50 protein-coding genes (1 of these 50 running past the window's edge) are annotated in these 57671 nt (G+C 59.3%); 29 read left to right on the plus strand and 21 right to left on the minus strand.

Going from position 1 to position 57671, the window contains the following annotated elements:
• The first annotated feature begins 131 nt into the window (after nt 1-131).
• On the plus strand, nt 132-542 hold the full coding sequence (locus Q0K10_RS05000; RefSeq protein ID WP_294504058.1) for a hypothetical protein: 411 nt from the start codon (nt 132-134) through the stop codon (nt 540-542).
• Nucleotides 543-575: 33 nt separating this feature from the next.
• On the opposite strand, the gene Q0K10_RS05005 is transcribed toward Q0K10_RS05000, so the two are convergent.
• The gene (locus Q0K10_RS05005; protein ID WP_294504063.1) at nt 576-1172 is read right to left on the minus strand and encodes a type II secretion system protein GspG; all 597 of its coding nucleotides are present in this window, start codon (nt 1170-1172) and stop codon (nt 576-578) included.
• A gap of 92 nt (nt 1173-1264) precedes the next feature.
• On the opposite strand from Q0K10_RS05005, the gene Q0K10_RS05010 reads away from it, so the two are divergent.
• Nucleotides 1265-1978, plus strand: coding sequence for an SDR family oxidoreductase (locus Q0K10_RS05010; protein WP_294504066.1), 714 nt, complete (start codon nt 1265-1267; stop codon nt 1976-1978).
• Between the two features lie 7 nt (nt 1979-1985).
• On the opposite strand, the gene Q0K10_RS05015 is transcribed toward Q0K10_RS05010, so the two are convergent.
• The gene (locus Q0K10_RS05015; protein WP_294504069.1) at nt 1986-2915 is read right to left on the minus strand and encodes a DUF4434 domain-containing protein; all 930 of its coding nucleotides are present in this window, start codon (nt 2913-2915) and stop codon (nt 1986-1988) included.
• Nucleotides 2916-3193: 278 nt separating this feature from the next.
• Between Q0K10_RS05015 and Q0K10_RS05020 the strand changes: the two genes are divergently transcribed.
• From Q0K10_RS05020 to Q0K10_RS05030, 3 genes are read left to right on the plus strand one after another with little or no spacing between them, the layout of a single operon-like run.
• The gene (locus tag Q0K10_RS05020; RefSeq protein ID WP_294504072.1) at nt 3194-4264 is read left to right on the plus strand and encodes a substrate-binding domain-containing protein; all 1071 of its coding nucleotides are present in this window, start codon (nt 3194-3196) and stop codon (nt 4262-4264) included.
• Nucleotides 4265-4310: 46 nt separating this feature from the next.
• On the plus strand, nt 4311-5018 hold the full coding sequence (locus Q0K10_RS05025; protein ID WP_294504074.1) for a type II secretion system protein: 708 nt from the start codon (nt 4311-4313) through the stop codon (nt 5016-5018).
• A 2-nt stretch (nt 5019-5020) separates the two neighbouring features.
• A complete protein-coding gene (locus Q0K10_RS05030) occupies nt 5021-6886 on the plus strand; it encodes a hypothetical protein (RefSeq protein ID WP_294504077.1) in 1866 nt (621 codons plus the stop codon).
• An 87-nt stretch (nt 6887-6973) separates the two neighbouring features.
• Here Q0K10_RS05030 and Q0K10_RS05035 read toward each other — a convergent pair whose 3' ends face one another.
• The 4 genes from Q0K10_RS05035 to hisF are packed head-to-tail and all read right to left on the minus strand — an operon-like array spanning nt 6974 to nt 11011.
• Nucleotides 6974-7882 (minus strand): family 43 glycosylhydrolase, encoded by a 909-nt coding sequence (locus Q0K10_RS05035; RefSeq protein WP_294504080.1) that lies wholly within the window; start codon nt 7880-7882, stop codon nt 6974-6976.
• A 39-nt stretch (nt 7883-7921) separates the two neighbouring features.
• Nucleotides 7922-8833 carry a nucleoside hydrolase gene (locus Q0K10_RS05040; RefSeq protein WP_294504083.1) on the minus strand — a complete coding sequence of 304 codons (912 nt, stop codon included), beginning with the start codon at nt 8831-8833 and terminating at the stop codon, nt 7922-7924.
• Nucleotides 8834-8866: 33 nt separating this feature from the next.
• On the minus strand, nt 8867-10201 hold the full coding sequence (locus tag Q0K10_RS05045; protein ID WP_294504086.1) for a malic enzyme-like NAD(P)-binding protein: 1335 nt from the start codon (nt 10199-10201) through the stop codon (nt 8867-8869).
• Nucleotides 10202-10246: 45 nt separating this feature from the next.
• Entirely contained in the window at nt 10247-11011 is a 765-nt protein-coding gene (hisF, locus tag Q0K10_RS05050; RefSeq protein ID WP_294504089.1) for an imidazole glycerol phosphate synthase subunit HisF, read from the minus strand.
• 173 nt (nt 11012-11184) lie between these two features.
• Between hisF and Q0K10_RS05055 the strand changes: the two genes are divergently transcribed.
• The 3 genes from Q0K10_RS05055 to Q0K10_RS05065 are packed head-to-tail and all read left to right on the plus strand — an operon-like array spanning nt 11185 to nt 13725.
• A complete protein-coding gene (locus Q0K10_RS05055; protein ID WP_294504092.1) occupies nt 11185-11694 on the plus strand; it encodes a nitroreductase family protein in 510 nt (169 codons plus the stop codon).
• Nucleotides 11695-11710: 16 nt separating this feature from the next.
• A complete protein-coding gene (locus tag Q0K10_RS05060) occupies nt 11711-12832 on the plus strand; it encodes a hypothetical protein (protein WP_294504094.1) in 1122 nt (373 codons plus the stop codon).
• The gene (locus Q0K10_RS05065) at nt 12829-13725 is read left to right on the plus strand and encodes a D-hexose-6-phosphate mutarotase (protein WP_294504097.1); all 897 of its coding nucleotides are present in this window, start codon (nt 12829-12831) and stop codon (nt 13723-13725) included. Before Q0K10_RS05060 ends, Q0K10_RS05065 begins: the two co-directional genes overlap by 4 nt.
• A gap of 103 nt (nt 13726-13828) precedes the next feature.
• Here Q0K10_RS05065 and Q0K10_RS05070 read toward each other — a convergent pair whose 3' ends face one another.
• The gene (locus tag Q0K10_RS05070; protein ID WP_294504101.1) at nt 13829-14077 is read right to left on the minus strand and encodes a helix-turn-helix domain-containing protein; all 249 of its coding nucleotides are present in this window, start codon (nt 14075-14077) and stop codon (nt 13829-13831) included.
• 623 nt (nt 14078-14700) lie between these two features.
• Between Q0K10_RS05070 and Q0K10_RS05075 the strand changes: the two genes are divergently transcribed.
• Together Q0K10_RS05075 and Q0K10_RS05080 are read left to right on the plus strand one after the other, a co-directional pair.
• Nucleotides 14701-15450: a hypothetical protein gene (locus Q0K10_RS05075; RefSeq protein ID WP_294504105.1), complete on the plus strand. Its 750-nt coding sequence runs from the start codon at nt 14701-14703 to the stop codon at nt 15448-15450.
• A 204-nt stretch (nt 15451-15654) separates the two neighbouring features.
• The gene (locus Q0K10_RS05080; protein WP_294504109.1) at nt 15655-18807 is read left to right on the plus strand and encodes a hypothetical protein; all 3153 of its coding nucleotides are present in this window, start codon (nt 15655-15657) and stop codon (nt 18805-18807) included.
• Nucleotides 18808-19092: 285 nt separating this feature from the next.
• On the opposite strand, the gene Q0K10_RS05085 is transcribed toward Q0K10_RS05080, so the two are convergent.
• The 5 genes from Q0K10_RS05085 to mtaB form a co-directional block, all read right to left on the minus strand.
• Nucleotides 19093-21057, minus strand: a complete 1965-nt coding sequence (locus Q0K10_RS05085; RefSeq protein WP_294504111.1) for a hypothetical protein — start codon at nt 21055-21057, stop codon at nt 19093-19095.
• Complete coding sequence (locus tag Q0K10_RS05090) at nt 21054-21401, minus strand: hypothetical protein (protein WP_294504113.1); 348 nt, start codon at nt 21399-21401, stop codon at nt 21054-21056. Before Q0K10_RS05090 ends, Q0K10_RS05085 begins: the two co-directional genes overlap by 4 nt.
• A 106-nt stretch (nt 21402-21507) precedes the next feature.
• Nucleotides 21508-22836: an FAD-dependent oxidoreductase gene (locus tag Q0K10_RS05095; RefSeq protein ID WP_294504115.1), complete on the minus strand. Its 1329-nt coding sequence runs from the start codon at nt 22834-22836 to the stop codon at nt 21508-21510.
• A 6-nt stretch (nt 22837-22842) separates the two neighbouring features.
• Nucleotides 22843-23766 carry a PTS sugar transporter subunit IIA gene (locus Q0K10_RS05100; RefSeq protein WP_294504117.1) on the minus strand — a complete coding sequence of 308 codons (924 nt, stop codon included), beginning with the start codon at nt 23764-23766 and terminating at the stop codon, nt 22843-22845.
• Between the two features lie 15 nt (nt 23767-23781).
• Nucleotides 23782-25077, minus strand: a complete 1296-nt coding sequence (gene mtaB / locus Q0K10_RS05105) for a tRNA (N(6)-L-threonylcarbamoyladenosine(37)-C(2))-methylthiotransferase MtaB (protein WP_294504120.1) — start codon at nt 25075-25077, stop codon at nt 23782-23784.
• Between the two features lie 137 nt (nt 25078-25214).
• Here mtaB and Q0K10_RS05110 point away from each other — a divergent pair, with 137 nt between their 5' ends.
• Genes Q0K10_RS05110 through Q0K10_RS05120 form a run of 3 tightly spaced genes read left to right on the plus strand, consistent with a single transcriptional unit; the run spans nt 25215 to nt 27596 of the window.
• Nucleotides 25215-25787, plus strand: a complete 573-nt coding sequence (locus Q0K10_RS05110; protein WP_294504123.1) for a hypothetical protein — start codon at nt 25215-25217, stop codon at nt 25785-25787.
• Between the two features lie 17 nt (nt 25788-25804).
• Complete coding sequence (locus Q0K10_RS05115; RefSeq protein ID WP_294504126.1) at nt 25805-26608, plus strand: metallophosphoesterase; 804 nt, start codon at nt 25805-25807, stop codon at nt 26606-26608.
• 19 nt (nt 26609-26627) lie between these two features.
• A complete protein-coding gene (locus Q0K10_RS05120) occupies nt 26628-27596 on the plus strand; it encodes a LacI family DNA-binding transcriptional regulator (protein WP_294504130.1) in 969 nt (322 codons plus the stop codon).
• Between the two features lie 10 nt (nt 27597-27606).
• On the opposite strand, the gene Q0K10_RS15580 is transcribed toward Q0K10_RS05120, so the two are convergent.
• From Q0K10_RS15580 to Q0K10_RS05135, 4 genes are all read right to left on the minus strand, one after another.
• Nucleotides 27607-27726 (minus strand): hypothetical protein, encoded by a 120-nt coding sequence (locus Q0K10_RS15580; protein WP_366942956.1) that lies wholly within the window; start codon nt 27724-27726, stop codon nt 27607-27609.
• Nucleotides 27672-27905: a hypothetical protein gene (locus Q0K10_RS05125; protein WP_294504133.1), complete on the minus strand. Its 234-nt coding sequence runs from the start codon at nt 27903-27905 to the stop codon at nt 27672-27674. Before Q0K10_RS05125 ends, Q0K10_RS15580 begins: the two co-directional genes overlap by 55 nt.
• Before the next feature lie 274 nt (nt 27906-28179).
• On the minus strand, nt 28180-28464 hold the full coding sequence (locus Q0K10_RS05130) for a winged helix-turn-helix domain-containing protein (RefSeq protein WP_294504137.1): 285 nt from the start codon (nt 28462-28464) through the stop codon (nt 28180-28182).
• The gene (locus Q0K10_RS05135; RefSeq protein WP_294504141.1) at nt 28419-29747 is read right to left on the minus strand and encodes a hypothetical protein; all 1329 of its coding nucleotides are present in this window, start codon (nt 29745-29747) and stop codon (nt 28419-28421) included. Before Q0K10_RS05135 ends, Q0K10_RS05130 begins: the two co-directional genes overlap by 46 nt.
• Nucleotides 29748-29961: 214 nt before the next feature.
• Between Q0K10_RS05135 and Q0K10_RS05140 the strand changes: the two genes are divergently transcribed.
• From Q0K10_RS05140 to Q0K10_RS05155, 4 genes are all read left to right on the plus strand, one after another.
• Entirely contained in the window at nt 29962-30996 is a 1035-nt protein-coding gene (locus tag Q0K10_RS05140) for a LacI family DNA-binding transcriptional regulator (RefSeq protein WP_294504144.1), read from the plus strand.
• A 113-nt stretch (nt 30997-31109) separates the two neighbouring features.
• Nucleotides 31110-32147 (plus strand): type II secretion system protein, encoded by a 1038-nt coding sequence (locus Q0K10_RS05145; RefSeq protein WP_294504147.1) that lies wholly within the window; start codon nt 31110-31112, stop codon nt 32145-32147.
• Entirely contained in the window at nt 32144-36277 is a 4134-nt protein-coding gene (locus tag Q0K10_RS05150; RefSeq protein ID WP_294504150.1) for a hypothetical protein, read from the plus strand. The genes Q0K10_RS05145 and Q0K10_RS05150 overlap by 4 nt, the downstream gene beginning before the upstream one ends.
• Nucleotides 36249-36995, plus strand: coding sequence for a hypothetical protein (locus tag Q0K10_RS05155; protein WP_294504154.1), 747 nt, complete (start codon nt 36249-36251; stop codon nt 36993-36995). Before Q0K10_RS05150 ends, Q0K10_RS05155 begins: the two co-directional genes overlap by 29 nt.
• Before the next feature lie 58 nt (nt 36996-37053).
• Here the strand turns inward: Q0K10_RS05155 and trxA are convergent, their stop codons facing one another.
• Nucleotides 37054-37368 carry a thioredoxin gene (trxA, locus tag Q0K10_RS05160; protein ID WP_294504157.1) on the minus strand — a complete coding sequence of 105 codons (315 nt, stop codon included), beginning with the start codon at nt 37366-37368 and terminating at the stop codon, nt 37054-37056.
• 305 nt (nt 37369-37673) lie between these two features.
• On the opposite strand from trxA, the gene dnaK reads away from it, so the two are divergent.
• The 5 genes from dnaK to Q0K10_RS05185 all read left to right on the plus strand — a co-directional run bounded on the left by dnaK (nt 37674) and on the right by Q0K10_RS05185 (nt 42836).
• Nucleotides 37674-39569: a molecular chaperone DnaK gene (dnaK, locus tag Q0K10_RS05165; RefSeq protein WP_294504161.1), complete on the plus strand. Its 1896-nt coding sequence runs from the start codon at nt 37674-37676 to the stop codon at nt 39567-39569.
• Nucleotides 39570-39677: 108 nt separating this feature from the next.
• Nucleotides 39678-39974 carry a co-chaperone GroES gene (locus Q0K10_RS05170; RefSeq protein ID WP_294481600.1) on the plus strand — a complete coding sequence of 99 codons (297 nt, stop codon included), beginning with the start codon at nt 39678-39680 and terminating at the stop codon, nt 39972-39974.
• Nucleotides 39975-40031: 57 nt separating this feature from the next.
• Nucleotides 40032-41660 (plus strand): chaperonin GroEL, encoded by a 1629-nt coding sequence (groL, locus tag Q0K10_RS05175; RefSeq protein WP_294504243.1) that lies wholly within the window; start codon nt 40032-40034, stop codon nt 41658-41660.
• 157 nt (nt 41661-41817) lie between these two features.
• Entirely contained in the window at nt 41818-42189 is a 372-nt protein-coding gene (queD, locus tag Q0K10_RS05180) for a 6-carboxytetrahydropterin synthase QueD (RefSeq protein WP_294504165.1), read from the plus strand.
• Between the two features lie 5 nt (nt 42190-42194).
• A complete protein-coding gene (locus tag Q0K10_RS05185) occupies nt 42195-42836 on the plus strand; it encodes a radical SAM protein (RefSeq protein WP_294504168.1) in 642 nt (213 codons plus the stop codon).
• Nucleotides 42837-42848: 12 nt separating this feature from the next.
• Here Q0K10_RS05185 and Q0K10_RS05190 read toward each other — a convergent pair whose 3' ends face one another.
• From Q0K10_RS05190 to Q0K10_RS05205, 4 genes are read right to left on the minus strand one after another with little or no spacing between them, the layout of a single operon-like run.
• On the minus strand, nt 42849-45338 hold the full coding sequence (locus Q0K10_RS05190) for a PA14 domain-containing protein (protein WP_294504172.1): 2490 nt from the start codon (nt 45336-45338) through the stop codon (nt 42849-42851).
• Nucleotides 45338-47650 carry a hypothetical protein gene (locus Q0K10_RS05195; RefSeq protein ID WP_294504174.1) on the minus strand — a complete coding sequence of 771 codons (2313 nt, stop codon included), beginning with the start codon at nt 47648-47650 and terminating at the stop codon, nt 45338-45340. The genes Q0K10_RS05190 and Q0K10_RS05195 overlap by 1 nt, the downstream gene beginning before the upstream one ends.
• Entirely contained in the window at nt 47647-48963 is a 1317-nt protein-coding gene (locus Q0K10_RS05200; protein ID WP_294504177.1) for a YihY/virulence factor BrkB family protein, read from the minus strand. The genes Q0K10_RS05195 and Q0K10_RS05200 overlap by 4 nt, the downstream gene beginning before the upstream one ends.
• A 36-nt stretch (nt 48964-48999) precedes the next feature.
• Entirely contained in the window at nt 49000-50679 is a 1680-nt protein-coding gene (locus Q0K10_RS05205) for a glutamine--tRNA ligase/YqeY domain fusion protein (RefSeq protein ID WP_294504180.1), read from the minus strand.
• Between the two features lie 279 nt (nt 50680-50958).
• On the opposite strand from Q0K10_RS05205, the gene Q0K10_RS05210 reads away from it, so the two are divergent.
• The 7 genes from Q0K10_RS05210 to kdsA form a co-directional block, all read left to right on the plus strand.
• Entirely contained in the window at nt 50959-53328 is a 2370-nt protein-coding gene (locus Q0K10_RS05210; RefSeq protein ID WP_294504183.1) for a hypothetical protein, read from the plus strand.
• A gap of 6 nt (nt 53329-53334) precedes the next feature.
• The gene (locus Q0K10_RS05215) at nt 53335-54153 is read left to right on the plus strand and encodes an alpha/beta hydrolase (protein WP_294504186.1); all 819 of its coding nucleotides are present in this window, start codon (nt 53335-53337) and stop codon (nt 54151-54153) included.
• 21 nt (nt 54154-54174) lie between these two features.
• A complete protein-coding gene (locus Q0K10_RS05220; protein ID WP_294504189.1) occupies nt 54175-54864 on the plus strand; it encodes a zinc metallopeptidase in 690 nt (229 codons plus the stop codon).
• 69 nt (nt 54865-54933) lie between these two features.
• The gene (locus Q0K10_RS05225) at nt 54934-55401 is read left to right on the plus strand and encodes a hypothetical protein (RefSeq protein ID WP_294504192.1); all 468 of its coding nucleotides are present in this window, start codon (nt 54934-54936) and stop codon (nt 55399-55401) included.
• Entirely contained in the window at nt 55398-56405 is a 1008-nt protein-coding gene (locus Q0K10_RS05230) for a PfkB family carbohydrate kinase (protein ID WP_294504194.1), read from the plus strand. Before Q0K10_RS05225 ends, Q0K10_RS05230 begins: the two co-directional genes overlap by 4 nt.
• Before the next feature lie 23 nt (nt 56406-56428).
• On the plus strand, nt 56429-57166 hold the full coding sequence (gene kdsB / locus Q0K10_RS05235; protein ID WP_294504196.1) for a 3-deoxy-manno-octulosonate cytidylyltransferase: 738 nt from the start codon (nt 56429-56431) through the stop codon (nt 57164-57166).
• A 1-nt stretch (nt 57167) separates the two neighbouring features.
• A protein-coding gene (gene kdsA, locus Q0K10_RS05240; protein ID WP_294504198.1) for a 3-deoxy-8-phosphooctulonate synthase crosses the window boundary here: on the plus strand, nt 57168-57671 show its 5' portion. It continues 309 nt past the right edge of the window; the window shows 504 of its 813 coding nt (coding positions 1-504); it begins with the start codon at nt 57168-57170; the stop codon falls past the right edge of the window.

Here is a 57671-nt window from a genome sequence, read left to right on the forward strand (position 1 = left end):
GAGCCCGTGTCGGGCTGCCGGCAATATCGCCTTGAAGGCGTGGTGCATACCACCGGCTTAGCCGGTGGTTTTGATTCCCGCAGAGAAAGCTATATTGTCTCATCGCGTGTGGAACATTCACGGAGGCGGGAATGAGTGCTGCGAAATCACAGATCTGCCGGCTGCTGGTGTGGGCGGCGGCGTTCGGGTGGGGCGTCTCGATCATCGGGACGCTCCTCCCCTGGGAGTGGATGGAGTTCATTCTTCAGGGGATGGGCAAGAGCTGTGCCACCGACGACCCGATGATCCGCTACCACTTCCGCATGGCGACGGGCGGGTGGAGCATCATCGGCTTCCTCTATCTGTGCTGTGCGCTCAATCCGCGGAAATACGCTTCAATGCTCCCGCTGCTCGCGTGGGGTGCGCTCTTCGAGAGCGTGATTCTGCTCATTCACGGTCTGGCGCTGGGGCTTGCCGCTTTTCCGTTTCTCGGCGATGTCGCTTTCTGCTTCGTCACGGGCGGCGGAATCCTGCTCTGCAAAACGAAAAACGCCGCCCCGTAAATTCATCCGGAGCGGCGTGATGGCTTGAAACTGTCAGAAGTTGAAGATGTCGTCGCAGAGCACCTCGTTGGTCGACGAATCTTTGAAGTCGGTGATGGACGCCCCGCCGAGTGCTGAAGCCGTGGCTGCTCCCGTAGCGGAACTTCCCATTCTGCCGTCGGCTCCGGCGGAGTAGAGATCGTAACCGGTCTTGTTGAATTTTCCGGGATAGGCGTAGTAGATTTTGTTGCCCCAGCCGTCGATCAGAACGTAATAATCATTGGAACCTTCCTGCTGGAGGTTTTTCTTCAGGTTCTCCGCATCGACGGTTCGCAGGAACTCCTTCAGGTAGTCGTCTGAGACCTCTTCGTTTTCATCGAAACAAAGTGAGGTGACCATTCCGTCGTCATCGATTTCAATGCGGATCTCCTTGAAGGCCGCATTGCTGCCGCTCGATCTTGTCGGAGGAAGGTATCCGAATTTGGTGTTGCAGGTTTCGAGAGCGGCTTCGAGGCGGGTGAGGAGCGCCCGCGTTCCGCTCTCCTTGGCGGAGTTCATCGCGTAGCTGTACATCCCGAAGCCGATGGCCGTCAGGACCCCGATCAGGAAGACCACGACCAGGATTTCGGTCAGTGTAAAATGCTTTTTCATCGGACAACCTTTCTTGTCTGGGTTGAAACTTTTCCCTACTGGGAATATAATATGCCTCAAACGGATTTTCAAAAGCGGAACAGGAAAAAATCATGAGAATTGATGGAAAAACCGTCCTCGTCACCGGCGGCGCGCGACGGGTCGGAGCAAATATTGTGCGCGCATTTGCGGCGGAAGAGGCGGATGTCATTCTGCATGTCCGCCATTCGCGGGAGGAGGCCGCCGAGCTTGCCGCTTCGCTGCCGCGTCCCGAACGGTGCCGGATCCTCATGGCCGACTTCGCGGTTCCGGGGGCGGCGGCGAAACTCTTCGCTGAATGCGGTCAGGTCGACATTCTCGTCAACAACGCCTCGATGTTCGAGACGGACGAACTCGTTTCCGGAAACGAAGCGCACGACCGGGAGCAGTTCGAGGTGAATTTCTGGAGTCCGCTCGCGCTCATGCGCGCGTTTGCGGCGCAGGAGCTGCCGGAGGGCGGGGCGATCGTGAATCTGCTCGATCAGGAAGTGACGCACCGCTCCGCGCACGGCGGCGCGTATGCGCTGTCGCGCCGGGCGCTGGCCGACGCGACGCTCGAACTTGCGCGCGAACTCGGCCCCCGGAATCTGCGCGTGAACGCGGTTGCCCCGGGGCCGGTTTTGCCGCCGCCGTGGCTTCCCGACGGGAAAATGGCCAAGACGATTCCGACGCTGCCGCTGCGGCGCAAGGTCGAACTCGACGATCTCACTTCCGCCGTGCTCTTCCTCTGCCGGAACGATTCGATCACCGGGCAGATCCTCTGCGTCGACTGCGGTCAGAGCCTGTGACCGGGAGTCATCTCCCGGTGATTCCAAAATGCTCGCAGTAGCGGTTGAAAAGGTGTCCCGCGGCGCGGTAGCAGGAGTTCGGGCTCATGAAGTGAGAGAATTCAAACGTGATCGCCTTTTCGATGCCGGCGGCTTTGGCGGCTTCAAGTTTCAGGAGCATCTTCTCCCATTTGATCGGCAGGAAGCGGATCGGCATGTCGCGGTCGAAGGTTTCGCAGTTGGTCCAGCTGGTCATGCCGTAGCGGTCGGTGAGCTTTTTGTTGATCCGCAGATAGTCGGCGAGTTCGTGGAAGTCGCAGTGGCCGTCCTGGAACGCGACGATGTCGACCGCGCCGTGGATCCCTTTGAGGATCTTGTCCCACTCTTTTTCATGCTGTTCGACGCCGATGGAGTTGTCTTTGGTGCCGACGGTGTCGACCGCCTTGATTCCGTCGATGAACGGGGAGATCATGGTCGGGAGGCCGCAGGAGATTTTTTTGACGAAGTTCCCGGTTTCGGCATAAAGGTCGATGATTCCGGCGGAGGAACGGCTCACTTCTAAATTCAGATACCAGCCGCCGAATGCCTTGCGGTGGCCGTACCGCCCCCATGCCTCTTCGGCGATGATGCGGCCGATGGCCATTTCGCGTTCGAATTCTCGGTTGATCCAGTACTTTCCCGAGTCGTAGAGGCCGAAATAAAAGGTCATGCCGTACTTTTCGGCAAGATCGAGAAAGAGGTCCACCAGATCGACCGGAGGACGGTAGCACCCTTCATTTTCGATCAGATACTCCGATGGATAGGAGAGAAAGCGGCGTAAGCCGCAGCGAATCAGGATGACGGTATCGATGCCGATGGACTTCATCGATGCGAAGTCGCGGTCCCACTCTTCCCGGCCCCAGTTCTGGTGGGGAATGTCGTAGCTGATTTCGTCGAGAAACGTTCCGGTGATCTTCATTGCTTTATCCTCATCGTTCGATTTGATGGCGCATAAAACGATTTAGTTTTCCTTCTGACATTTAATATAGCGAGTTTATGGTGAAAAAGCAAATTGGAATTGATTTTTCTGCAGATAAATTCTCCGGTCCGGCCGGGCGCAAGATCCGAAGGTTGCGCCGGCTCCCCGCTTCTGTATCTTGTTGTTGTATTTTTTTTGTACAGACTTGCAATATTTGTGCAATATAAATATAATATTGTCAGAAGGAAAGATGTTCCCCATAGAAGGTTGGTCTGAATATGCCGAAAATGATCGATGCGGAGGTTGCAGCTGTTTCGGAACAGTTGCGGAATCAGTTTCTGCTTTACCGTGAAGGGGAGAGGCTCCCCTCCTATCGGTCTCTGCTCGAAAGCTGCCGCTGTTCGCGCCAGACGCTGACCCTGGTATTGCGGCGGCTGGCGAAGGAGCGGGTGGTGCGCAGCGAACCGCGCCGTGGCATGTTTGCCTGCGGCGGAGGAGGTCGGGTGAGGAGAATTCTGTTTTTCCGGGTGGACTGGAACTGCGAACATGCAAACCGGATTTCCGAGGAGTTGCAATATGAGTTTTCCCTGCGGCGGAATTATGTTTACACGGAACAGCGTTATGCTCCGGATCAGCTTGAACGGGAGATCGGGAAATTTTCTCAGCGGCATTGCGATCTGCTGATTTTATGGCTGGAAGAGGTGGAGCCGCAGATTCTGCTTTCTCTCTTCAGACTGCGCATTCCAATGGTCTTTTTTGATTGCGGCATCATGCTGCATGGTGCCGCGATCCTGGATATGCAGGAGGAACTCATGGGGATGCTGGCCGCGAAACATCTCGTCGAGAACGGTCATCGCAGAATTGCGCTGCTCCTTACGGAACCGAAAGGATTGACCTGCACAAAAAAAATCAACGGTTTTTGCGATTACCTGCATCTGTACGGAATTACGCCCCGGCTGGTGGACTGCAACATCAGACACGGAGAGGCTTCCCGCAGCACGTGTGGCGATTTTCTGCTGGGATATTTTCAGTCTCACCGGATCGATTTTACCGCCTGCTTTGCGATGAGCGACTACTCCGCTCTGGCGGTGATGGAGAGCTTCAAGGTGCTGGGGAAACGGATTCCTGATGAGATCAGCATCGTCGGATGCCAGGGCGAGATGGCGGGGGAGAAGTGTGATCCCCCGCTGACAACTGTGGTTTTCGATGCGCGGGAAATCGCCAGGAAACTTGCGGCCGGAGTGGACGGCTTTTTTGCAGGTGGGGATTTCGGCATCTGCCGGGTCCCGCCGTTATTGATCCCGCGCGGCAGCGTTCGCAGAATCTCTCCGGAGGTGTCTCAGGTTTAACCCATTCAGGAAAGGGACGGTCATGCGTTTTTTCAAGGAGGAACAGATGGACAAACGAAGAAGAAATGGATTTACATTGATCGAACTTCTGGTTGTGATAGCGATCATTGCGATTCTGGCCGGGATGCTGCTCCCCGCTCTGAACCGGGCGCGTGAGAGCGCGAAAGGGACGGCCTGTCTCAGCAATATGAAGCAATGTCTGATGGCACAGATGTTTTATGCCGACGCCAACAAGGGAGCGTTTGTTTTCCTGGCAACGAATCAATATGGTAATTCCACCTGGGCAAAATTGTTTTCCGATTTCAATTATCTTTCCGACCGCAAGGTGACACAGTGTCCTACTGCAGTCAACGACGATGCCGATTCCACCTCCTGGAATGGCTGGTATACGTATGGCGTATATCGTGCCGCATCTGACTCCAAATACGATACGATCAAGGAGGATGCCGGCGACATGCGGTTTACGCTGACCACGCCGGAAACTCATCTGCTGCTTCAGAATCGCATGAAACAGCCTTCCGACACGGCTTTCATGATCGATACGCGATTCAAGGACGGGCGTGCCACTGCGCAGTTCAGCCCGCACGACGCGTTCGAGAGCGGGACCTCGTGCCAGGCGCTGGTTCATAATGAACGCTCCACCTCTGGATTCGCGGACGGCCACGCGAAGGCGATGTCGGGCGGAGAATTGCGGGAGTCCGCGTTGGAGTATTCGAAAATCATGTATGCCGATGGAACAATTCTGGATCTTTGAACATGAAAAAGACAATTGCGACGATGTTGGCGGCTGCGGCCGGAGTGCTGGGATTTGGGGCGGAGTCACCCTACGGGGTCTGCGCGCATCTGCAGCGATGGGAGTATGACCGGGCGGCCGAAGAGCTGAAACTCATGAAGGCCGGCGGCATCGACTCCGTGCGTTTCGACCTCGACTGGGATGCCATGGAGAGTTCGCCGGGAGTCTGGAATTTCGAGCGGATGGACTCGCTCGTGGCGATGGCGCGTGAACATAACGTCCGCATCCTGCCGATCATCGCCTACGACGTGAAATGGGCGACTCCCGCCTGGAAACATCTGCCGGAATTCCTGAACTATGTCGAGGTCGTCGTGAAACGCTATGGCGCGGATATGCCCGTAATGGAGATCTGGAACGAAGAGAATCTGCCGGGATTCTGGCGGGGAAAACCGAGCGGAAAGGAATACGCGTCGCTGTTGATTCCCACCTACCGGAAGATCAAAGAACTCAATCCGGAGATCAAGGTCGCCTACGGCGGCACAGCGGGCATTCCGCTGGATTTCATCGAAGAGTCGTTTCGGGCGGGCGCGGCAGAGGCAATGGATGTGATGTGCATTCATCCGTACCGCTGGAGCGAGACTCCCGAACTGAGCCTTGCCACCGATCTCGCCGCGCTGCACGAGCTGATGGAACGGTATGGCGTGGGAGACAAACCGGTCTGGTTCACGGAGATGGGCTATTCCACGGTTGAGCCTCTGCCGTTTCTCTCCGCAGTGCTGCCGCGTTTGTTCGCCGCACTGGAGATGAAGCCGGAAGCGACTGAATGTGTGACTTTTTCCGATGACGAGTATCTCTACTACACCGAGACGCCGGGATTTCAGCTGAAGCTCCTGCTGCCGGAGGTGAAGTCGGTTCGTTCCATCACGCTGAAGGAGTTGAAGAATCTGAAGGCCGCTCCGGACACCCTTCTGGTTCTGCCGACAACGGAATCGTTTCCGGCGGAATTCGTTCCGGAGCTCAAGGCGTATCTGCGCAACGGCGGGCGGCTGCTGTCTCCCGGCGGATTGCCGCTTTATTTCGATCTTCGCCGCGATTCGGAGACGGGGAAGATCAGCAAAGTACAGGTGAACGACCGGTATATGAAGCCGCTTCATCTGAGCTGGTACACCTTCTGGACCCGGCCGGGGACGCCGGAAAAACTTGAAAGTCTTGAACTTGCAGCACCTTATGCCGCGGGACCCGCGGTGGCGTTTCTCGACGGATTCCGGTTTTTCGACGGCGGACATCTCGCGGAAGAGGATCGGTTTGAACCGGTGCTTTACGGTCGTCGCGGGGAGTTCCGGGGGGCGATTGCGGGCGTCTATCACCTCAACAGTGATCTGAAGGGAAAGATCGCGGTCTGCGGCAGTCTGCCGCAACGGAACGAGGGCGTCCCGGAGGCGGTGCAGGCGGAACTGCTGCCGCGTACGATGCTGATCGCGTTTGCGTGCGGCATAGAACGTGTTTACTGGTACAGCTTCCGCTCGACTGAGTGGGCGCAATTTGATCGTGAAGCGCATTTCGGCATCATCCGGAACGATCTTCAGCCCAAGGCGGCCTACCATGCCTGTCGGACCCTGTCACGGATGTATCCGGCCGGGTCGACCAGGCCGGTGATCCGCAGCGAAGGCTCTCTCCATGTGGCGAACTGGAAAACTCCCGACGGGAACCCTGTTGCCGCTGTCTGGACGGTTTCCGGCGAGAGGCCGGTGTCGCTGGCGGTGAAACGGGGAACTCTTTCCGAGGTTCGCGATCTGATCGGGGAAAAACGCGAGCTCTCGGCGGAGAACGGCACGCTCCGCTTTACAGCCACTCCAGGAGTCCTTTATTTTTCCGGCGTGGAACTCTGAAAAAGCCGGTCCTTTTCACTCTGCCGGCAACTTCAGGGAGGGGGAGGAGATGGCATTCCGGTCTTCCTCCTCCCTGATTTTCTCCGGTCAGGGCAGGTCGAAACGGGGAACCCCGTTTTCCCAGCGGATGGGCTTTCGCGAGAGATACCAGCTTCGGCCGCCGTCGTTGTTGCCCTGATAAAACAGGTGCTGAGAGCCGTCGGGGGCGGTGAAGGCGAACGGATGTCCCGATTCGGAACTGTTCCAGCTGCCCGGTTCGCCGCTGGGGAGGACGGGGGAATCCGAAACCCGTTTCCAGTGGATGGCGTCATCGCTCACGGCACAGCCGATCTGCTGCGGGCTGTTGTTGTAGGCGCCGCCGTAGAAGAGATAGAGTTTCCCGTCATATTCGCAGAGCGCGGGAGCTTCGATGCACTTCTGCTCCCAGGGGAGTTCCGGCTGGAGGATGGAGTCGTCGCACTCCTGACGCCAGGTTTCGCGGCCGAAATCGCTGTCGAGAGGAGCGGACGCGACCGCGAGTTTCTGGATCTCCATCTCGGGATCGCGCGTGGCGACGTAGAGCCAGAGCCGTCCTTTGAACGGAATCACGTCGGCATCGATCGCGCGGCCGCAGGTCCACTCTCCGGTCGGGTGGAAGACCGGGTTGGTCGCGTCCGGGGTGAAGTGGATTCCGTCGTCGCTGACGGCATGACAGATCGCGTCTTTCGCGCCGTTGCCGTAGGTCTGGTAGAAGAGGTGAACTTTGCCGTCGAGCACGATGGCGCCCGGGGCGCAGAAGCCGTTTTTCTCCAGTTCCGTGAAGCGGGGCAAATCGGTGATTTTCGTCCAGTTGTCAAGGTCGGAACTCTCGGCGACCCCGATGATCCAGCCGTCGTTCGGGCGGCCGTCCCACCACGGCGGAACCGAATAGTACAGAAGGTAACGCCCGCCGAAAAAGACGACAGCGGGATCTTTCGCGTAAGTTTTTCCGCGCGAATTGTCGGCAAAATACATCATAAGAACTTCCCTCTCATCTCAGACAACCTGATTCGTGCATCATGCGTGGCCGAGCAGCCGCGCTGCGAGAAAATCGAGATAGCCGTCGAGATTGTTCCAGCCGACGGCGACTTTGACCGGACGGCCGTAACGCGGGGAGATGCGGGTGAATCCCGGATCGTCCACCACGAGCGGCAGCGTCTCAAATTGCGTGAAGGCGTCCGTCCAGGCGAGATGAACCGCCGCCGTGTCGTAGAGAGTGCTGGTTTCCGTGGCTTCGCCGGTTTGCCCGAAACTGGCGCGCCATGCCCGGTAGCAGGAGATGATCTGAGCGGCAACCGGATCCGCGGATTCCTTTACTGAGCGGTAACGTTTCCCGTCGAGCTTGATGAGCCCGCAATGGTCGAGCGGCGTGATGACGATCTCCCGCCAGGGGGCGGCAAAGACCGTCTGCGCGGCCGGAATGTCGATCTTGACGTTGTATTCCGCGATGGGGCCGGATTCGCCGTCGTGGCGGCGGTAGATGGAGCCGAGCATGGCTACGAGACGGCATTTGGAGACGAGCCCCGGGTAGTGGCGGCAGAACATCGCGAGGTTGGTGAGCGGCCCGATCCCGATGACGGTGGTCTCCCCCGGTTCGTCCGCCACGGTCCGGGCCATTTCCTCGAGACCGTCACAGCGGACTTCCCCCGGATAGTCGGAAGCCGTATAGGTTCCCAGCCACTCGCGCAACGTCTCCGGGGCGGGCTGCTCGAGGGCCGGGACGCCGACCGCGACCGGAATCTCCGGCCGTCCCGCGCGGTCGAGAAATTTCGCCGCGACGAGTGCCCGGTATTCCGTGTCCCCCGTGCAGGAGAGCACGAGTTTCGGGGCGAGTTCAGGCGTTTTGAGCAGCAGCCCGAGCGCCCAGTTGTCATCGATATCGTTCCCGATATCGGTGTCGAGAATGACCGGAATGGGTTTGTCTCTCATCGGTCGGCTCCCTTATTTCCGCGAGGCGCGAAATCACTTCCGCACGCGGTCGGCGACGCTTTTCTCATAGGCGTCGAGGTCTCCGATTTCGAGCCTGGCGACGCCGGATTTCATTGCGGCTTCCGCAACGTAACGCGCCACGCGGGGCACGACGCGCGGATCGAACGGCTTCGGAATCACGCAGTTGATGTTGATTTTGCCGTCTTCGCCGTCGAACATGCCGGCCTTTGCGTCGTCCGGATAGGCTTCGGCGAGCTGGGCCTTCACGTCGGCGGGGACGGCTTCCGTGGCGAGTTCGGCGAGGGCTGCGGAGGCCGCGAGTTTCATCGCCTCGTTGATGTCGCGTGCACGGACATCGAGCGCTCCGCGGAAGATGCCGGGGAATCCGAGAACATTGTTGATCTGGTTCGGGTAGTCGCTGCGGCCGGTGCCGACGATCGCGGCTCCCGCCGCAAGAGCCACATCCGGAAAGATTTCCGGAACCGGATTGGCCATCGCGAAGATGATCGGGGAGGGCGCCATGGATTTGACCATCTCGGCGGTCACGCAGTTCGGGGCGGAGAATCCGAGGAAGATATCGGCTCCCTTCATCGCATCGGCGAGTGTGCGCGCATCGGTGTCGGCGGCGAACTCGGCCTTCTCCGGATTGAGATCGGTGCGTCCCTTGTGGATGACGCCTTTCGAGTCGCAGAGAATGAAGTTTTCCCGCTTCGCCCCGGCGGTGACGTAGAAACGCGAACACGAGATTCCCGCCGCGCCCGCGCCGTTTACGACGAAGCGGCACTCCTCGATCTTGCGGCCGGTCAGCTTGAGCGCGTTGAGAATCGCGGCCAGGCTGATGATCGCCGTGCCGTGCTGGTCGTCGTGAAAGACCGGGATGTTCATGCGTTTTTTGAGGGTCTGCTCGATTTCAAAGCAGGCGGGTGCGCCGATGTCTTCGAGGTTGATTCCGCCGAACGTCGGTTCGAGCCGCTCGACGGTTTCAATGATTTTCGCCGCGTCGGAGCGTCCCTTCTCATTGAACACCTTGCCGAGGCAGAGCGGAATCGAGTCGATATCGGCGAACCGTTTGAAGAGCACGGCTTTGCCCTCCATGACCGGCAGTCCCGCTTCGGGGCCGATGTTGCCGAGTCCGAGCACGGCGGTTCCGTCGCTCACCACGGCAACGAGGTTGCCGCGCGAGGTATACTCCCAGACGCTCTCGGGCTTCTCCTTGATTTCGAGGCAGGGCTGCGCCACGCCGGGGGTGTAGGCCAGCGCGAGTTCCGCGCCGGTATCGCAGGGTTTGGAGGCGTTCACGGTGATTTTGCCGGGTTTGCCGTCGCGGTGGTAGGCGAGCGCCTGGAGTTTAAGTTCTTCCTTGGTCATCGTTGTTTCTCCCGAAAATGATAGATGAGTATTCTGAATTTTGCGTCAAAGGGTTCGAACCGGAATGCCGCGTTCCCGGAGGAATTGCTTGGCTTCCGGAATCGTGTAGGTGCCGAAGTGGAAGATGCTCGCGGCGAGCACGGCGTCTGCGTGGCCTTTCCCCAGCACGTCGGCGAGGTGTTCGAGCGTACCTGCGCCGCCGGATGCGATGACCGGGACGGAGACCGCGTCCGAAACGCGGCGGGTAAGTTCGCAGTCATATCCGGCACAGGTTCCGTCGGCGTCCATGCTTGTGAGCAGAATTTCGCCCGCGCCGAGTTCGACGCCGCGGACGGCCCACTCGACCGCGTCGAGTTCCGTCGCTTTGCGGCCGCCGTGGGTGTAGACGATCCAGCGCTCCTCGCCGGGGACTTTGCGGGCGTCGATAGCGAGTACGATGCACTGGCTGCCGAACCGCTCGGCGCCTTCCCGGATCAGATCGGGCCGCAGGATGGCGGCGGTGTTCACGGAGGTTTTGTCCGCGCCGGCCAGCAGCATGCGGCGGATGTCGTCGGCCGTGCGGATCCCGCCGCCGACGGTGAGCGGAATAAACACCTGTTCGGCGGTGCGGCGGACGACGTCGACCATGGTTTCGCGTGCGTCGCTGCTTGCGGTGATGTCGAGGAACACGAGTTCATCCGCGCCCTGTTCGTCATATTTCCGGGCGATTTCGACCGGGTCGCCCGCGTCAACGAGGTCGACGAAATTGACTCCCTTGACCACCCGTCCGCCGGTCACGTCCAGGCAGGGAATGATACGTTTTGCGAGCATCCGGGCCTCTCCTGTGTTGCTGATGCGTCATTTGATTTTGCTTAATATAACACTGCAATCCGGTTTTTGCACGGAAAATCCCGGGATTTTCCGCAGGAAAATTTGCTTTCCGGACGCTTCCCGGTTACATTTAGTAAAGATTGAAACGGTATGACCGGAAGGGGGTATTGTTTATGGATTTTTATGAAGTTGTTTCCCGGCGTCGGAGCATTCGCCATTATGCGGATCGTCCGGTTTCCGACGAGTCGCTCAGAAGAATCGCGCACGCAGTTTCGCTTGCGCCGACGGCCTGCAACCGGCAGGCGTTCAAGATTCAGGCAGTGCGGAATCCTGAAATCCGGGCCGCGATCTGCGCGGCCTGTCCGCAGCGGTTTCTGCCGGAGGCTCCGGTGATTCTCGTTGCGCTCGGCAACGCGAAGGAAGCGTGGCGCCGGGCAGGTGATGACCATTCGATCATCGAAATGGATCTCGGAATCGTGCTTGAACATGCGATTCTCGCCGCGACCGCGGAAGGGCTGGCCAGCTGCTGGGTGTGCGGATACGATTTGAAAAAGATGAATGAGGCGCTGAAGGTTGAGGCCCCGTGGAGCGCGCTGGCACTTGCTCCGCTCGGCTACGCGGCGACGGAAGCCGCCCCGTTGCAGCGCAAGCCCGAGGGCGAAATTTTTGAAATCATCGATTGAACGGTCTATGGGGGATATGGATAAGGTGATTGCCGGTCCGGGGTTTACCGGTACGGTGCATCCGGACGGCGACCGGGTGTTTGAACTTCGAGCCGGGACGCGGGAGCTGCTGCGGTTCGGACGGGTGCGTTGTGGCGGTTTCGCCGAGACCGGCGCACTCGTGAAGAAGCTGCGCGGTCATGGTTCGCTGGATGCCCTGTCGGCCTCGATCGATATGGAGTCGATTGTTCCGTTCGGTTGCGAATACCGGATCGGACGTGAGCTTGAGATGGTCTCGGGCCTCGGATTGTGGACGGTCGACGTGAGCGCGGTTACACGTGGAATCGTGAGTGCGGTCGAGCTTGAACCGGTTGTTTTTCCCGGGCCGTGGGCGAAGATGGAGTATCTCGTTTACGGGGAGAGGGAATTCCGGTGCGTTGTGCCCGGCGGGGAGGAGCGGGAGTTTGTGCGCGGTCGGGAGCTTGTCATGTCGGTCCGGCTCACGGCTCCCGACGGCGTGCGGGTCGAGTTCAACGCCGGCGGCGACCTCTGGAGACACCGTGCGGCGGCGTATCTGCCGGAAGTGGAAGGGGAGTATGCGCTTACAGGAAGCTCGAAGGAAGTCGTGCTGACCAGGAAGGTGTTTGTGTTTCCCGCTGAGGCGGTGATCGAAAAGCGGCCGTGGCGGTTTCGGAACAGCTTTGCCTGGTCGCTGCCGGGGGATGAACCGGGTTGTCCGGGAGAGGATTCGGATTCCGAGGCGGTGCTCGACTATGCGGTTCTGGTGCTGCCGGAGTCGGGGCGGCGGATCGAATGCGGCGGCGGGAGTACGCATTTCCCGTGCCTGACCAGTCCGGCGGCGCGGCGGATCTTCCGCGACTTCGTGCGGCGCGCCGGTTCGAATATTCGGGTGGCGGGGCTGGCTCCCGGAGTCTGCGGTGCGGCGGCTCATCTGGAGCGGCCGGGCAGGAGAGAGCTCGAACATCTCGACCTCGACGATTGCATTTCGTTTTATCTGTGGGGCAACCGTCGGCTGGCGGAAAAAGGATTTCGACTTCGGATCGCACCGTTTTCGGAGGGGCCGTTCGCCGGATCGGTGTGCGCGGCCAACCTCGGACATTATCCCCGCGTTCCGGTGGAAGAGTGGAGGGAAAAATGAATCTTCAAGAGTTGAACAAGTTGTTCGGATCGGAATTCGTGACGTTCCGGGAGGGACCCGGCAAATTTATTACCGCTGTGATCCGCAATCGCGAGGCCGAGGCGGAGATTTGTCTGCATGGCGCGCATTTGATGAAATTTGTTCCGAACGGGGAAGTGCCGGTGGTCTGGATGAGCCGTTCGAGCTGGTTCGAGCAGAACAAGCCGATTCGCGGCGGGGTTCCGGTCTGCTGGCCGTATTTCGGTGCGGCTGCGGATCCGGCGCTGCCGGCGCACGGGTTTGCGCGGCTTTCGGAGTGGCGCGTCGCAGAGGTGGCGCAGGAGGGAAATGCCACGCGGATTGCGTTTGAGCTCGCACCGCGGGATGTTACCGCGATGGCGGTACCGTTTGCGTTCGAGCTGCGAATGGAGTTCCTGATCGGCCGGGTTCTCCAGATGACGTTGACGATGAAGAACTGCTCGGAGAGCGAACAGGTCATCACGGATGCGCTCCACACCTACTTCAACGTGAAGTCGGCGGAAGCGATTGCGATCCGCGGTCTCGACACAGTGGAGTATGAAAACCGCGTGGTCGGCGCGGAAGCGTTCGGCTGTGTGCAGGATGGCGACATTCGGATCGACTGCGAGGTGGACCGGATCTATCTCGACACGACCGGGGCGGTGGAAATTCTTGATCCGGGCTTCGGCCGGACGATTGTGGTGGAAAAATTCGGCAGCGCCTCGACGGTGGTCTGGAATCCGTGGATTCGCAAGTCACACGCGATGCCGGATTTCGGCGACGAGGAGTATCATACGATGGTCTGCATCGAAGCGGTCAACGCCTCGAAGGACCGCCGCACGCTCCGGCCCGGCGGGAGTCACGTTCTGAGTCAGAAGATCACCGTGAAACGGTAAGCGCGACGAGGCCCGGAATGTACTTCCCGTAACGGATGTGGCAGACCGGGCAGCTCCCCGCCGGAATCTCGGTGTGTGCCTTGACCGGCGGAGAATTCCTGCCTCACATTTTTCCCGGATGATAGTTCTGTTCCAGATAACGGTTGATGTCTGCCGGTTTAATCCGGTAAAATTTGTCAATCCGGATGAACGGAATCTTTCCTGCATTGCAGAGCTGGCGCATCTTCTCGTTTGAAATTCCGAGAGTTTCCGCCGCCTGATCCAGCGTCAGGGTCGGCATGACCGAAAAGCGCGCCTCGATCCGTTCGGCAATCCGGTCGCCGATCGCAATCGCAAGTTCCTCGTTCCCCATTTTATTCTCTCCATAGTTTTTACCTGGTTTGTTTTTGTATAAACATTTGCGGCAAAAATTTTTTTCCATTTCATTCAAGAGGAAGCGGATCAATTCTGCATCAGATTGAATGCCTTTTTCCTGCTTTATCGCTTTTATCTTCGCGAGTTCTTGAAGCGTAAACACTTCTGTCTGATCCATGTTTTCGTTCTCCTTTCTGGATTAATGTATGTTTTTATGAAAAACTATTTCAAGTATTTCTTTTAAAAAAATTTTGATTTTGGGGTATTCGGTAATATTTTATAAAGGGGATGATGAACGCGAAGGAGAACGACTTGTGGCTGTTTTTGAGGAGCTTCGCTCGGCGTTGCGTCGTCAATACGACGATGGACTGACACAACAGGAAATTGCAGATAGAACTGGAATATCACGACCGCTAAAAGCCAGGACGTGGCTGCCGACGCCACCGAGAAGATCGGATAAACCGAAATTCAAGGGAAAATTCCCGTTCAGGAAAGGATGAAAGATTTCTGTTGGAGTTCAAATGATTTTCTTACGCATCTTAACAATCGTTTTGGTTTTTGTTTATGTGGTTTGGGAGCGGCTCAAATTTTCCGCTGTTTTCTGATTTAGGAGTAGGAATCATGATGCGTTTTCTCATGGCAATGTTCTGTGCGGGAGTCGGGTGTCTGCTCGCTGGATGCTGGACGGTTTACGAAACACCCGCGGTCGCGTTGGATCGTTCGCAGAAATTCGATTTGAATCTGCGATTGGAGGGATTCACCCTCACCACACTGCAGCAGACCGGATTCAGCAGCAGTACGGCAAATGCCACCGCTTACGACTGGCAGACAAACACTACTGTAACTGCTCATGGCAATTCAACAACAGCCCATTACGCGTATCGTCCCGATGAGTCGTTTTCGTATTTGGTCACTGATGCGTTTGAAACGCTCGGATTCAATATCCGCAGCGATTCCCCGGAACTCGTCCTCGCCGGGAGAATCGGCGACGGGCGATTCCCATGGAAAAGCTGGCAGCTCTGGGTTCGAGACGCTCCCCTTTTTTTAGTTGCTATTCCAACTTTTGGAATGGTAATCAGTTGCCCCCGGGTCAATGATGCAGTGATTATCGTCTATGACCGTTCCGGAAAAAGAATCGCAGATTACTACGCAGAACAGCAATATTATTCGCTTTCTTTCGGGTTTCCATTCGCAAACTTTTTTAATAACAAGGCTTATGAATGGTATGGGGACCGACGGGCCGCTCAATTTGCCATGGCTGACTGCCTGAATCAATTTCTCGCTGATTTGAAAAACGGAAAATTCAACGAGGCAATCGAAAAAGCAAAAACACATTACGCCTCCAAATCTTCCGCTGATAAACAGGAGTAATCCATGGCGCTGCGTCGACGGGGAAAGGATATTTTTTACCACTGTTCCTGTTGAGCCGGCGGTTTTGAGTTTATCCTTCATCATGTCGTCGGAGTGTTTTGATTGTTTTGTGCGGTTTTTTGATTCATTTGTGATGGAAAATCCGCAGAAAAAAGAGTATTCTATATCCGTAACCCGAATTCCAACAAAAATCGAGGTGGATGAATGGATAGTCTGTATGCTGCCGACCGCAAAGTGAAGTTCGACGACCTTTTTGCGTCTCCGGGGGCTCTTTACCGCGATACGCCGTTCTGGGCGTGGAACTGCAAACTCGATCCGGAAGAGCTCAAACGACAGATCCGGATCTTCAAGCAGATGGGAATGGGCGGTTTTCATATGCACGCCCGTACCGGTCTGGGTACGCCCTACCTCGGTCCGGAATTCATGGCCTGCGTGAAGGAGTGCGTCTCCACCGCGAAGGAACTTGACATGCTCGCGTGGCTCTATGATGAGGACCGCTGGCCTTCCGGCGCGGCGGGGGGAATCGTCACCCGCAATCCGGAGTTCCGCGCGCGTCACCTGCTCTTCACCCCGAACCGCCGGACAGAGGCCCCGAACCCGGAAAACGACAACTCCGGCCGGTTTCTCGCCGCCTGGTCGGTTCGACTCGACGACTCCGGCGCGCTCGCAGACTATCACCGCATCGGCGAGGATGAGAATCCCGCCGGGGGAGCGGAGAAATTCTACGCCTATTTGATTGTAGCTGAGCCGGATCCATGGTACAATGATCAGACCTATGTCGATACGCTCAATCCCGCCGCAATCCGGAAATTCGTCGAAGTGACCTATGAGGCTTATTTCCGCGAGGTCGGCTCCGAATTCGGCAGAACCATTCCGGCGATCTTCACCGACGAGCCGCAGTTTACCCGCAAGAGCGCCCTGAAATTCGCCCGGGAAAAACGTGATGCGGTGTTCCCGTACACAAACGATCTGCCCGAGAGCTATCGGGCCGCTTACGGCTGCGATCTCTTCGACACCTTCCCGGAAGTGGTATGGGAGCTGCCGGATGGAAAATATTCGCTCGCACGCTATCGCTATCACGATCATGTCGCGGAGCGCTTCTCCGCCGCCTTCGCCGACACGATCGGCGGCTGGTGCGAGAATCACGGCATCCGGTTCTCCGGACACATGATGGAGGAGCCTACGCTTGAATCTCAGACCTCCGCGCTCGGAGAGGCGATGCGCAGCTATCGTTCGTTCCAGTTCCCCGGTATCGACATGCTCTGCGACCAATTCGAATACAGCACGGCGAAACAGGCGCAGAGCGCCTCCCGCCAGTTCGGTCGCGGCGGCGTGCTCTCGGAACTGAACGGAGTGACCGACTGGGACTGGGACTTCAAGGGGCACAAGGGTCACGGCGACTGGCAGGCCGCGCTCGGCGTGACCGTCCGGGTTCCGCATCTCTCGTGGGTGTCGATGGCGGGGGAGGCCAAGCGCGACTATCCGGCTTCGATCAGCTATCAGTCGCCGTGGTACAAAAAGTATCCGATCATCGCGGACCACTTCGCGCGGGTGAATGCGGCAATGAGCCGCGGCCGGGCCCGGGTGCGGGTTGGAGTGATTCACCCGATCGAATCCTACTGGCTCGTCTACGGACCGCAGGATATGACCGCTTCGCGGCGGTCGTCGCTGACGGAGACTTTTGAGGCGATCACTCACTGGCTGCTGAACGGGCTTGTGGACTTCGACTTCATCGCGGAGTCGCTGCTGCCGGAACTCTCTCCGGTTCAGATCGGCAGGAGCTTTATCGTCGGCGAGATGGGGTATGATGTCGTGATCGTGCCGCCGTCGATCACGCTGCGCGGGACGACGCTCGACCGGCTCGAAAAATTCCAGGCTGCGGGCGGCCGCGTGATTTTCGCCGGAGACGTTCCGGTCTGCTGCGACGCGGTGATGTCCGACCGGGCGATGAAACTCGCGGAGAAGGCGGAACGGATCTCCTTCACGCGCGAATCGGTGCTCCGGGCAGTGGAGGATCTGCGCGATGTGGCGGCGATCCGGAAGTGTGACGGTTATCCGATGGAGCATCTGCTCTATCAGATGCGCGAAGAGCAGGGCGTTCGTTACCTCTTCCTCGTCGACACCGAGCGGATCGGGGTCGCGCGGGATTTGTACGTCAAAGTGCGCGGAAACTGGCAGGTCGTCTATTGCGATACCATGACCGGAAAGCAGACGCCGGTTGAAGGTGTGCAGAAGAACGGCTGGACGCAGTTTGAATATCCGATGTATCCGCACGGTCATCTGCTTGTGAAGCTGCTGCCGTCGAACGAGTGTCGCGGGGAGCAGATCGGCATTCCGCTTTTGACGGATGCCGAAGCCGAGGCTGCGACGGTTGACCACATCACCGGAGTGTTTCCGATTTCGCTCGACGAGCCGAATGTGCTGTTGCTCGACCGGCCGAAATGGCGGCTGGCGGGTGATGCCGAATGGCAGCCGGCGGAGGAGATTCTGCGGCTCGACAACCTGGTCCGGAAGCGTCTTGGCGAGCGTCCGCGCGGCGGGCACATTGTTCAACCGTGGGTCTACGGAAAGTCGACCGAAGTGCTTTGCACACTTGAACTTTGCTATACGGTCGAGACGCTGATCGACGTGGAGTCGCCGCTTTTCGCGATGGAGGAGCCGGAGAATGCCGAGATCTTCCTTGACGGCGTAAAAGTTCCGTTCGAAGAGAACGGGTACTGGGTGGACCGCTCGTTGAAGACGGGATTTCTGCCGCGCCTTGCGGCCGGGACGCATGAACTGCTCGTCCGGATCGCCTACACGCGGTCCGGCAATGTGGAACGCTGCTTCATTCTCGGGGATTTCGGGGTGGAGCTGCGCGGGGATTCTGCGCGGATCGTCGAGCCGGTTCGGGAGCTTGTCTGGGGCGATGTGACCCGGCAGGGGCTGCCGTTCTATGGCGGGAACATCACGTATCACTGCCGCTTCCTTCAGGAGGAGGAAGAGGAGCTGGTGCTGCGGATTCCGAGCCGGGTCACATCTGCGCCGGCCTCGCTGGCCGATACGGTGGTTTCGCGTGAAGTTCCGCTCGGGGGATTCCGCGGGACGCTTGTAAGTGTTTCGCTCGACGGAAAACCGGTCGGGGATCTTGCGTTTGCGCCGTACCAGTGCGAACTCGGGAACGTTGCGAAGGGCGAGCACACGCTCGATCTGACGCTGTACGGCAGCCGCGTGAATTGCGAGGGATCGGTGCATCTCTCATTCCGGATTCCGTGGGCGGGGCCGGGTGCGTGGAGAACCGAAGGCGACATGTTCTGCCGCGAGTACCAGGTGCAGCCGCTCGGCATCACAATCGCTCCGCGGCTGCTGCGGAAGTAGTCGTCCGAATCGGCGGAAAGAGTTCCGGCGGATTTGTCTGTCCGCCGGAACTCTTTTCCTGATTTGACCATGGTGCAGTATGAACCATTTCGCTATAGAAAGCAGTATCAGATTCAATTTTTTCTAAGTTGTTGTGCTTTTTTTAATGACGGTTTCACTATAATCAAGCCGGAAACGGGTTCTTTTTCAAGTATCTTCTTTAAAATATGCTCGATTTTCCGGACGTTATCCGCGAAAAGCGGAGAATGAATTTGCTCTTCCGGGAACCTGCCGCGTCTTTACGCTTCAGTCTGTGTCTGAGTCGCAGGGGGGACGCAATTGGTTCGGTTCCGGAGGCGCGGGAGCGGGCCATTCGGTGAGGACCGTGAAGGTGTCGCGTCGCCACTCCTTTCGGAATTTCGGCGGCATTCGGTAATTCCCTCCCGGCGCGGAGAGCTGCCAGCCGGGGAAATCAATCGGAACGATACGCTCGTTCTCATGCCGGAACACCCGGGCCATGTGCGTGAAACGGATCGCTTCTCCGCTCAGGGCATCCACGGGAAGCGGGATGCCGAGCTCCTCAAGCGTTTCCGGCAGACGCCCTTTCCCGCGCCGATACCTTTCGACCTGCAAGGCCAGTTCCGTCATGCGGCAGCGCGTCTCCGCCCGCAGCAGCTGATCCCGTCCGAAAAAAGGATTCCTGCCGACGAACGGCTCCTGATACCATTTCGCGTCTGCCAATTCCCGCTTCAGGGCCTCGTCCGCCGCAGGACTCCACTTCTCCGGATGGTCGAGATACTCCGTCACGATTCGCAGATGCCGCATCGCAAGCAGCCGGTCCTGCTGCTGAACGGTCTCCGTCCAGAGGCACGGGAGCGTCGGAAAGAGGGTCGTATTGCCGCGGAAGAGAAACTCCAGCGTGCCGTTCCGAATCTCCGGTCCGACGTAATTTTGCACGTTCAGCCTCAAAACCAGCAGCACATCCGGATACGGAACCGCCAGCGCGGGAAGCAATTCCAGGGAAAGGTACGCGGTACCGCGTCGCCCGCCATGAGAGGAGGCTCGAAGTCGATCGAGCCGGCCGCGATTGGAGTCGGCGACTTCCCGCAGTTGCGCATCATTCAGCAGACCGCTCCCCAGCAACGCGCCGATGGTATCGCATCGAATGCTTTCGATCCCTTGAACTGCCAGCGCTTCGAGGAGAAAATCGCTTTCCGGAATCAAATCCAGAAAACGGGTCATGAGCCGGAACAACCGCATGGCCTCCTTCCCGTCCCGTTCCTCGAGCGCCGCTACGATCCTGAGACTGTAACAGCGCGCGGCGGCAATCAGATAGCTCTCGGAAAGAAATCCTGGATCGATCAGCAATCCGTCCGGAAGAGGACGCGGATATTTCAAACTTTCACCCGATGCGATCAGCGACTCAGGCGGCAGGAAATCCGCCCGGCACTCTTTCCCGGCAAGACAGGCTTTGAGCTTCCGTCGTCCGCTCTCCGGAGAGGCGAAATACTCCATCGTCGACATCGGCAGCGGAAAGTTTCGACAGCGATTCACCAGCGCCCCGAATTCCGCATTCGGCGCACCTCCCCGGTTCAAAAATTGTTTCAACTCTCCGCGGTTGACGGGAACTCCAATATTCTGGAGCAGACGGGTTTCCCTCCAAATCTCATGTTGTGTTTCGTAATAAAGGAGATATCCCGACAGCGTCACCAGCAGAAAAGCGATAAGCAGCCCAAGCCAGCCGAGCCGTTCCCGTCTTTCCATCGGCACATCGGCGATGCGCCGGGCGATTCCGAGCCAGCAGCCCGCGCTCACCGCGAGCGCGCAGAACGGGATCGGACTCAACGGGCCGATGACGAGTCCCGTAATCCAGTAAAGCGCCGCCCCCGCGATCATTCCCCACGGCAACCAGTGCGACGAACGCGGAAGCTCTCCGGCAAGCGAGCGGCCGAGGAACCAGTAGCGGATTCCCGGCAAGCAGAGTCGGAGATCCTCCCATGCCGAAATGCTCCGATGACGCCGTTCTTCCCGCATGACCGCGATCCAGCGGTTCTGCTGAAAGGCGATTCCCAGAGCCGCGGCGCATCCCGCGCCGGCCGTCAGAAGCGGCAGAAAGAGGACGAGCAGCTCAAAGAGGTAAACAGTATGATCCTCTCCCGAACAGAAGTACGGCTCGACTTCGTGCAGTACGCCGGGCAGGGTCGCCAGCCCCAGCACGGCAAAACCGGCAGCCCGCACATAACGGACATTTTCCGCAAAGAGTCCCTTCAACGTAACGTTTTCCGTTTTCTCCGGAAAAGGCGGGCTTGTCGCGGACCCCTCCGGTTCCTGGGAAAGTGGAATCTCCGGGCGGCAGCCGTCTCCTGCCGGTTTCGGCAGATTTTCCGTGCAGTTTCGAGTTTACGCCGGAGAGTCTGTTTCCGGATCGCTGCGGCGAATTTCCCGAGAACGAAAAGTACAAGCAGCACTCCCGCGCCGATGAGCGCTCCGTCCGGGCCGATCCACTGGAGCCCGCTCCACTCCTGGTGCAGCGGAAAGAGACGGATCAACCAGCCGGCGAAAATAGCCACCCAGAAGAGAAAGACCACGATTTCAATCCGAGGCAGAAATTTCATACTCGAAAATCTCCCGTTTTCGGCGGAGAAATTTCCCTTTGAAGAAACTCACCGCACGTCGCCCCCTCTCCCCGGGAGGAGCCGGAGCTTTGAGCCGGTATCCCGTTTACGGTTTGAAGTATGCGCCGTGGGCGAGCAGATCCTGCCGGAGGCGGGCGACGTCGAGTTCCCGCAGAGCGCCGCCCTGCGCGGCCGCCATCGCGGCGGCCGTCCCGGCGGCTTCGCCCGTCACGAGGCAGACCGGCATGACCCGGACGCTGCCGTAGGTCATCCGGTCGCTCGAGATGCACCGTCCGGCAAGCAGCAAATTGTCGAGCTTCTTCGGCAGCAGGCAGCGGAACGGGATCCCGTGCGACTCGCCGGGCTTGTAGCGCCCCGCCTTGTTGACCACTGCGCGCATATCCGCACGCATGCCGTGAATGTCGAGATAGTAGGCGTTGCGTCCGATCTCATCCGCAAAGTCGCGCCGCGCAAGATAGTCGTGGAAAGTAAGTTCGTACTCTCCGGCAATGCGCCGCCCTTCTCGAATTCCGAGCAGATTCGCCGTGCACGCGAGAAAGGCACCGCCGAACGCCTCCGGCTCGTACTCCTTGAGCGCGTTCAGAAACGCCCGGGCGATTTTTCGACCTTGAATCATCGCCGCGGAGACCTGTTCCGGATCGGTGCTGTCGACGTTTTTCAGATGACCCGCGTTGAAGCCGACCGTCCCGGGGCCGCTGAAGTTCTGGCAGAGGTGCGTATCGATGATCTCCGGATATTTCCCCTCTTTCACTATGCGGTGAATGGACGAGTCCGGATTGCTGCCGTGCAGCCGGCAACCGTGCTGGTAGTAATAGGAGTCGACGTTCGAGAGCTGGAAGCAGAGCGTCGCATACTGCGTCTCCCCGGTTTCATCGTCCCCGAGTTTGAACTCCGCCCCCGCCCAGGCGGCGATGTCGCCGTCGCCGGTGCAGTCGATGAACATCTTCGCGCGGAAGGCGGTCAACCCCGCCTTGCTGCCCGCAATGACCGCGTCGATCCTGCCGGATTCGGCCATTTCCACTCCGGCAGCAAAGGTGTGGAAAAGCACGTGAACGCCGTACTCCTCGAGAAGTTCGTCATAGGTGCGCTTCAGCGCCTCCGGGTCGATCGAAACCCAGTTCAACTGCTTTTCGTCCACATGCCGGATTCCGGAAGTCGCCCGGCGGAATACCGTTTCCGCAAGACCGCGGTAGATGATCTTCTCCCCGTCGGAGAAGGGACACCAGGCCGGAACAAGTCCCGAAGTTCCCATGCCGCCCGGAGCACCGGTCCCCTCCAGCAGCAGCGTTTTGGCTCCGGCACGGGCCGCCGCCGTCGCCGCCGTGCACCCGGCGGGGCCGCCGCCGATGACAATGACATCCCATCCGGAGGAAATTCCGATTTTCCCGTGGTATTGATACGATTCCGGCTTCATGAAACATCACTCCCAGAAAAGCCGGGCCGCGAACTTCTTCAAATTCACGATTCCGGCAAGTTTCCCCGCAGAATCTACGACCACAAGCTGCTTGATGTTGTTGACGAGGAAGAGCTTCGCAAGCTGAACCGCCGGAACCGATTCGTCGACGCTCACGAATTCCGTACGCATGACGTCCGCCACTTTCGTGTCGTTCGCCCCCTTGAGCACCTCCGAAAAAGGCTGAAACCGGTACATCGGCGTCAGGTCTTCGAGCCAGAGCACGTGTTCCGGCATGCTGAACCGCAGCAGATCAAGCAGCGAAATCACGCCGCGCAAATCTCCATCATCGTCGATGACCGGAATTTCGAACTCTCCCGTCGTCGCGAAGAGTTCGATCGCACGTTGAAGCGTATCCTGTTCGAGCATGGTCGTGACCCGGCGCGTCATCACGTCATGAACCCGGAGAAATTCCGGGATCGCGAACCCCGAGCCGCTGAAGTGACTCGTGACCGCTTCCGGAGTCGGCAGAGCCGCCACCGTTTCGATCTCATCCCCCGCCCCGAAATCTTTCGCGAGCGCCGAGAGCAGCTGCAGGTGCAGCCCCGGGTCATCCCCCGGAGTGAGCAGCATCACGACGACTTTCACCGGACCCATTTCCGGAACGCCGAAGTCGATCCCCTGCGTGCTGGTCGCCATTGCGACCAGCGGTTTGTCGAGTTCCGCGAGGCGCGCGTGCGGCACCGCAAGTCCCGGCGCGATCACGGTCGGAAACATCGCCTCGCGCGCCAGAACTTCGTTGACGATGTTGGCGGCGGAGAGTCCGGCATTGTTGCGTGCCAGCAGTTTCGCGAGTTCCTCGATCACCTCCGAACCGGTTTGGGAACTGCTCCGGCAGATGATGTTTCCTGTGGCGAGATAACTGTAGAAATGGGTTGCGTTGTCGGTCATGGCTCCTCCTTGCATCTATCCAATCAGGTTGCTTGCCGTATTTTCCCGGGTGGCTTCGACGGAGACGATCCGGTCGAGCGGAACCTCCTCCGCCGGAACGCGAAGTTCGATGTAGTTGTCGCTCCAGCCGCGCGCCATCCCGTCGGAATCGATCCGTTCGAAGATCACCGGGACCCTTTTCCCGTACTGTCCTGCGATGAATTTCCGTTTCGACTCTTTCGCTATGACGTCGAGCCGTTTGTGGCGCTCCTTCGCAACTTCCGGCGGAATCCTTCCGGGGAGCAGAGCGGCCGGAGTGCCCGCGCGCGGCGAATAGGTGAAAATATGCAGATTTGCAAACTCCATCGATTCGACGAAGCGGCAGCTTTCCGCAAAATCCTCCTCCGTTTCTCCGGGAAATCCGACGATGAGGTCGCTGCCGAGGTGGATCCCCGGAATCCGTTCGCGTGCGGCGTGGACGAAATCCGCATATTCCCGTGTCGTATAGTGGCGGTTCATCGCCTTGAGAATCCGGTCGCTGCCGTTCTGCAGCGCGAGATGCAGAAAACGGCAAACCTTCGGTTCGGAGGCCATCACATCGAGCAGCGAACGGTTCCCCGGCGCCGGCTCCGTCGAACTCAGGCGGATGCGGAACTCCCCGTCGATCCGGGCGATTTCGTGGACGAGCGCGCCGAGATCACGCCCCGAGTCGGAGTAGGCGCAGGTGTTGACGCCGGTCAGCACGAGTTCCGGAAATCCCGCTTCAACCGCCTTCCTGCAGTCGGCCAGAACCTCGTCGAAAGCGCGCGAGCGCTCGGGTCCGCGCGCGTAAGGCACGATGCAGTAGCTGCAGAAGTTGCCGCACCCCTCCTGGATCTTCAGGAACGCCCGGCTGCGGAACGGAAAACTCCCGAACGCCCGCTCCCGGAACGGTGTGACGGGTTGATTCATGCTCTTTTCCGCTCCGCCGAGCCCGGCGGCATGCTTCGTGAGAAACTCGCTGACAAGTTCCGGCAGCGAACGCTTTTCCGGGTTCGTGAGGACCACATCCGCCGCGTTGTCCGCGAGGAACGCGTCGCGGTCGAGCTCCGCGCTGCACCCTGTGACCACGATCACCGCTTCCGGGTGCGCAGCGCGGAATTTCCGCACCATCTGGCGGCTTTTGCGCGCGGCCTCTGCCGTTACGGTACAGCTGTTGACGATGATGAGCGCGGCGTTTTCCGCCGACTCCGAAACCTCGTAACCCGCCTCCGTCAGACGTGAGACGAGCAGTGCGCTGTCGGCGGTGTTCAGCCGGCAGCCGAGGGTGAAAACAATGGCTTTTCGATTCAAGATGGAACTTCCTTTCCCGTTGGTAACATAAAGCCGTTTCCGGTTTTTTGCAACTCAAACTATTTGAATTTCTTGCACAAACCCGGGAAGAAGGGTATATTATCGCGAAACGAACGACAATACGCAGGAGATGCGAGATGGCGAAACACGATTTTATCAGCGACAACCTCGTTCATATGCGCGAACGGCTCAAGGAGAACGCGGCACGGGCCGGAGCCCCCGCTCCGACCCCCGCCGCCGCCCGGGAGGAGAAAACGGGCCGGGAACCGGCGCAATCGCTTCTGAGCCGGGATGCGATGCGGCAGGCCGTAATGCCGCGCGGGGATGGCTTTGACCGCCAGCGGCGTGATTTCGGATGCCGGCTGGAACGCGACCGCGCTTCCGTCGCGGCAGAACTTGAGCTGCAGACGCAGAAAATGGCTGAACTTGAACGGTTTGCCAAATCTCTTGCGGAAATTGAATCCGACTTCCGTCATCTTCCTCCTGGCGAGACGCCGGAGATCCAGCGGGAATTCGAGAAGGTGCGTTTCGCCTATTACCGCGCCGCGGGGCGGGTTTCGGCGTTTCTGAAAGAGGGCGGTTCCGACTCCGCCAGCGCTCCTGAACGCGAGGGGATCCGAAATGGAATGGCGGCGTGGCTGCCGGTCGCGGCGGCCATGATTGTTTCGGCACTGATCGTCGCATTGACGCTTGTCGTGCTGTTCTACTGAGGAGCCGGAGGAGCAGAATGAAGATCGTTCACTTTTCCGATCCGCACGCGGGAGGCGCCGCCGAGGACTGGATGGCCTACATCGACAAACGGTGGGTCGGCGTGTTCAATTACAAATTCCGGCGGCAGTTCCGGCACGATCTGGGGAAACTCGAGCGGGCGGTCGAATACATTCTCGACACGAAACCGGATGTCGCAGTCTGCACCGGGGACCTCACGAGCACGGGGCAGCCGGGCGAGTTTGAAAAGGTGCGCCCGATTCTTGCTCCGCTGCGCGACTCGGAGATCCCGCTGCTCTATCTGCCCGGCAACCACGACTGTTACGTCCGGCGGCCGAAGTGTGTGCGGGCCGTGCGCGAGATGACCGAATATCTGTCGAAGGGAGATTACCGTTTTTCTGATCTGCCGGTCCGGCGCGAGTATGCCGGGGTGGAGTTTCTGCTGGTCAACACGAGCCGCCCGTCGAATCTGCTCTGTTCCTGGGGATTTCTTTCCCGCGCCGATTCGAGTTGGATTGAGTCGGTCTGCGCGGAGCCGAAGAAGATGCCGCGCATTCTTCTGTCGCACTATCCGATGACGGAGGATCATCCGATTCTGCGTGTGCGCCACCGCCTTTTCGGGCAGAAGCGGGTTCAGGAGCTGCTGCGGGAACACCGGATCGATCTCTCGCTCTGCGGTCATGTGCACAAGCCTTATCTGAAGGTCGACGCCGAAGGGCGCGGCGAATGCTGCGCGGGTTCCGTCACCCGGAACGGCAGCATGGTCGAGATCGAGTGCTCTCCGGAGAGCGGCGTCTTCACCTTCCGCACGATTTCGCTTTAACGAACCGGAGTACGACGAAGTGGCGAGTGACATCAACGAACTGGCGCGGCAGTGCGGGGTCTCGAAGGCGACGATTTCGCGTGTGTTCACGGGGCGGGCGCGCGTGAGCGAGGAGGTGCGGGCGCGCGTGCTGGCCGCCGCTCGTCGGCTGAACTACCGTCCGCAGCAGGTGATGGCGCGTGACTGCGTGGCGATCGTGGTGGCGGATCTGCCGTCGCCGCAGCGGAGACTGAGTTTTTCGGAACGGCTGCTCACTTCGGCGGTCTTTGAGATCACGCGCAACCATCTGCAGACGGAAGTGATTCCGGTCAGGGATCTTTCCCGGCTTTACGACAGTTACACGCGGGCGGTGCTTCTGCTGCTTTCCGAGCCGTACATCGAGGCGCATCGTGCGGAGTTCGAGCGGCTGCCGATGCCGGTTGTCACGGTGAACAAGCAATATCCGTTCAGCAGTTCGGTCAACACGGATCACGGGCAGGGGGTGACGCTGGCGCTGCGTCATTTGCATGAGAACGGCCATCGGCGGATCGGGCTCACGGTCGACCGGTTGGAAAACCAGGCCGGTCAGGAGCGTATTGCCGCTTATGGCGCCTTTGTGAAAGAGCGCGGTCTTGTTCCGCTGCCAGTGGGACACTTCTACAATCTCACAGCCGGGGAGTCGCTGCGGGCGCTTGATCACGTGCTCGCGGAACGGCCGACCGCGCTTGTGGTCTGCGGGGAAAGCATGGCGTTGCAGTCCGTCCACGAGCTGCGGAGGAGGGGGTACCGGATTCCGGAAGACATTTCGCTGGTGACTTCGGAGCTCGAGGAGATCTGCTGCTGGCTCACGCCGGAGTTGACGACGATCAATCAGGATCTCGATGCGCTTGCGGCAAAGACCGTTTCGGTGCTTCTCGCCCGAATCCGGGAACCGGACCTGCCACGCGAGGACATCCGGCTGCCGAGTTCGCTCATCGTGCGTTCGAGTGTGCGAAGAGTGGATGCCTGAGAGCGGTTCCTCAGAAGGTCGCATCCTGCGATGGGGCGCCATGTGCGAGGCGGTAACGTCCCGGCGAGCATTCCGTCAGTTCCCGGAAACGGCGGATAAAATAGATTTCACTGCCGAAACCGGAACGCATGGCCACTTCTTTGACGGTGAGGGAGCTGTAAGATTCCACTCGAAGAGCGCGGCGGTCTGTTCACGAGTCAGCGGTTTGTGGAAATGATTTTCAAGATAGGTGCAGAGCCGGTTGTAGGTGGTCAGCGCCTTGCCTTCTCTGAAGGGAATCCGGGCGATTGATCCCGATGTTCCGATCATTTTTCTCCAGAGAGACGATTGATTCCGCCTCGTTCGGGTATCTGGAATCCCTGGAGATGAAGGATGTGGTATCTCTATATTTCATAATCTTTTAAGCGTCAATATATCTTTTCGGAGCTGCTTGTTTCGAGCCGGGAGTGGCAGGGATGGAGCCTGGAACATGAGGGGGAGGATGGAGGGTCGATCCGCCCCTCCGCCGACAACGACCGCAAGCGGGTTCTGCTGGACGCCTTCCGGAAGAATCGCAGCAACTGACAGCCCGAAAACGGCGGAGCTATTTCTCTTCGCCGTTTCCGTTGATCCGGTCCAGGGCGACAAGTTCGCAGAGCGGTTGGAAAAACGGATGTCCGCCGTTGGCGGAGAAGTTGATGCGGTTCCCGTCGCTGTTCTGTCGGACAAGTCCGAGTTCGAGCAGCGTGCGCAGTTCGCGATGGACGACCGGGGCGCTGAATCCCGCTTCGCGCGCGAGTCGACGCAGGTAAATCGAAGGTTTTTCCGGCGTGAAGAGCCGTTTCAGGATTTCAGCGCGGCTTTTGGAGCCGATGAGTTTGTCGAGCATGATATTGTCTCCCTTGCTGGTTGTGAATTCGATTGCCGACGGCGGATCTCCGCGACGAGTTCGGCGAGTGTGCCGTTCAGCAGCTTCTCCGCGTCGGAGTCCGGAATCCGGATGGAAAAGCGCAGTTCCAGTGTGAGGATGAATTCCACATCATCCATCGAGTCGAATTCGCCGTTGACGAGCAGGGCGACCGGGTCTTCCGGATAGCACATCATGGAGTGCCCGCGGCACGTGACTTCGGCGGCCGTGTCACGGATCACCATCGCGATCGCCGCCTCTTCGCGACTCGGCCAGCAACCGCAGAAGAGCGCTTCGGAAAAGAGCGGCCGCCGCACGGATTCCTCTTCATATACAGTGGAAACATTCGAAACGTTTCCGGAACGGGCGAGCTCCCGCAGTTTTCGCACCGCAGCCGACGGCGGGGGAGCCGGGCGGGATTCCGCCGGAGGCAGCTCTTCCGGAACGGGAGTCCTGCGTTCGGCGATTCTCCGATGATTGTTCAGATATAGAACCGCCTCCCCAATGGAAGGGCTGAAATCGCTCGATTCGAAACCGAGGGCTTCGCAGAGTTCCACATATTTCCGGAAGCCGCTCTCTCCGGCCGCGAGCAGCAGCGAATCCTGCGGCAGCGCAAGGAACCGGAATCCCGCTTGTTTTGCGAATTCGCAGGCCGTTCGCGCTTCCGCCTCCGAACCGAAACAGCGGCAGAAGCGGATGAGATCCTCCTCGCAGTCGGACGAAAAGGGCGGCCGGTGATCGGCCGCGGCCAGGCGCGTTCCCTCTTCCGCCGCAACCCGGAGAAGCCTCTCCTGCCGCCGTTCGCGGGAGCGTTCGCTGAGGGCGGTCAGCAGGGCGAAAACCGTCCAGACCGTACCCGCTGCGGTTAGGAAGGGCAGCCCGTTTTTCGAACGCAGAAGCTGTTCCATAAAGAAGAGAGACAACAATCCCGCGGGAACGATGAGACACCCCACAAGCAGGGAATCGCTGAGTTTCCGGTACGAAAAAAGTTCGATTGCGAATCCGGCCAGTTCCCGTTCGAGGCGTTCCGCGCGGATCGGGTGGAATTGATTTTCCGGTTTCTCCCCGAATGGAATCGGGTGCGGAAGTTTGCCCGGCGCGGCTTTCTCCGCCGGATTCGACCGTTTGCGCTTTCGATACAGCAGGACGCCGATCAGAATCCCCGCGACGGTGAATGCCGCGGTCAACCAGGGATGCCCGATGTCCCATGCGAGCGACCACAGCGTGAACATCCCCGCGAGTATGACTTTTCTGAATGGGCGCATTTCAACCTCGTTGTGAAAAAATAATCTGTTTCTATTAAGATAACGTTTGTTATCAAAATGTCAACATTAAAAAAATCTTTTTGCACTTTTTCTCTGCTCCCTGTGACAAGGGTGGAATCTCTGTTTTTTTTACTCCCCATCTTGACATTTGCCGGCGTTTGTGGTATAATATTGTTAGAATAACGTTATTCTAGAATTATTTATTAGTATAAATATGGTTAAACTGAAAGACATAGCCGAGCAGACAGGGGTGACGATTTCGACGGTCTCCGCGGCGTTGAACGGACGCGGCAACATGAGTCCGGAGACGCGGGAGCGGCTGATCGAGGCGGCGCGGCGGATGGGATATGCTCCGAATCAGGCGGCGCGGCAGCTGCGCAACAAACCTGCGGTGGATGTGGCGCTCGTGATCAGTGATTCGCGTCATAATTTGCGTTTGAGCGGCACCTATCTGGTGCACATCAGCGAATTTCTCGATTACTGCCGTGAGCGCGATCTTTCGCAGCGGATAGAGTTTTTCACGGAGGATGAGAACGGAACGTCGATTCCGGAGACGATCCGCGACCGGGTGGCGCGGGGGATCATTCATGTCGGCTTCGTCAGGCCCGGATTGCAGCGTTTCCTTGAGGAGCACCCGGATTATCCGCTGGTGAACTTCGGTGAACCCGGAATCCATTGCGTGCGTTCGGCGATGGAGAGCGGCGCTTACCGGGTGGTGGAGCATCTGGCGGGTCTTGGGGTGAAGCGCATTCTGGTTTCCGGAGGTCCCCGGCGGTTCGATTATCACCGGCAGCTGCGGTGCGGCGCGGAGCGGGCCATCCGTGATTTCGGACTGATCCCCGTTGCCCGGGAGTTTCAAAACGAGCTTCAGACCGATGAGGTCGGCAATCTCCCCTTTATGCGGGCGACGGTGGAGTGGGCTCGTCGCGTACTGGAAAGCGGGCAGCGGCCGGAGGCCGTGTTCTGTTCCGGATCATTTCCCGGGCGTGCGCTGGCGATGGTTGCTTTGGAGAAGCGCATAGCGATTCCGGCGGAATTGAAAATCGTCACCGTCGGTATTGTGCATGCGGGCAGCGGGAGTTATCCGGAACTTACTTCGCTCGAACACAACTATGCCGGGATGATGCGCGAAGCGTTCGGAATTCTCGACCGGATATGGGACGGGGGAGGCAGGCGGGGAATCGAGATTCTGGTGGAGCCGGAACTTGTTGTTCAGACGTCGACCGCGGGGATGCCGCAACTGCAGTGATCTGCTGCCGGCCGATGTACGAGGAGAAAATATCGCGGAAAAAAAGCCGGATCGAAAGTGGAATTTCATTTTGGGAAACCGATAACGGAGTCATGAACATGAAAGGGTGCAGCATGGAAACTTCAGTTGAAAGGCGTCGGAGGCTGCGCGCATCGCTTGCCCGCGCTGTTTTTATCGAGCTTTTGATCGCAAAAAATTGCCGGATCTGCAAGGCTCATCGGGTTTCCGTTCCGCCGGCAGGAGAGAAGCCCGGGGAGGGAAACACGACCGAAAAGGCCGCGTCTCTCCCGGCGCCGGCAGGCCGCAGCCGCGCACGGCTCAGACTCGTACCCGGCACCGGTGCGTTGCCGGACGCCGGGAAGAAGGCGGAAACGCCGCTTGCTGCTCGTGGCCGCACGACCTCCAGAGCTGCGTTTACGCTCATCGAACTCCTCGTGGTGATTGCGATCATCGCGATTCTGGCCTCGATGCTGCTTCCCGCGCTGCAGCAGGCTCGTGAACGGGGAAAAGCTGCGAGTTGCATTTCAAACTTGAAACAGAACGGGACGGTTTTTCTTTTGTACGCGAATGACAACCGGGATATTGTCTGTACGGGTTACAGCGGAAAGGGAACGGAGATTCGTGCCTGGCAGGTAATGGTGGAGTCCGGTTATATCAGCAAACCCTCCGAGGAGGCGTTTTCGAAATACATTTCCGGACAGATGAAGTATCTGTTCTGTCCTTCCGGTTTGCCGCCGGTGACGGGGGCGGATGCCGCCTGGCAGTTGTACGGTGTTGCAAGCCAGTCCGATTACGGCATGCGCTACCAGGAGAGCGCCGCGTGGAATGATGACGCCTCAGGACAGATGTTTTTAAGTATCACAAAGATAGGCAGCCGGGTCTCTCGATTCATCGGTATTGCCGATACCTCTTTCAGCGAAGATGCGGCGGAGAAGCATCGGGGGCACCAGTCGACGGATTACAACAACAAGCAGGGGACGAGTCACGTGCGCATGATTCATTCCGACCGGCTGAATGCCTGGTTCTACGATGGTCATGTCGATTCCCTCAATATGATTGAAATGTCGGAAAACGTCCATTTTCATGATCGGTATGCAAGTGCATTGAAGTTCAACGACCGCAACAACCAGGAACAGGAGTGCCCCCGATGAACGGCGAAATCGTGAAACGGCTGTCTCTTCTTCTGATGGTCGCAGTCGCAGCACTGGCCGGGGCAGGCGAACCACGGGCTGTTCTCGAACTCGACGGCGGCTGGCGGATCAAGCCGGCTGAGTCACCTGAGATTCCGCCCGGTGACAGCGACTGGGGAGTCTGGAAAATTCCATCCGGACAGAAATTTCAGGATGGGATCGATGCTTCCGGAACGAGCTGGAAGAAACAATCCCGCAAAAACATTCACCGTTACTGGTATCGGATGACTCCGGCGGTACCGGCCGATTGGCAGGGGCGGGCGACGTGGCTTGAACTTGACCGGATTGACGGGGATGCGATCGTTTTCGTCAACGGGAAACGAGTCGGGGAAGTGCTCAATCCCACCGGCGCAATCCGGCTGACGAATCTGAAATACGGGACGGAAAATACCCTGGATCTCTATCTGACCCGTGACTACTCCGGCATTTCCCGGCCTTTCGAACAGGATTACATGAATTACGCGGCGCGCGGTCCGCTGGGGCGCAATCTGCCGATGGAGCGCTGGCCGCTCGGCATTACCGCCCCGGCCCGGCTCCGCAGCATTCCCGCAGAGACCTGGATCGATACGGTGTTTGCGGCAACATCGGTTCAGAATAAGACTCTGACGCTGAATCTGGAGCTTGAAAGCGGCGCTGCCCGTTCGGTGTTTGCGGAAGCGGAGATTCTGACTCCGGATGGCGCGGTCGCTTTTCGGATTCCTGCGAAGGAGTTTGGCTTGAGGCCGGGTGCGAATCGCGTGGAGCTTTCCGCCATCTGGGAGAATCCCCGGTTGTGGGAGCTGGAGGATGGATACTGTTACACGGCGGTCGTGACGCTCAAGGGGGCGGACGGCGGAGTGATCGACCGGTATGAACCCTTCCGGTTCGGCTTCCGTGAGATCGGCACGGATGGGAATCGGGTGATGTTGAACGGACATCCGGTTCGTTTCCGGATGCACACGACCGGCAACGAATCTCTTGACCGGCTGCTCGGGGTCAACACGATCGAAGTTCAGCCGAATGCAACGATGTTCTATTGTGACTGGTTTACGTGGAGTTATTTTCGGCACGAATGGCTCGATCACCTAGACGACCGCGGCATCTTCTGCCTGCTGCCGGTTCCCTCGGTTTCCAATGCGCGGAATTTGTTTCTTTCCAGCGAACCGATGCGGCGCGAATATGCGCGGCAGGTGAAACTGTGGTTGAAGCGTTACCGGAATCATCCGTCAATCATCGCCTGGGTTCCCTCGATGAATGTCGTGACTTCGCGTGCGAACATTCATGCGGACGGCATGGGCGATCCTTCAAAACTGGGTTCTTCGCAGGTCATCACGATGGTGAAGCAGGCGTTGGAGCTGCTGAAAAAAGAGGACCCCTCCCGGTTGACTTTCGGACACGGAGACGGTGCGATCGGGGAGATCGCCAGTTCCAACCTCTATTTGAATTTCGTGCCGCTGCAGGAACGTGAGGAGTGGCCGTCCGATTGGGCCGGAAAGAATCAGATGCCCTACATGGCAGTGGAATTCGGACAGCCCTGTACGATCAACTACTGGAAGGGGCCGCGCTTTCTGCTGACGGAATACATGGCGATGTATCTGGGGCAGCGGGCCTACGCTTCGGAATCTCCGGCGGGGCTGGCCCGGCTTGTCTCCTCCCCGTTTTCGAATATGTACAATAACTGGTTTCACGTAGATGTGCGCCACTATCCGGCCTTTTATGAGTTTGAGGGTTTGTTCATGCGCAATACGAACCGCGCCTGGCGGACGTGGGGGGTCACCGGCTGGTACAACTGGGATTTCGACATCGGTTTCGGATTGCCGCCGGGAGTCAAGCCGCGCATGTTCGGTTTCTATCGGCAGCTGAAAGAGGAGTATCGGCACCGTCCGGCATGGGTTACTCCCCGGTTTGATTATGTTGCCGAAACGAGTTCTCCGCTGCTTGCCTATATCGCCGGCAGCCCGGAACACACGGACAAAACGCATTCTTTCTTCTCCGGAGAGAGTGTGAAGAAGCAGATTGCCGTAGTCTGGGATGGCCCCGGCGTTCGCAAAGCGAAAGTCGCCTGGCGGGCGCTTTCCGACGGCAGAACTTTCACGGAAGGAAGCGGGGAGCTGGTGCTCCGTCCGGGGGAGATTTGTCTGTTTCCGGTCACGTTCACTGTGCCGGCTGTTGCCGGGCGCACGGGCGGTGCGGTGGAAATGCGGCTGACGGGAACGGATTTCGCGGATGTGACCGATCGTCTGGAGCTCGAATTCCGGCCGGCGATTCCGGCGCCTGCCCGCGGTGTAACGGTTCAGCTGTTTGATCCCAGGGGGAAGAGCCGGCCGTGGCTGGAGCGACTCGGCGCGGAATGCATCATGCTGGAGGATCAGGCGGAGCCTGATCCTGCGCTCCCGCTGGTGATTGGTCGGGAAGCGCTGTCCGGCGTCTCCCGGCTGCCGTTTTCCGCTGACGATGTGAAGAACGGATTACGGGTGCTGATTCTGGAGCAGTTGCCCGCAGACTGGGAATCGCTGGGATTCCGGTCGATTGAGACGATGCCGCGCTATGTGTTTCCACGCAGTTTTTCGGAACCGCTGTTCGACGGCATGGCGGCGGCTGATTTCATCAACTGGCGTGGCACTCCGGATCTGCTGCCGGAAAAAAAGTGGGCGCGCAGTTATGACTTTTACCGGGCGCCGAAATGGACGAACACTCACGCGGTGGCCTCGGTCGCCTTGGAGACGCCGGGCGTGATCGGCTTCGAGTCGCTGGTCAGTTGTGAGTTCGACCTTGCCTATTCCGCGCTGCTCCGAATGCGGTATGGAAAGGGGGCGGTCTGGTTTTCAACGTTTGAATTTACGACGAATGCAGGCAGGGATCCGGCCGCGACGGAATTTGCCGTTCGTCTGTTGAAAGAGGTCGGGAAACCTCTTGCCGCGGCGGATGACCTTCGTTTTGTCGGACTTGACGATGTCCAGAAGGAGATCGCCGAAAAATGGTACCCCGGAGGTTCCGGGCGGGTGCCGGATTCTGGTTTCCGGGGCGTCACCGTTGCCGGCAGCGGCGCTGATCTGGCCGGGTTGCGCAAAAACGCCGCTGCGGGCGAGACGGTGCTGGTTCTGCCGATGTCGGCGGAACTTGCCCGAAAACGGGGGATCGACACGCGCCGGGAGGCGATTTATAAGCTGGAACCGGATACGAGTTCTACTTTGACGCTGTCGATCACACCGGATATGCTCCGCTGGCGTGACCGGCTTGAGACGGATCTGATCGCCGGATTCGGCGGGAAGGGATTCCGGCGCGGTTGCGAGGTGATCTGGGGAGGAGCAGTCGTCATGGAGCCGGTGGGACGCGGAAGAGTCGTCTACTGCCAGTTGAATCCGTTTCAGCTCCGGACCCGCTATCCGAAACAGTCCGACAACGGCAAAAAAGTGTGGCCGAGTGTTGAAAAGGCATATCGATTTCAGGCGCAACTGCTTCAGGCGCTCGGAGCAGGGGTGAGCGATGCCGTCGCCGGTCGGAGTTGCGCCCTTCGGCGCGGAATTACCTATTCGAATCTGAACGGATGGAATGTCTGCGGTCCATTTCTCTTTCCGGGGATTCGGGATGATCGGCTGATTTACGAGAAAGGAGAAGCGGAGGCGGACGCGATCGCGGGGCGGGCTTTCTCCGATCTGGTCTACTACCTGAAAGACGGTCGTGAGCTGAATTGGCGCAACACGGTTTCCGCGGATGATTCCGGGTATATCGACCTGCAGAAGGCGCTTGCGGTCGAAGAGCCTGCTCTGGCCTACCTGACCCGCAGGATTTCCTGCGATGCGGCCCGCCGCGGAACCCTCAGGTTCGGCATGGATTTCTACATGGAGGTCTATCTGAACGGGAAACTTGTCTTCGATGCGAAAGAGGGCGGCGGCTGTGCGCCGAAGATTAACTCCCACCGTTTGACGGTCGAGCTGGAGAAGGGGGAGAATATTCTCTCGGTGAAACTCGCTTCCGGCAGCAAAGGATTCGGATTTTATGCAAACCTCTCGAATGAGGATGTTTCCGATGGGGCGTCGGAAGAGGAGCAAATTGATTTTTACCCGGAGAAGGACACGAGTTATGATCCGTATCAGTTCGGTTATTATTGAGTGTGGACTCTTCTTCCTGCTGCTGTCTCCGGCGATGGCGGATCCGGGCTTCCGTATGGATTTTTCGGATCAGATTCCCGGACAGAGGCCGAAAGGATGGGCCAGTGTCTGGCAGAAGCCTGTGGATGATGTGATTTACGTAACGAATGCGGGCGATCCCTCGAATCCCGGAAGACGCCAGATGCTGATCGACCGGGCGCACGGAGAGGATCACTCCTATTACCGTTATCTTCGCTCGTTCAAACTCGAGGAAATGGGCGCCGCGCAGGCGGTTCGAGTCTCATTTCGGTTCAAAGTCGAATGTGCAAGCCTGCACGAGGCTCCGTTCGAAATTGATTTCGGTCCCGCAAACCGAAGAATTATGACGCTCTCCTTCTGCCTTCGCGACTGGGGACCCAATGTCTATTTGTACCCGTCGACCTTGCGCAGCTGGACGGAGAATTGGGAAGCGAAACAAAACCTGGGGGAATTTCAGCGCAATCAGTGGCATCGGATCGAGCTGCTTCTTCCGTATGGAGCCGGAACTCCTCTCAAGAAGGGATTCGGCCGGCTCTATTCTTCTTCCGGTGTTCCCGGTCCGGTTTTTGAAGTGCCTGCTCTGATCCCCGTGCAGGGGCAGACCGCAGTTTCGATCGTTCCCGCGAACAAACGGAAGGGGGCGGCAATTTTTCTTACAGACTTTGTTTTCGAACCCGCCTCTCCGGACGGCCTGAAGTGACCGGTCAAAAAAAGGGGGGGGCGGGATTTTCCGCCCCCCCTTCTGGGGAACTGCCGATTTACGCGTTCTTCAGGGCGTCGAGCAGCTTCGGCTTGCTCTGCACGCCGGAGAAATCCTTGACGATCTCCCCGTCCTTGTAGATGAAGATGCGCGGGATGTTCATCACTTCAAAACGAACCGCCAGATCCTTGTTGTCGTCGATGTTGACTTTGCCGATGACGACGTCTTCCGGCGCCTCCTTCGCAACCTGTTCGAGGATCGTTCCGAGCATGCGGCACGGGTTGCACCACGGCGCCCAGAAATCGACGAGGACGACTCCGGATTTCACGGTTTCGTCATAGTTCGCTGCACTGAGTTCTCTGATTTCTGCCATTCTCCTGATCTCCTCCATGATTGGATTTCCCGCGGACCGCGTGCGGCCGCGGAGTTTCATTGCAGGAATCAATATAGCATGAATTCGAAAAATTCAAAGGGGAAAAGGATCAATTTTTTGCGGGTCACTCCGGTGTGTCAGGTTGTCATGGTGTGGGACAAAATGGCGCGCGTCAGGTGGGACACCGCCCGCCCGTTTCGATTTTTCCCCGCGAAAAGGAGAGATGAAGCGAGTTGGCACGCTCTTTGCTTAACTTCCAGTCGTCATTGCAAAATGAAAAAACTCATTCCAAGGAGGATTTGATTATGGGTAAGATTTTAGGTATTGACCTCGGGACCACGAACAGTTGCATGGCTGTCATGGATCATGGCGAGTACAAGATTATTCCGAATGCGGAAGGGAACCGCACGACTCCGTCGATTGTGGCGTTTACCAAGAACGGCGAGCGTCTGGTCGGCCAGACGGCAAAACGGCAGGCGGTGACCAATCCGAAGAACACGATTTTCTCCATCAAGCGTCTGATGGGCCGCAAATTCAGTGAAGTTGGGCGCGAGCGCGAGCTCGTTCCTTACGAGATCGTCGCGGCTGCGAACGGCGATGCTGCCGTCAAGGTCGGCGACAAGGTCTACTCTCCGCCGGAGATCTCCGCGATGATTCTGCAGAAGCTCAAAACCGATGCGGAAGCGTATCTCGGCGAGACGATCACGCAGGCGGTCATCACCGTTCCGGCGTACTTCAACGACAGTCAGCGGCAGGCGACTAAGGACGCCGGCAAGATCGCGGGTCTTGAAGTGCTCCGCATCATCAACGAGCCGACTGCGGCCGCTCTGGCCTACGGGCTGGAGAAGAAGAGTGATGAAACCGTTGCGGTCTACGACCTTGGCGGCGGCACATTCGATATTTCGATTCTGGAGATCGGCGACGGCGTCTTCGAAGTGAAGGCGACCAACGGCGATACCCACCTCGGCGGCGATGACTTCGACCAGGCGGTCATCAACTATCTGGCCGACGAGTTCCAGAAGGAGAACAGCATCGATCTTCGCAAGGATCCGCAGGCGCTTCAGCGTCTGAAGGAGGCTGCGGAAAAGGCGAAGTGCGAACTCTCCAGCAGCATGAGCACCGACATCAATCTGCCGTTCATCACGATGAATCAGGACGGTCCGGTGCACATGAACATCACGCTGACCCGTGCGCAGCTGGAAAAACTCTGCGATCCGCTGCTTGAGCGGACGAAGAAGCCGTGCCAGGCCTGCATGAACGATGCGGATGTTACCCGCGACAAGATTCGTGAGGTCATTCTGGTCGGCGGCATGACCCGTATGCCGAAGGTGCAGGAAGAGGCGAAGGCGATCTTCAACCGCGATCCGCACAAGGGTGTGAACCCCGACGAGGTCGTTGCGGCCGGTGCAGCCATCCAGGGCGGTGTGCTCGGAGGCGAAGTGAACGATGTTCTGCTGCTTGATGTGACTCCGCTGTCGCTCGGTATTGAGACGATGGGCGGCGTGATGACGAAGCTGATCGACCGGAACACCACGATTCCGACCAAGAAGAGTCAGATCTTCAGTACGGCTGCGGACAATCAGCCTGCGGTGGACGTCCGGGTTCTTCAGGGTGAACGTGAGCTGGCGAAGGACAACAAGTCGCTCGGGTTGTTCAAGCTTGACGGCATCGCTCCGGCGCCGCGCGGCGTGCCGCAGATCGAGGTCACGTTTGACATCGACGCGAACGGCATTCTGCATGTGACCGCGAAAGATCTCGGCACCGGCAAGGAGCAGAAGATCACGATCACCGCTTCGAGCGGTCTGTCGGAAGCGGAAGTCGAGCGCATGGTCAACGAGGCCAAGGCGCATGCCGAGGACGACAAGAACGCGAAGGATCGGATCGAGACCAAGAACCATGCCGATTCCCTGGTCTACCAGACCGAGAAACAGCTCAAGGAGTTCGGTGACAAGATTCCGGCCGATGTCAAGGGGCAGATCGAAGGCGCCGTGGCGAAGGTCAAGAAGGAGATCGAGGCCGACAATGTGCCGGGCATGAAGTCTGCGTGCGAGGAGCTCGAAGGCTTGCTCCAGAAGATCGGCGAAGCGGTCTATGCCGCGCAGCAGCAGGCCGCCGGCGGGGCGGGTGCTTCGCAGAATGCCGGTGCGCAGCAGAAGAACAGCGATGACGACGGCGTGGTAGACGCCGAAGTGGTCGAATAAGGGAAAAAACAAACCCCGGAACCGGAGGCGGATGCTTCCGGGGCCGGGGAGATTATTTTGAACAAAAGAACGTTTACGTTCCAACTAACCAAACAAGGAGAGTCAGAAATGGCAAAAGTCAACATCAAGCCGCTTGGCGACCGGGTCCTTCTTGAGATCTGTGAGTGCAAGGACGAGATGAAGGGTGGAATTCTCATTCCGGATACCGCGAAGGAGAAGCCGCAGGAATATAAGGTGATTGCGCTCGGAACCGGCAAGACCGATGACAACGGCAAGAAGATTCCGTTTGACGTGAAGGTCGGCGATATCGTTCTGACCAGCCGTTACGGCGGGACCGAGGTCAAGGTCGACGGAAACGAGTACAAGGTCGTCAATCAGGACGACATTCTTGCGGTCGTCGGCTGAGCGTTGAACGCTTTTACGAAATCTGACAGAATAGAACAATTTCAGGAGTAACCCATTATTATGGCTAAACAGCTTATTTTTTCGGAAGAGGCCCGTCGCGGGATTCTCGAAGGCGTCACCCTGCTGAGCAAGGCGGTCAAGGCGACCCTCGGTCCGAAGGGCCGCAACGTTGTTATCGACAAGAAGTTCGGCGCTCCGGCCATCACGAAGGACGGCGTGACCGTCGCGAAGGAGATTGAACTGAAGTGCCCGTATGCGAACATGGGCGCTCAGATGGTCAAGGAAGTCGCCAGCAAGACGAACGACGTCGCCGGCGACGGCACGACCACCGCGACCGTTCTGGCCGAGGCGATCTACCGCGAAGGCCTGAAGAACGTCACCGCGGGCAGCAACCCGATGGAACTCAAGCGCGGCATCGAGAAGGCCGTTGAGGCCGTCGTTGCCGAGATCGCGAAGATGAGCGTCGGCGTGAAGGATCAGATCGCGCAGGTTGCGACCATTTCCGCCAACGGAGACGAGACGATCGGCAAGATCATCGCCGAGGCGATGGACAAGGTCGGTCAGGAGGGAACGATCACGGTCGAAGAGGCCAAGACGCTTGAGACGACCCTTGACGTGGTCGAAGGCATGCAGTTCGACAAGGGGTATTTGTCGCCCTATTTTGCGACGAACACCGAGTCGATGGAAGCCATTCTGGAGGATGCGTACATCCTCATTCACGAGAAGAAGATCAGCAATCTGAACGACATGCTCCCGCTGCTTCAGGCGGTTGCGAAAGAGGGCAAGCCGCTCCTCATCATCGCGGAGGATGTCGAGGGCGAGGCTCTGGCCACGCTCGTCATCAACAGCATGCGCGGCATCCTCAAGGTGTGCGCGGTGAAGGCTCCGGGCTTCGGCGACCGCCGCAAGGCGATGCTGCAGGATATTGCGATTCTGACCGGCGGCACCTGCGTGACCGAGGATCTCGGCATCAAGCTCGAAAATGTGACGCTTTCTCAGCTCGGCAAAGCCAAACGCGTTACCGTCACGAAAGAGAACACCACGATTGTGGAAGGCGCCGGCACGCAGAAGGCGATCATGGGCCGCGTCGCTCAGATCCGTCGCGAGATCGAAGAGACCACCAGCGATTACGATCGTGAAAAGCTCCAGGAGCGTCTCGCGAAGCTGGCCGGCGGCGTTGCCGTCATCAGCGTCGGCGCTGCGACCGAGGTCGAGATGAAGGAGAAGAAGGACCGCGTCGACGATGCGCTGCATGCGACCCGCGCCGCGGTTGAGGAAGGCATCGTCGCCGGCGGCGGCGTTGCGCTGGTCCGCGCGGCTGCCGCGGTCAAGAAGCTGAAGCTCTCCGGCGACGAGGCCACCGGTGCCGCGATCGTCGAGCGCGCGGTCGAAGAGCCGCTCCGTCAGCTCGCCGCGAACGGCGGTTACGAGGGCAGCGTCGTGGTCGAACGCGTGAAGGAAGCCAAGGGCAACGTCGGCTTCAATGTCGCGACCGGCGAGTATGTCGACATGATCAAGACCGGCATCCTTGACCCGGCGAAGGTGACTCGTTCGGCGCTGCAGAACGCGGCTTCGGTTGCAAGTCTGCTGCTGACCACTGAGTGCCTGATCACGGACATCAAGGAAGAGAAGGAACCCGCGATGCCTCCGGCCGGCGGCATGGGCGGAATGGGCGGGATGATGTAAGTTTCGCCTGAACTTCATACGAAGGCGCACTCCGGAAACGGGGTGCGCTTTTTTGCATTTCGGGGATGTTGCGGTTATATTATAAAGACCGGTGTGCGGAGGCACGGATTTGCCCGCGATCCGGTGGAGATGAGAACTGAAAAGAGGAATTCCCGATATGTTTGAAATTGAAATTGACCGCACGTTTTCCGCGGCACATCAGCTGCGTGGATACAACGGCGACTGCTGCAGGCTGCATGGGCACAATTACAAAGTGACGGTCGTCGTCCGTTCGGAGGAGCTCGACGAGATCGGCATCGCGCTCGACTTCAAGAAACTCAAGAGCGAACTTGATGCGCTTCTGGCGGAGTACGATCACTCGAATCTCTCGGAGTTGCCGGAGTTTCAGACGATCAACCCGACCAGCGAGAATCTCGCGCGCACGATTTACCGGAAAATCGGTGCGAAGATGAACGGCGGATCGATCCGGGTTCACCGGGTGCGCATCGGGGAGTCGGATCACTCGGCCGTCACCTATTTTGAGGAGTAGAATCCGTGCGGCTGGTGGAATCGTTCACGAGTTTGCAGGGGGAGTCGACCCACGCGGGGAGGGTTTGTCACTTTCTGCGCCTTGCGGGATGCAATCTCAACTGCAGTTATTGCGATACGCGCTACGGCCGGAGTTTTGAGGCCGGAAGGCCCGTCACGGTCGATGAGCTTGTGAAACTTGCTCTCGACTCCGGGGTGAAACTTGTCGAAATCACCGGCGGCGAGCCGCTCGCAACGCCGGAAACCCCGGAACTCTGCGGCCGGCTTCTGGCTGAAGAATTCGAGGTGCTGCTTGAGACGAACGGATCGTACTCGATCGCCGCCGTTCCGCGGGAGGTTCGCAAGATTCTCGACTGCAAGCTGCCCGGTTCCGGCATGTTCGATGCGAATGATTTCGGGAATTACGAGCTGCTTGCGCCGCACGACGAGATCAAGTTCGTGATCTCCGACCGGGCGGATTTCGACTGCATGATCGCCGTGATCCGGAAATACGGCCTTGCGGAAAAATGCCGCAATCTGCTCGCGAGCCCGGTCTGGGGACGCGTCGAATTTGCCGCGCTTGCGGCATGGATCGTCGACTCCCGCGCACCGGTGCGCATGCAGTTGCAGATGCACAAACAGATCTGGGGGGAGAAGCCCGGCGTTTGACCGATGGGCGGCTCAGAGCTTGTCGTGCAATGTTTTCAGGAGCGGGAGAAACTCCTCCGGGGTATGGAACGGGTGTTCCGGGCCGGTCGGAGGCTGCCCCGTCGCCGGTTCGAGCAATGGAACGTCGTACTCCCGCGCTAGACGGCGGAGCGCTTCCTGAAGTTCTTCCTGAGATTTCTCTTCGCCCGGGCGAACCGGTGCCGGGACGAGATAGACTGCGTGCAGTTTCCGGTTCCTCCGGAGTTTTTCGAGAATCGCGGCGATGTAGCGGTCGCGCATCCACGGCTCGATGGTGCCCATGTGGTGAAGGCAGGGGAGGAAGAGAATCGCCCGGTCGGCCGTACTGTTGCCGATCCGGTCGAGCAGCTCCAGAAATCCGTCGCGCAGCGGCGTCTCGGAATCGCGGAACGGGACGAATTCCAGCGTCTGATTTTCCCGGGTTTTGAGTTGTTCCTCGGCAAATGCGGCCAACCCCTCCACCGGCTCGGCGATCAGAAGGAGTTTGCGGAAAGGCGCGAGTTCGTCTCCGATTTTCCGGGGGAGCTCCCAGTTGCGGATATCGCTGAGTTTCGGGCGGTGCAGAACGAGCACCGTATTGTCCAGATTGGCCTGCTGAGCGAGATTCTCCGCCATCACCGGGAGGATGCGGATCCCCGCGCGGTCGAATTCAAAGTTTTCAATGTCGAGCCGGACACGGAAGAATTCCGCCTTCTTCTGCCGCTGAGGGGGAAGGGTGATCGTATCCTTGCGGTAGATATCCGCGGCGGCACGGTTGAATCGCTCATCCGGTTTGGCCGGGAGCCGTACCCGGCGCAGTTCCAGAGCCCTGCCGTCGACCGAGATATCGAGCTGCGCCTCGATTTCGAGCGGGAGGCGTGAGATGGTTTCCGCCGCGACGGGGAGCTCCTCATCATCGTAGATGATCTCCGGAGCCCACAGCCGGAGTTGAAGATCGGGACGGAGTTCGACAAGGTCGGCCCGGTAGTCCGGGTTGAGTACGGTAAGCCGGGTCTCCGGACGGTCGATGCGCCGGAACGAAAGGGCTGTCTCCGGTGTGTTGCCCGGAATCACGGCGATCGAAAGTTCGTCGGGAGAGCGCCACTCCTCCGAGTCGCCGAACTGCCACTCCAGCTCTTCGGCCGGCGTCAGGAAATCAAAACTTTCAATCGGAATGTATGACTGTTTGGCCGTGTAGAGCAGATAGTGGCCGCGCCGCGAAAGCAGAGGATATTCAACGTTTCTGCTGCTCACCAGCCCGGTCGGCGTCGCAGGCCGGGCGGGCGTGAAATGTTCCGCGGCGAGGAGTCGGAATTCCCCTTTCCCCGCCGGACGCATGCGTGCGGTCATCTGGCTGTATCCGCTGTTCAGACGATAGAAAAGCTCGAAGGGGATGCTCCCTTTTTTGAGGCTCTGCCTGACGACGACGGTTTCCGCCGGCTGGGAGCCGTTCGCATTGAGACGGCGGGCGACGACCTGGCCGTCGAGTCTCAGCAGCGTGAGAGAGTTGGAGCGGAGTTCAAATTCATATTCCCCGTCCTCCGGCACGTCGAGGAATCCGGAAAACCGGGCCGAATAATGTTCCGATGTCTCCGGAGGGCGCACGACCAGCTGAACTTCGGTCGCAATGAATTCGCGCGGATTCCGCCAGCCTGCGACGCTGAGCAGGTCGTTCTCCGCGCCATGTTCCATCTCTTTGCGCGCCTGTGCGTACTGGCCGTCGATGCGGGCGATTTCGCGCTTCATGTATTCCAGATGGTTCTTCATCTGATTTTTGAGCGAGGCGTTGAATCGGCGCATGCGTTCACAATAGGGATAGCCGTTGAGTTCGGACGCGGTACGCAGCCACAGATTTTTGTTTTTTGTATGGAGGCGCTTGAACAGATTCTGGCGGTTTTTGAAATACTGCGGAAACTTCGGAACGCCGCGCGGCACTTCGAATCCCGTGATCGCCTGGCGCATGAGAACGAACGGGCGGTTGTAGAAATTGCGGGTGTGCCACCGGTTGACACCGGCACGCGCGATCTCCATATTTCGCCGGTCCAAAAACTCCTGCGGTGTGCAGGGGCGATTGCCTCCCCAGTAGAAATTCAGCTTCAGCCGCTGCGCGGGCGGGCGCTCGCCGGACTCTTTCGTCCAGGTGTCGAACGGCTGTCTGGCGGAGTAGCCGAAATAGATGTCGAAGCTCTTCGCTTTCGGCGCCGGGGCGATCGAGAGCGAGAAGTTGTCATGAAGCTGGTAAGCGACCGGATTGCCCGCGTCATCGAACACCCGTACCCCGTTCGAGGGCAGAACCGGCAGCACGAGCCGTCTCAGGTCGATGCTGGAAGCCTCAGCCGGACGCTCCGGCACGGCGGTGAGCCGGAATTCCGCCTCCGGCTGGAGCCACTTGCGTTCCGCCGAAGCGGGGGCTTCCGGCGTCGCCGCGGCTGTTTCAGGCGCGGGCGCAGCAAACGCCCGGGACAGCGGCAGCAGGAGGAAAAGACAGAAAGCCAGGACGCGCATTACGGTTTCTCCTGTTCGAGTTTGAATGCCAGATCGATCCGGAACGGCGGGGCAGTGAGAGTCACGGCATTATTGCCCGCTTCAACTTTCATGACGGAAGAGGCAATTTCCGCATACGGCAGCGTCGAGAACCAGCGAAGGCGGTAATTGCCCGCTTCGAGCAGTTTGGTGTCGATCCGGATGGAAACATCCTTGACTTCCGGAACGGTGTTTGCATCGTCGGGATAACGCTGGGTTGCGGTGTGGTTGAAAACCCACCCGTAGGCGGCGCCGGGCTTAGCGAGCGCCATGGCCATGTAACGCTGATCCTTCGGCGGCGCAGGGACCGTGACCGGCGCGGAGGGCAGATAGTCGATACGGTCCGAGCGCAGATCGATTCCCTTCAGAAACTGGGAGAAGGCGTGATAATGGTCGTACCGGTTGTTCAGATGAACGAAGTCGTGCCACCAGAGGAACGGCGTTCCCGCCAGCCGGGCGAAGAGAGAACCCCAGAGCCCGCAGTGGATATCCCCGGTCATCTGCTCGGGGGAGCTCCCGGAGGGATTGCCGCCGTATTCGGTGATGAGCTGCGGTTTGCCGTGCTTCATGCTGTTGCAGTAGTCGCGGAGATGCTCGGCAAAATGTTGTGCGGGGTTGCGGTAGGCGTCTCCCGCCAGGTGGGTGATCGCAGGCTGCTGAAAGAGCTGAACGAGCCCGAGCAGATTGTGAAATTCACTGCTCACATGGGTGGAGACCAGCCAGTTGATCTGCGAGAAGTTGCGCAGTTCGGTCGCCGCCTGCTGATGCCATTTTTGAATCGTGCCGTCCTGATAGCGTTCGCGCATCTGGCTTGTGAGGTCGACTTCACTCCACAATTCGACCGCCATGATGCCGGGCGTCGCGCCCCAGCGGGCTGCGATGTAGCGGGCCCGTTTCGAGTTGTTCTCGAGGGCAGGCTCGCTGCGGAAGAAGTCGCCGGGAATCTTCAGGAAGCCGCCGTTGGCGACGGCGTATTCCGCGCCGGAGTTGATCGGATTTTCCCGCCATTCCGGGTCGGAGGTGTCGGAAAGCCGCCCGTGATTGTCGATGATGAGGTTCACGAGAACGCCGTTCCGGTTCGCCGTGTCGATCACATGGTCGAGCCGCCATGCCGCTTCGGTGTTGTAGCGTCCGACGCCGTAGTAACCGCTGCGCCCCGCGTCGTGTTCGAGTGCGAAGGTCCAGCCGGCCATCCAGACTTCGACGGCGTTGATTCCGGATTTTCCGCATGCTTCAAGATAGTCGTCGTAATCGTAAGTTCCGCGATCGGGCAGATGGCCGAAGTGGAAACCGATTTCGCTGCGGCGATCGGTGTTGGTGTGGATGTTCAGTCCGATCGGGAAGTAGAATTCGCCCGTGGAAAACTCGAAATAACCGGGATTCCTCGTCGAGACGCGTACCGGACCGGGCAGCTGCGAGGGAATCGCGGTGAACTCCCGCCACCGGCTCGTGATCTCCTCGTTTTTCTGCACATCCTTTACGACAAGGCGAATCCGATGCACGCCGGGAACGAGCGGAGTGAAGCGGATCTCCCAGAAACCAGATCCCGTCGGCCGGGTGATTTCGCGGGTGAAATGGCGCGTGCGGAGGTATTCGCGGGACCAGAAGCCGGGATAACGTTTGATCTGACCGTCCGGAGTCTGAAGTTCGTAGTCGACGGTCACCTCCTTCGGATCGTAGGGATTGAAGAACTCCCGGGCGAGCCGGAAACGGGAGGCCACCCGACGGTTCACCTCGCCGGAGTTCGGCAGTTTCCAGTCGAGGATCGAAAGCGGCTGTGGTTCGCGTTGTCCGGAGAACGTGAGATTTCGACATTCAAAGATGAATTTCCGGTTTTCTCCACCGTAGATGGAGATGCCGGCCGAAAACAGCCTGGTCGCCGCCTCCGCGTCGAAAACCGCCTCATGTCCGACGCCGTGCCAGTCCCGTCCGCTCCGGTCGAGCCGGACGCTGATTTTTTTCCACTCGCCGGGGAGAAATGTGAACTCCTCGAGGCTCTGGAACCAGAGGCCTTCCTTGTCCTTGAAGAAGAGCACCCCCTTGACCGGTTCAGGCGTATCGGCCGTGACGCGGGCTTCCAGTTCGAGATTCCGCGCCTCGAAGGCGGAACGCTGCGGCCGGAATTTCAGGCGGTCCGGCTCCTGGTAGAGCTGGGCGCTGCCGGGAAACTCCACCTCGATCTCCGGTTCGCCGGGAGTGAGGAAGTTCGCCCCGTCGACACGCCAGACTCCGTCGACGGCCGCAAGCAGCAGCGGCAGAACGAAAACGATTGCACCGGAGAGAAAGCGGATCATGATTCTTCGAGATCCTTCAATGCGAGGTTGCCCGGACTCCGGGAGGCGTCGTTGCGGAGCAGTTCAAGGGCGCGGACGCTCTTTTCGAGTTTGGCGTTGCCGGCGGCGGGAGGATGAACCAGACCCGTTTCATCGAGTTTCGCGAGCGCGTCGCAGATGGTGTAACGCTCCGAAGGATGGGCGGGCAGATAGTCCGGTGCGGTCTTGTCGTTTTCGAGTTTGTAGATCACTCCGGATTCGACGAGCTCATCGAGCATCGAAAGCGTGAGCACCTGCGGCAAAGGCAGCTCCTCGAGAATCCTGTCCTCATTGACCGCTCCCTGATCCCGGCTGAAGCTGCCGAAGATTTTTCCGAGAATCAGAAGCTGATATTCGCGGCGCAGTTTCCGGCTGATCTTGACTTTTCCGAGCCGGTCGAAGAGTCCGCTGCCGATGTGCTGGTGAACAAACGACACCTCCGCCCCGAAGAGCGCGATCTGCCACGACAGTTTAAGCCAGATGAGAAAGAGAGGCAGCACCGCGAAGCTGCCGTAAACCTTGTTGTACTGATAGATCCGGGTCTGCAGAATGATGAATCCGTCCTGCAGCAGCTGGAACAGCACGCCCGCGACAGCTCCGCCGATCAGAGCCGAGAGAAGCCTTACGCGCGTATTCGGCGCGATGAGGTAGATCACCGTGAAGGTCAGCACGATAAGCACCAGCGGAGTAAGATCGACGGCCAGTGAGAAAAGCACGCCTCCGAGAATGGAGCTGCCGGTCCCTTCGCCGATGATCCGTCTCAGCACCGGCGCCGCGCTGGAAAGCACGACAATGAGGAACGGGGTGATGAGGATCAGCGCCAGATAGTCGCTCAATCGGCGGAAGATGTTTCCATGAGAAGGAAGATTCCAGATTGCGTTGAACGATTTCTCCACGTTGTTCGCCAGCCACATGACCGTCCAGATGAGGACGATGACGCCGGCGCCGGCGATGACGCCGCTTTGCGTCTGCTGCAGTGTGGAGTCCGCGAACTGATAGATCCATTCGAGAATTTCGCGTTGATTCGCAAGTTTTTCGCTGAGGATCTCCTGGAGTTTCTCCTGCAGCGCAAACCCCTTGGCGATGCCGAACGCAAGCGCGAGCATCGGCACGATCGCGAAGAGCGTGTAATACGTAAGCGCGACGGCCCGGAGGCTGTTCCGGTCCGCCGTGAACCGCAGCGAAGCGAGCCACAGAAGCCGGGTGAATTTCCCGGTCGGCCACAGCTCGCGGTAGGAGCGGTCAGATCCCGCGACATAGCGGATGAATAATTGTTTGAGTTTTCCGGTGCGCATTCGATCCCCCCATCGCTTGCAACCGTGCCGAAATTGTTATTTCCCCTGCTTGTTCCCCCAGGAATCCTTCAGCGTGACCGTGCGGCTGAAGACCGGCGCACCGGGCTTCGAATCCGGGTCGACGCAGTAATAACCGTTGCGTTCAAACTGGACGCTCGTTCCGGCCGGAAGCTCCGCGAGTTTCGGCTCGACCAGCGCTTTGACGATCCGGATGGAGTCCGGATTGAGCTGTTCGAGGAAATTCGTGCCGTCCGCGCCGGGCTGTTCGACCGTGAAGAGCCGCTCGTAGAGCCGCACTTCGGCCGGGACGGCGCTGTCGGCCGAGACCCAGTGGATCGTCCCCTTGACCTTGCGGCCGTCCGGAGCGGAGCCGCCGCGGGTCGCCGGGTCGAACGTGCATTTGAGTTCGACGACGTTGCCGGCCTCGTCGAGCACGGCCTCTTCACACTTGATGAAGTAACCGTAACGCAGCCGGACTTCGCGCCCCGGAGCCAGTCGGAAATAGCCCTTGACCGGTTCGAGCATGAAGTCGCTCTTCTCGATGTAGAGTTCACGCCCGAACGGCAGTTTGCGGCTGCCGGCGGCGGGGTCCTCGGGATTGTTGACCGCATCGAGCGGTTCAACGCCTTCGGCCGGATAGTTCGTGATCGTGACCTTCAGCGGATCGAGCACCGCGAGGAAACGAGGCGCCGTCGCATTGAGCTCCTCGCGCACGCAATGTTCGAGAAGCGCGATGTCGGTCAGCGCCTCGAACTTCGTGATTCCGACGGTCCTGCAGAGTTTGCGGATTGCGGAGGCGGGAATGCCGCGGCGGCGCATTCCGCAGATGGTCGGCATGCGCGGATCGTCCCATCCGGCGACGTAATGCTCCTTCACAAGTTGCAGGAGTTTGCGCTTGCTCATGACCGTGTAGGTCAGATTCAATCGCGAGAATTCGGTCTGCACAGGCGGATTTTTGAATTCCAGCGCCTGGAGCACCCAGTCGTAAAGCGGGCGGTGGATTTCAAATTCAAGCGTACAGAAGGAGTGGGTCACTCCCTCGAATGCGTCTTCAAGCGGATGGGCGAAGTCGTACATCGGGTAGACGCACCACTTGTCGCCGTGGCGGAAGTGGTGAACGCGGCGAATCCGGTAGATGACCGGGTCGCGCATATGGATGTTCGGAGAAGCCATGTCGATGCGGGCGCGCAGGACCATGGCCCCGTCCTCGAACTCTCCGTTTCTCATGCGGGTGAAGAGGTCGAGATTCTCCTCCACCGAGCGGGCGCGTCCCGGCGACTCCTTTCCCGGGACGTTCAGTGTGCCGCGGTACTCCTCCCACTGTTCGGGCGAGAGGTCGCAGACGTAGGCGAGCCCTTTGCGTATCAGCGTGACGGCGCACTCGTACATGCGCTCGAAGTAGTCGCTCGCATAGTAGAGGTGTTCTCCGAAATCAAAGCCGAGCCACTTTACGTCGTTGATGATCGATTCGACGTATTCGGTGTCCTCCTTGGTCGGGTTCGTGTCGTCGAACCGCAGGTGGCAGACGCCTCCGTTCTCCGCCGCGACGCCGAAGTCGAGGCAGATCGCCTTGGCGTGGCCGATGTGCAGATAGCCGTTCGGCTCAGGTGGAAAACGGGTGACGACTTTCCCGTCGTTCTTGTTGTTGCGCAGGTCGTTTGCGACAATTTCGCGGATGAAATCCAGCGGTGCGTTGTTTTCATTGGTTTCCGGCATGATAACTGTAACTCCAGAGTGTTTTCAAAATGATGGATTGGAAAAAAGCGAAAATGCGCGGAGGCGCCGTTGTCGAAAAATTGAAAACGGTTCGAGGACATGTCGAAAATATTTCATGATCCGTCCGCTGCTCCGGCTGTTTCATTCACCATGTTTCGGGGTAACATACCACGTCTGTTGTTTTTTTGCCAGTCTTGCGGAAGGTTTTTTTGCGTGTTTTATCTTGAATAATGGGAAATGGGGATGTATCTTACCGGAATCAATCATTCGGGGGATTTCATGACGAAGAATTGGAAGCGAATAACGGTCGATCGGATGCCGTTCGGCCGGCGGGTGGAAACCAGCCGCTGGGTGGAGGATGGCGTCTGGGCGGCGAAATGGATCGCGCTGCCTTCCGGCCGCGGTTCGGCCGGAACGGTTGCCTACCGCAATTGCTTTGCGCTGTCCACGCCGGGGCGGAGGCTGATCGGAGTGGCGGCCGACGCGGTCTACCGGCTCTGGGTCGACGGCGTTGAGGTCGCCTCCGGGCCGGAACTCGGCGATGGAAAAAACGCTTTTGTCGATACTTTTGAATGGAACGCGGAGCCGGGCGAACATGTTTTTGTGGCGCTGGTCACGAGCTTCGGCGGTTGCGGGCCTTATGGAAAGGTCGAGTTCGAACACGGCTTTCTGCTGGCTGCGGACGGCGATGAAGCCGGGAAGATCGAAAGCCGGGCGGAGAACTTTGATGCGCTGCCGGTTGCCGGACTTGCCTTCGAGCCGATCCGCGGCTGGCCCGCGAGTGTCGGGCAGGAGCTGACGTTTGACGCGGCCGGGTATCCGGCGGGAATCGAACGGGGCTGCTGTGAGGGTTGGCGCCCCGTCACGGAACTGCGTCCCGGCGGAGACGCCGATCTGCGCAATGAGTTTGTGCCGCAGCCGCTGCTGCGCCCCGCGACGCTCCCGGAAATGGAGACGAAGGAAATTCGCGGCTTTACGGTCCGTTATGCCGGGCCGTTCGGTGGCCGGCTGTTCCGGGCGGCCGACAATCGCGCCGAAGAGCTCGACGGAATCGGCGAGGCGTTGCGGAACGGCACGTTTGAAGTTCCGCCGCGCACGGAGTTGAGACTGCTGCTCGAACTCGACGATTATTACTGTGTGCGTCCGCGTCTTGTGACCTCCGGCGGGAGAGGCGCGAAGATTTCACTCGGCTGGGCTGAAACGCTCATGACCGAGGAGCGGGAAGTTCGCGCCAAAGCGGAGCGGACGCAGTGGCGCGACCGCTATTTTTTCGGGATTTACGACCATTTTCTGCCGGACGGCCGGGAGCGGATGGCGTTCTGGACGGCCTGGTATCGGGCCGGGCGGTTCGTTTCGCTGGAGATACGCACGGGCGGGGAGCCGTTGCGGATTGACCGGCTTGGGCTGGAGGAGTTCCGCTATCCGCTTGCTCTGGACAGCTCCATCTCAACGGGTTGCGCGGATCTCGACCAGCTTTCCGTGCTCGCGCGACGGACGCTTGAGATGTGTTCGCACGACACTTTCATGGACTGCCCCTATTACGAACAGTTGATGTATCTCGGGGACACCCGGATTCAGGCGCTGCTGACGCTGACGATCTCCCGTGATTCCCGGCTGGTCGAGAAGGCGCTGCGGATGTTTGCCTCCGCACAGCTCGAATCGGGGCTTTTCCCGTCGCGCCATCCGTCGCGGATCACGCAGATCATTCCGACCTTTTCGCCGTTCTTCATCGGCATGCTGGAGGATTATGCGCGCTGGCGCGGCGGTCCGCTTGTCGCGGAGCTGCTCCCTGCGGCCCGGCGGGTGACGGATGCGTATGAGCGGTGGATCGGCGGGGATGGGCTGGTTTCGATTCCGCGCACCTGGTGTTTCGTCGACTGGACGGGGTGGACGGCGGGAGTGCCGCCGGAGGCGGAGCGCGGAGTTTCCGGAATCGTGAATGCGCTTTATCTTTACGGTCTGGGGTCGCTGGCGAATCTCTACGAACTGACCGGGGACGGCGTGATGGCGGACTACTTCCGCCGCCGCGCGGAAGTTCTGGCCGGCGCGGTGATCCGCAAATTCTGGCGCGAGGAGCGGAGTCTCTTTGCGGACACGGCGGACGACCGGAGTTTTTCGGAGCACATGCAGATTCTGATGCTGCTTTCCGGGGCGTTGCCGGAGAAGATCGAAACGGCGTGCGGCAGAGGGCTGTGCGAGGCGGACGGGCTCGTGCGGACGACGGTCTATTTCAGCTTCTATCTCTTTGAGGCGTATCGGAAACTGAATCGTCCCGACCTTTTCGACCGGAGGCTCGACCTCTTCCGGTCGATGTTGAAGCTCAATCTCGCGACGCTGCTGGAGGAGCCGGAGCCGAGTCGTTCTGACTGTCACGCCTGGAGTGCGCATATTCTCTGGCATTTTTACGCGTCGATGCTCGGGGTCCGTCCGGCCGGGTACGGGTTCCGACAGGTGGAAATAAGGCCGCAGCTGCTGCCGGGACGGCGGGTTCACGGCCGGATCGCGCACCCTGCGGGCGGCGTGATCGAAGTGGAGGCGGAAGCGGGACGCGCGGTCGTGACTCTTCCGCCCGGATTGAATGGAAGTTACTGTTTTCCGGACGGGCGGCGCGTCGCCCTCGCTCCGGGACGGAATGAAATCAAAGGATGAGGTTTTATGGAAACGATCAAACTCTGGAAGTCGGTGGAGAGTGCGGGCACCGGGAATCCCGCCGATGATTTCGACCCGTATCTCGAACTTTATCTGCTTGACGGGACGCAGCCTGCGCGCGGTGCGGTCATTGTCTGTCCCGGGGGCGGTTACTGCGCCCGGGCGCCGCATGAGGGCGAGCCGATCGCACGGAAATTCAACGAACTCGGATTCCACGCCTTCGTGCTGCAGTACCGGGTTTCTCCGTACCGCTTCCCCGCGCCGCAGCGGGATCTGTTCCGGGCGATCCGGATCGTGCGGAGCCGCGCGGAAGAGTGGGGCGTCAATCCGGAGCAGATCGCGGTGCTCGGATTCTCCGCGGGCGGACATCTCGTCGCTTCCGCGGGGACGCTTTTCAATGAAGTTGACGCGAAGGCGGGAGACGCCGCCGACGCCTGCTCGCAGAGACCTGACGCGATCATTCCCTGCTACCCGGTGATTTCGTTCAGTCGGGAATGGGGGCATCGCGGCAGCGGCGAAAATCTGCTGGGCGCCTCCCTCGACGAGCTTGAAGATCGTTTCTGCCTCAGCAGCCGGGTGACGGCCGATACGCCTCCGGCTTTTCTGTGGCATACCGCGACGGATGGCGGGGTTCCGGTGCGGAACTCGATCGCGTTTGCGGAGGCGTGCTGGAAAAACGGTGTACCGGCGGAGCTGCACGTGTTTCCGGCGGGACCGCACGGCATCGGGCTCGCTTTGGATTACCCCGAGGCGAAAATCTGGCCGGAACTCGCGGCGATGTTCCTCACGACGACGTGCGGATTCTCCGCGCGGAGCCGGGCATAACCGGAAGGAGAACGGGGCACGATGTTTTTCGATCCGGTCTATCTGCTGTTCACGCTGCCCGGGATTCTGCTGGGGCTCTGGGCATCGGCGAAGACGAAATTCACGTTTGACCGCTATTCCCGGGTGGAGAGCCTGAACCGGGTGACCGGTGCATCGGCCGCGCTGCGGCTGCTCGCGAACGCGGGGATCCGCGACGTCCGGGTGGAGGAGACGCAGGGATTCCTGAGCGATCACTATGATCCGACGGCGAAGGTGCTGCGTCTTTCGCCGGGCGTCTACCGGTCGGATTCCATTGCGGCGATCGGCGTGGCGTGCCACGAGGCGGGTCATGCGATTCAGCATGCGCAGGGATATTCGGCGCTCGGGCTGCGCAGTTCTCTTGTGCCGCTTGTGAATCTCGCGAGCCCCGGGGCATATATTTTCTTTCTGATCGGGCTTGTTCTGAACAGTCCGGCGCTGCTCTGGCTGGGGATCATCTGCTTTGGCATGGCAGTGCTTTTCTCTCTGGTGACGTTGCCGGTGGAGTATGACGCGAGCCGCCGCGCGAAGCAGCTCATGGTCTCTTCCGGAATTGTGACGCAGAGCGAAGCGGAGGGGGCGGGGGAGGTGCTTTCCGCGGCGTTTCTCACCTACGTGGCCTCCGCAGTGACGGCGCTGCTGACGCTGCTCTATTTTCTGTTCCGTTCAGGGCTTCTCGGGCGGAGGGATTGAAAAAGACGGGTCGACGTGATATATTGTGAACGGTAAGGAAGGCAATTTATTCTGAACACGAGGTTCCAATTGGCTCGACGGATCACTTATTCCGCCCGGTTCCGCCGCGATTATATCGCAGCGCTTGCCGTGGTTATTTTTTTCGTGATCGTGATTGCGGAGATCACGATTGCGATCAGCATTCCCGCTTATCTGAAACGGGAGAACGCAATGGCGCTGGAGGTGCGGCGGCTCCAGCTGCTCGAATCGTTCGATCATGCCCGCAACATATCGAGCAAACTGAAGGTTCGCGGCGGCGAAACCGCGGAGCTGGAGGCCCGGCTGGTCGGCTGGGGACTCAATTCCCTTGCCCCTTATCTGCGTGACCATGCCGGATCTCTTTCGGGAGAGGAGATCGCCGAGATGCAGACCACGGTTACGGAATTCATCCGGATCATGACCCGGCTCCGCGATACGGGGCCGTACTGCGTGGAGCAGAAGCTCGATACCGGCGGCTATATCGACAGCCGGATTCCGCAGGAGGCGAAATCGAAATGAGAGAAGAGGATTTTTCCGGAATTCTGCGCCGATTCGGTTCCTGCCGGGTTGCCGTGGTCGGAGACATGATGCTCGATGTTTACCTCTGGGGGCGGGTCAGCCGGATATCGCCGGAGGCGCCGGTTCCGGTTGTGAATGTTCAGAACCGGACGAGCTGTCTCGGGGGGGCTGCGAACGTCATGCGCAACGTCGCGACGCTCGGGGCGCGGGCCTTTGCATTCGGCGTGACCGGATGCGACCTCACCGGGGATGAGCTTGCCGCGGAGTTGAGGAAGTATCGGATCGGCGTCGACGGTGTGCTGCGGGATGAGACGCGGCGCACGACCGAGAAACGTCGCGTGATCGCCGGGGTTCAGCAGTTGTTGCGGGAGGATTATGAGGATCTGCATGCCGTTCCCGATGAGATTCGGCGGAAGATGGTTGAACAGGTGATCCGGCTGATTCGCGCGGGTGAGGTCGACGCGGTGATCTTCGAGGATTACCGCAAGGGGCTGCTGGCCGGATGGATGCTTGAGGAGGTCGTTGCCGAAGCGCGGCGCGCGGGTGTGGTGACGGCGCTGGATCCGAAGCCGGAGAGCATTGCTCCCGTGAAGGGCATTTCCGTTATGAAGCCGAACCGGAGCGAGGCGTTCGCACTTGCCGGAATCCCCGATTCCGCCGAATGGGTTCATCCGCTCGAAGACCGGGCGCTGGCGGAGGTGGCGCGGCGGCTGCTCGACGAATGGGCGCCGGAACAGCTTTTGATTTCGCTCGCCGCGCAGGGGATGGCGCTCTTCGGGCGGGACGGGACGGTCGAGGTGATTCCGACCCGGGCGCGTGAAGTGTTCGATGTGTCGGGAGCAGGGGATACCGTGACCGCCACGTTCACGCTCGCGCTGGTCTCCGGGGCGACGCCGGTGCAGGCTGCAGAGCTTGCGAACCGGGCGGCGGGCGTGGTGGTTGCGAAAGTCGGAACCGTTCCGGTTCATTTTGCGGAGTTGGATGAGGCTTTGAAGAAGGCCTGAAACAGATAAGGAAGAGGTCGATCATGAGTCAGGATCGCGTTGCGGTGGTGATTCCGTCGCGTTATGCCAGTACGAGATTTCCGGCCAAGCCGCTGGCGATGCTTTGCGGTAAGCCGATGGTTCAGCATGTGTATGAGAAGGCGGCCGCATCGTCGGCGGATCTGACGGTGGTCGCGACCGATCATCAGGCGATTTATAACACGGTTGTCGGATTCGGCGGGAAGGCGGTCATGACCGCGGAGTCGCATCCGTCCGGCACCGACCGGATCGCCGAGGCGGTTTCGAAGCTCGGCGGTGAGGTCGACATCATCATCAACGTCCAGGGGGATGAACCGTTGATTCCGACTTCCGTGATCGACGAACTCATCGCGATCATGAAGTGCGACCCTTCGATCGAGATGGCGACGGTCGCCGTGCCGGGGAACCGCGCAACGATGACCGAGAACAATGTGAAGGTGGTGTTCGGCGAGGATCGGTTCGCGCTCTACTTCAGCCGGTCGATGATTCCGTTTCTGCGCAAGGGCGGAGTGGAGGCGCCGGTCTATCTGCACTGGGGAATTTACGCGTACCGGCGGAGTGCGCTTGAGCGTTTCGTATCGCTGCCGCCTGGCCGCCTGGAGAACTGCGAGAAACTCGAACAATTGCGGGCGCTGGAAAACGGAATCCGGATTTACGTTCACCTTTCGGAACTTGAGAGCATCGGGATCGACACTCCGGAAGATCTTGTCCGGGCGGAGAAAAAGCTTCTGGAGGGCAGGTGAGATGAAAGTCGTTCAGGCCGGAAGCGTCACGTTCGGAGACGGGAATCTTGTGCTGATCGGCGGCCCCTGCCAGGCCGAGAGTCTCGAACTCTGCTGCGAAGTGGCGGAGTTTCTGAAAGGTCTCTGCGCGGAGCTGGGAGTACAGTATGTGTTCAAGGCGTCGTATGACAAGGCGAACCGTTCGAGCGAAAAGGGGGTGCGCGGCCCGGGGCTCGAACGCGGGGTTGAAATTCTTGCGGAGGTGAAACGCCGTTACGCCGTTCCGGTCATTACGGACGTGCATGAAACGGCGGATGTTCCGAAGGTTGCCGAGGTTGCGGACATTCTTCAGATTCCTGCGTTCCTCTGCCGCCAGACCGACCTGCTGCACGCGGCCGGGCGCAGCGGACGTGCGGTCAACATCAAAAAAGGGCAGTTCATGGCGCCCGAGGATATGGCCGGCGCCCTTGAAAAGGTCCGTTCGACGGGCAATGAAAAGATTCTTCTGACCGAGCGCGGGACGACG

It is taken from the genome of uncultured Victivallis sp., assembly GCF_944391105.1.
In the GTDB taxonomy this organism is placed as follows: Bacteria; Verrucomicrobiota; Lentisphaeria; order Victivallales; family Victivallaceae; genus Victivallis.

Coding starts and splice junctions, on each gene's coding strand:
- Q0K10_RS05000 (WP_294504058.1), top strand. CDS start 132: ATGAGTGCTGCGAAATCACAGATCTGCCGGCTGCTGGTGTGGGCGGCG.
- Q0K10_RS05005 (WP_294504063.1), bottom strand. CDS start 1,172: ATGAAAAAGCATTTTACACTGACCGAAATCCTGGTCGTGGTCTTCCTG.
- Q0K10_RS05010 (WP_294504066.1), top strand. CDS start 1,265: ATGAGAATTGATGGAAAAACCGTCCTCGTCACCGGCGGCGCGCGACGG.
- Q0K10_RS05015 (WP_294504069.1), bottom strand. CDS start 2,915: ATGAAGATCACCGGAACGTTTCTCGACGAAATCAGCTACGACATTCCC.
- Q0K10_RS05020 (WP_294504072.1), top strand. CDS start 3,194: ATGCCGAAAATGATCGATGCGGAGGTTGCAGCTGTTTCGGAACAGTTG.
- Q0K10_RS05025 (WP_294504074.1), top strand. CDS start 4,311: ATGGACAAACGAAGAAGAAATGGATTTACATTGATCGAACTTCTGGTT.
- Q0K10_RS05030 (WP_294504077.1), top strand. CDS start 5,021: ATGAAAAAGACAATTGCGACGATGTTGGCGGCTGCGGCCGGAGTGCTG.
- Q0K10_RS05035 (WP_294504080.1), bottom strand. CDS start 7,882: ATGATGTATTTTGCCGACAATTCGCGCGGAAAAACTTACGCGAAAGAT.
- Q0K10_RS05040 (WP_294504083.1), bottom strand. CDS start 8,833: ATGAGAGACAAACCCATTCCGGTCATTCTCGACACCGATATCGGGAAC.
- Q0K10_RS05045 (WP_294504086.1), bottom strand. CDS start 10,201: ATGACCAAGGAAGAACTTAAACTCCAGGCGCTCGCCTACCACCGCGAC.
- hisF (WP_294504089.1), bottom strand. CDS start 11,011: ATGCTCGCAAAACGTATCATTCCCTGCCTGGACGTGACCGGCGGACGG.
- Q0K10_RS05055 (WP_294504092.1), top strand. CDS start 11,185: ATGGATTTTTATGAAGTTGTTTCCCGGCGTCGGAGCATTCGCCATTAT.
- Q0K10_RS05060 (WP_294504094.1), top strand. CDS start 11,711: ATGGATAAGGTGATTGCCGGTCCGGGGTTTACCGGTACGGTGCATCCG.
- Q0K10_RS05065 (WP_294504097.1), top strand. CDS start 12,829: ATGAATCTTCAAGAGTTGAACAAGTTGTTCGGATCGGAATTCGTGACG.
- Q0K10_RS05070 (WP_294504101.1), bottom strand. CDS start 14,077: ATGGGGAACGAGGAACTTGCGATTGCGATCGGCGACCGGATTGCCGAA.
- Q0K10_RS05075 (WP_294504105.1), top strand. CDS start 14,701: ATGATGCGTTTTCTCATGGCAATGTTCTGTGCGGGAGTCGGGTGTCTG.
- Q0K10_RS05080 (WP_294504109.1), top strand. CDS start 15,655: ATGGATAGTCTGTATGCTGCCGACCGCAAAGTGAAGTTCGACGACCTT.
- Q0K10_RS05090 (WP_294504113.1), bottom strand. CDS start 21,401: ATGAAATTTCTGCCTCGGATTGAAATCGTGGTCTTTCTCTTCTGGGTG.
- Q0K10_RS05095 (WP_294504115.1), bottom strand. CDS start 22,836: ATGAAGCCGGAATCGTATCAATACCACGGGAAAATCGGAATTTCCTCC.
- Q0K10_RS05100 (WP_294504117.1), bottom strand. CDS start 23,766: ATGACCGACAACGCAACCCATTTCTACAGTTATCTCGCCACAGGAAAC.
- Q0K10_RS05110 (WP_294504123.1), top strand. CDS start 25,215: ATGGCGAAACACGATTTTATCAGCGACAACCTCGTTCATATGCGCGAA.
- Q0K10_RS05115 (WP_294504126.1), top strand. CDS start 25,805: ATGAAGATCGTTCACTTTTCCGATCCGCACGCGGGAGGCGCCGCCGAG.
- Q0K10_RS15580 (WP_366942956.1), bottom strand. CDS start 27,726: ATGCGTTCCGGTTTCGGCAGTGAAATCTATTTTATCCGCCGTTTCCGG.
- Q0K10_RS05125 (WP_294504133.1), bottom strand. CDS start 27,905: ATGATCGGAACATCGGGATCAATCGCCCGGATTCCCTTCAGAGAAGGC.
- Q0K10_RS05130 (WP_294504137.1), bottom strand. CDS start 28,464: ATGCTCGACAAACTCATCGGCTCCAAAAGCCGCGCTGAAATCCTGAAA.
- Q0K10_RS05135 (WP_294504141.1), bottom strand. CDS start 29,747: ATGCGCCCATTCAGAAAAGTCATACTCGCGGGGATGTTCACGCTGTGG.
- Q0K10_RS05140 (WP_294504144.1), top strand. CDS start 29,962: ATGGTTAAACTGAAAGACATAGCCGAGCAGACAGGGGTGACGATTTCG.
- Q0K10_RS05145 (WP_294504147.1), top strand. CDS start 31,110: ATGGAAACTTCAGTTGAAAGGCGTCGGAGGCTGCGCGCATCGCTTGCC.
- Q0K10_RS05150 (WP_294504150.1), top strand. CDS start 32,144: ATGAACGGCGAAATCGTGAAACGGCTGTCTCTTCTTCTGATGGTCGCA.
- Q0K10_RS05155 (WP_294504154.1), top strand. CDS start 36,249: ATGATCCGTATCAGTTCGGTTATTATTGAGTGTGGACTCTTCTTCCTG.
- trxA (WP_294504157.1), bottom strand. CDS start 37,368: ATGGCAGAAATCAGAGAACTCAGTGCAGCGAACTATGACGAAACCGTG.
- dnaK (WP_294504161.1), top strand. CDS start 37,674: ATGGGTAAGATTTTAGGTATTGACCTCGGGACCACGAACAGTTGCATG.
- Q0K10_RS05170 (WP_294481600.1), top strand. CDS start 39,678: ATGGCAAAAGTCAACATCAAGCCGCTTGGCGACCGGGTCCTTCTTGAG.
- queD (WP_294504165.1), top strand. CDS start 41,818: ATGTTTGAAATTGAAATTGACCGCACGTTTTCCGCGGCACATCAGCTG.
- Q0K10_RS05190 (WP_294504172.1), bottom strand. CDS start 45,338: ATGCGCGTCCTGGCTTTCTGTCTTTTCCTCCTGCTGCCGCTGTCCCGG.
- Q0K10_RS05195 (WP_294504174.1), bottom strand. CDS start 47,650: ATGATCCGCTTTCTCTCCGGTGCAATCGTTTTCGTTCTGCCGCTGCTG.
- Q0K10_RS05200 (WP_294504177.1), bottom strand. CDS start 48,963: ATGCGCACCGGAAAACTCAAACAATTATTCATCCGCTATGTCGCGGGA.
- Q0K10_RS05205 (WP_294504180.1), bottom strand. CDS start 50,679: ATGCCGGAAACCAATGAAAACAACGCACCGCTGGATTTCATCCGCGAA.
- Q0K10_RS05210 (WP_294504183.1), top strand. CDS start 50,959: ATGACGAAGAATTGGAAGCGAATAACGGTCGATCGGATGCCGTTCGGC.
- Q0K10_RS05215 (WP_294504186.1), top strand. CDS start 53,335: ATGGAAACGATCAAACTCTGGAAGTCGGTGGAGAGTGCGGGCACCGGG.
- Q0K10_RS05220 (WP_294504189.1), top strand. CDS start 54,175: ATGTTTTTCGATCCGGTCTATCTGCTGTTCACGCTGCCCGGGATTCTG.
- Q0K10_RS05230 (WP_294504194.1), top strand. CDS start 55,398: ATGAGAGAAGAGGATTTTTCCGGAATTCTGCGCCGATTCGGTTCCTGC.
- kdsB (WP_294504196.1), top strand. CDS start 56,429: ATGAGTCAGGATCGCGTTGCGGTGGTGATTCCGTCGCGTTATGCCAGT.